The sequence below is a fragment of the Cedecea colo genome (assembly GCF_011808225.1).
GTDB lineage: Bacteria > Pseudomonadota > Gammaproteobacteria > Enterobacterales > Enterobacteriaceae > Dryocola > Dryocola colo.
Map to the genome: position 1 here is coordinate 1 of NZ_SOYS01000004.1, position 57,671 is coordinate 57,671.

At 53.7% G+C, this 57,671-nt stretch carries 51 protein-coding genes and 1 rRNA gene (1 of these 52 running past the window's edge); 16 read left to right on the plus strand and 36 right to left on the minus strand.

Annotated elements, in window-relative coordinates; genetic code table 11:
• Both E2L00_RS10400 and gmhB read right to left on the minus strand, forming a co-directional pair.
• Positions 1 to 269 (minus strand): 16S ribosomal RNA (locus E2L00_RS10400); the annotation flags it as partial.
• Between the two features lie 386 nt (positions 270 to 655).
• Positions 656 to 1,228, minus strand: a complete 573-nt coding sequence (gene gmhB / locus E2L00_RS10405; RefSeq protein WP_167610813.1) for a D-glycero-beta-D-manno-heptose 1,7-bisphosphate 7-phosphatase — start codon at positions 1,226 to 1,228, stop codon at positions 656 to 658.
• A 189-nt stretch (positions 1,229 to 1,417) separates the two neighbouring features.
• Here gmhB and metN point away from each other — a divergent pair, with 189 nt between their 5' ends.
• The 6 genes from metN (at position 1,418) to proS (ending at position 7,007) form a co-directional block, all read left to right on the plus strand.
• The gene (metN, locus tag E2L00_RS10410) at positions 1,418 to 2,449 is read left to right on the plus strand and encodes a methionine ABC transporter ATP-binding protein MetN (RefSeq protein WP_167610816.1); all 1,032 of its coding nucleotides are present in this window, start codon (positions 1,418 to 1,420) and stop codon (positions 2,447 to 2,449) included.
• On the plus strand, positions 2,442 to 3,095 hold the full coding sequence (locus E2L00_RS10415) for a methionine ABC transporter permease MetI (RefSeq protein ID WP_167610819.1): 654 nt from the start codon (positions 2,442 to 2,444) through the stop codon (positions 3,093 to 3,095). The genes metN and E2L00_RS10415 overlap by 8 nt, the downstream gene beginning before the upstream one ends.
• A 43-nt stretch (positions 3,096 to 3,138) precedes the next feature.
• Positions 3,139 to 3,954: a methionine ABC transporter substrate-binding lipoprotein MetQ gene (gene metQ / locus E2L00_RS10420; protein WP_167610822.1), complete on the plus strand. Its 816-nt coding sequence runs from the start codon at positions 3,139 to 3,141 to the stop codon at positions 3,952 to 3,954.
• Between the two features lie 114 nt (positions 3,955 to 4,068).
• The gene (gene rcsF, locus E2L00_RS10425) at positions 4,069 to 4,473 is read left to right on the plus strand and encodes an Rcs stress response system protein RcsF (RefSeq protein WP_167610825.1); all 405 of its coding nucleotides are present in this window, start codon (positions 4,069 to 4,071) and stop codon (positions 4,471 to 4,473) included.
• Positions 4,470 to 5,177, plus strand: a complete 708-nt coding sequence (gene tsaA / locus E2L00_RS10430) for a tRNA (N6-threonylcarbamoyladenosine(37)-N6)-methyltransferase TrmO (RefSeq protein WP_167610828.1) — start codon at positions 4,470 to 4,472, stop codon at positions 5,175 to 5,177. The genes rcsF and tsaA overlap by 4 nt, the downstream gene beginning before the upstream one ends.
• A 111-nt stretch (positions 5,178 to 5,288) precedes the next feature.
• Positions 5,289 to 7,007, plus strand: coding sequence for a proline--tRNA ligase (proS, locus tag E2L00_RS10435; RefSeq protein WP_167610831.1), 1,719 nt, complete (start codon positions 5,289 to 5,291; stop codon positions 7,005 to 7,007).
• A 215-nt stretch (positions 7,008 to 7,222) separates the two neighbouring features.
• Here the strand turns inward: proS and nlpE are convergent, their stop codons facing one another.
• The 3 genes from nlpE to E2L00_RS10450 are packed head-to-tail and all read right to left on the minus strand — an operon-like array spanning position 7,223 to position 8,916.
• The gene (gene nlpE / locus E2L00_RS10440) at positions 7,223 to 7,918 is read right to left on the minus strand and encodes an envelope stress response activation lipoprotein NlpE (protein ID WP_167611647.1); all 696 of its coding nucleotides are present in this window, start codon (positions 7,916 to 7,918) and stop codon (positions 7,223 to 7,225) included.
• Positions 7,919 to 7,954: 36 nt separating this feature from the next.
• Complete coding sequence (gene arfB, locus E2L00_RS10445) at positions 7,955 to 8,374, minus strand: alternative ribosome rescue aminoacyl-tRNA hydrolase ArfB (protein WP_167610834.1); 420 nt, start codon at positions 8,372 to 8,374, stop codon at positions 7,955 to 7,957.
• Positions 8,374 to 8,916 carry a YaeQ family protein gene (locus tag E2L00_RS10450; protein WP_167610837.1) on the minus strand — a complete coding sequence of 181 codons (543 nt, stop codon included), beginning with the start codon at positions 8,914 to 8,916 and terminating at the stop codon, positions 8,374 to 8,376. Before E2L00_RS10450 ends, arfB begins: the two co-directional genes overlap by 1 nt.
• A gap of 203 nt (positions 8,917 to 9,119) precedes the next feature.
• On the opposite strand from E2L00_RS10450, the gene E2L00_RS10455 reads away from it, so the two are divergent.
• Both E2L00_RS10455 and rof read left to right on the plus strand, forming a co-directional pair.
• A complete protein-coding gene (locus E2L00_RS10455; protein ID WP_167610840.1) occupies positions 9,120 to 9,320 on the plus strand; it encodes a YaeP family protein in 201 nt (66 codons plus the stop codon).
• Complete coding sequence (gene rof / locus E2L00_RS10460; RefSeq protein WP_167610843.1) at positions 9,307 to 9,567, plus strand: Rho-binding antiterminator; 261 nt, start codon at positions 9,307 to 9,309, stop codon at positions 9,565 to 9,567. The genes E2L00_RS10455 and rof overlap by 14 nt, the downstream gene beginning before the upstream one ends.
• 47 nt (positions 9,568 to 9,614) lie before the next feature.
• Here rof and E2L00_RS10465 read toward each other — a convergent pair whose 3' ends face one another.
• The 21 genes from E2L00_RS10465 to rpsB all read right to left on the minus strand — a co-directional run bounded on the left by E2L00_RS10465 (position 9,615) and on the right by rpsB (position 33,814).
• Positions 9,615 to 9,896 carry a c-type cytochrome gene (locus E2L00_RS10465; RefSeq protein ID WP_236127725.1) on the minus strand — a complete coding sequence of 94 codons (282 nt, stop codon included), beginning with the start codon at positions 9,894 to 9,896 and terminating at the stop codon, positions 9,615 to 9,617.
• A 26-nt stretch (positions 9,897 to 9,922) separates the two neighbouring features.
• Positions 9,923 to 11,233, minus strand: a complete 1,311-nt coding sequence (gene tilS / locus E2L00_RS10470; RefSeq protein WP_167611650.1) for a tRNA lysidine(34) synthetase TilS — start codon at positions 11,231 to 11,233, stop codon at positions 9,923 to 9,925.
• A gap of 63 nt (positions 11,234 to 11,296) precedes the next feature.
• Positions 11,297 to 11,686: a VOC family protein gene (locus E2L00_RS10475; protein ID WP_167610849.1), complete on the minus strand. Its 390-nt coding sequence runs from the start codon at positions 11,684 to 11,686 to the stop codon at positions 11,297 to 11,299.
• A gap of 56 nt (positions 11,687 to 11,742) precedes the next feature.
• Positions 11,743 to 13,884, minus strand: a complete 2,142-nt coding sequence (locus E2L00_RS10480; protein ID WP_167610852.1) for a lysine decarboxylase LdcC — start codon at positions 13,882 to 13,884, stop codon at positions 11,743 to 11,745.
• Positions 13,885 to 14,000: 116 nt separating this feature from the next.
• On the minus strand, positions 14,001 to 14,960 hold the full coding sequence (gene accA / locus E2L00_RS10485) for an acetyl-CoA carboxylase carboxyl transferase subunit alpha (protein WP_167610855.1): 960 nt from the start codon (positions 14,958 to 14,960) through the stop codon (positions 14,001 to 14,003).
• A gap of 179 nt (positions 14,961 to 15,139) precedes the next feature.
• The gene (gene dnaE / locus E2L00_RS10490; RefSeq protein ID WP_167610858.1) at positions 15,140 to 18,622 is read right to left on the minus strand and encodes a DNA polymerase III subunit alpha; all 3,483 of its coding nucleotides are present in this window, start codon (positions 18,620 to 18,622) and stop codon (positions 15,140 to 15,142) included.
• Between the two features lie 38 nt (positions 18,623 to 18,660).
• Entirely contained in the window at positions 18,661 to 19,257 is a 597-nt protein-coding gene (gene rnhB, locus E2L00_RS10495; RefSeq protein ID WP_167610860.1) for a ribonuclease HII, read from the minus strand.
• A complete protein-coding gene (lpxB, locus tag E2L00_RS10500; RefSeq protein ID WP_167610863.1) occupies positions 19,254 to 20,402 on the minus strand; it encodes a lipid-A-disaccharide synthase in 1,149 nt (382 codons plus the stop codon). The genes rnhB and lpxB overlap by 4 nt, the downstream gene beginning before the upstream one ends.
• Positions 20,403 to 21,191, minus strand: a complete 789-nt coding sequence (lpxA, locus tag E2L00_RS10505; protein ID WP_167610866.1) for an acyl-ACP--UDP-N-acetylglucosamine O-acyltransferase — start codon at positions 21,189 to 21,191, stop codon at positions 20,403 to 20,405.
• Positions 21,192 to 21,194: 3 nt separating this feature from the next.
• Positions 21,195 to 21,650, minus strand: coding sequence for a 3-hydroxyacyl-ACP dehydratase FabZ (fabZ, locus tag E2L00_RS10510; RefSeq protein WP_121264562.1), 456 nt, complete (start codon positions 21,648 to 21,650; stop codon positions 21,195 to 21,197).
• A 240-nt stretch (positions 21,651 to 21,890) separates the two neighbouring features.
• Positions 21,891 to 22,916 (minus strand): UDP-3-O-(3-hydroxymyristoyl)glucosamine N-acyltransferase, encoded by a 1,026-nt coding sequence (gene lpxD / locus E2L00_RS10515; RefSeq protein ID WP_167610869.1) that lies wholly within the window; start codon positions 22,914 to 22,916, stop codon positions 21,891 to 21,893.
• 3 nt (positions 22,917 to 22,919) lie between these two features.
• Positions 22,920 to 23,420 carry a molecular chaperone Skp gene (gene skp / locus E2L00_RS10520; RefSeq protein WP_167610872.1) on the minus strand — a complete coding sequence of 167 codons (501 nt, stop codon included), beginning with the start codon at positions 23,418 to 23,420 and terminating at the stop codon, positions 22,920 to 22,922.
• 120 nt (positions 23,421 to 23,540) lie between these two features.
• Positions 23,541 to 25,958: an outer membrane protein assembly factor BamA gene (gene bamA / locus E2L00_RS10525; protein WP_167610875.1), complete on the minus strand. Its 2,418-nt coding sequence runs from the start codon at positions 25,956 to 25,958 to the stop codon at positions 23,541 to 23,543.
• Positions 25,959 to 25,991: 33 nt separating this feature from the next.
• Entirely contained in the window at positions 25,992 to 27,344 is a 1,353-nt protein-coding gene (gene rseP / locus E2L00_RS10530) for a sigma E protease regulator RseP (RefSeq protein ID WP_167610878.1), read from the minus strand.
• An 11-nt stretch (positions 27,345 to 27,355) separates the two neighbouring features.
• Entirely contained in the window at positions 27,356 to 28,213 is an 858-nt protein-coding gene (cdsA, locus tag E2L00_RS10535) for a phosphatidate cytidylyltransferase (protein WP_167610881.1), read from the minus strand.
• Positions 28,214 to 28,231: 18 nt separating this feature from the next.
• Positions 28,232 to 28,984 (minus strand): (2E,6E)-farnesyl-diphosphate-specific ditrans,polycis-undecaprenyl-diphosphate synthase, encoded by a 753-nt coding sequence (gene ispU / locus E2L00_RS10540; protein ID WP_167611653.1) that lies wholly within the window; start codon positions 28,982 to 28,984, stop codon positions 28,232 to 28,234.
• A 186-nt stretch (positions 28,985 to 29,170) separates the two neighbouring features.
• Positions 29,171 to 30,370, minus strand: coding sequence for a 1-deoxy-D-xylulose-5-phosphate reductoisomerase (ispC, locus tag E2L00_RS10545; RefSeq protein ID WP_167610884.1), 1,200 nt, complete (start codon positions 30,368 to 30,370; stop codon positions 29,171 to 29,173).
• 151 nt (positions 30,371 to 30,521) lie between these two features.
• Positions 30,522 to 31,079, minus strand: coding sequence for a ribosome recycling factor (gene frr, locus E2L00_RS10550; protein WP_167610887.1), 558 nt, complete (start codon positions 31,077 to 31,079; stop codon positions 30,522 to 30,524).
• Positions 31,080 to 31,216: 137 nt separating this feature from the next.
• Positions 31,217 to 31,942: a UMP kinase gene (gene pyrH / locus E2L00_RS10555; RefSeq protein ID WP_034460858.1), complete on the minus strand. Its 726-nt coding sequence runs from the start codon at positions 31,940 to 31,942 to the stop codon at positions 31,217 to 31,219.
• A gap of 144 nt (positions 31,943 to 32,086) precedes the next feature.
• Complete coding sequence (tsf, locus tag E2L00_RS10560; protein ID WP_167610890.1) at positions 32,087 to 32,938, minus strand: translation elongation factor Ts; 852 nt, start codon at positions 32,936 to 32,938, stop codon at positions 32,087 to 32,089.
• Between the two features lie 150 nt (positions 32,939 to 33,088).
• Entirely contained in the window at positions 33,089 to 33,814 is a 726-nt protein-coding gene (gene rpsB / locus E2L00_RS10565; protein ID WP_167610893.1) for a 30S ribosomal protein S2, read from the minus strand.
• A gap of 309 nt (positions 33,815 to 34,123) precedes the next feature.
• Between rpsB and map the strand changes: the two genes are divergently transcribed.
• The 4 genes from map (at position 34,124) to E2L00_RS10585 (ending at position 39,213) form a co-directional block, all read left to right on the plus strand.
• Complete coding sequence (gene map, locus E2L00_RS10570; protein WP_167610895.1) at positions 34,124 to 34,918, plus strand: type I methionyl aminopeptidase; 795 nt, start codon at positions 34,124 to 34,126, stop codon at positions 34,916 to 34,918.
• A gap of 200 nt (positions 34,919 to 35,118) precedes the next feature.
• Positions 35,119 to 37,791 (plus strand): bifunctional uridylyltransferase/uridylyl-removing protein GlnD, encoded by a 2,673-nt coding sequence (gene glnD, locus E2L00_RS10575; protein ID WP_167610898.1) that lies wholly within the window; start codon positions 35,119 to 35,121, stop codon positions 37,789 to 37,791.
• A 98-nt stretch (positions 37,792 to 37,889) separates the two neighbouring features.
• A complete protein-coding gene (gene dapD / locus E2L00_RS10580) occupies positions 37,890 to 38,714 on the plus strand; it encodes a 2,3,4,5-tetrahydropyridine-2,6-dicarboxylate N-succinyltransferase (protein ID WP_167610901.1) in 825 nt (274 codons plus the stop codon).
• Positions 38,715 to 38,823: 109 nt separating this feature from the next.
• Complete coding sequence (locus E2L00_RS10585; protein WP_167610904.1) at positions 38,824 to 39,213, plus strand: DUF3461 family protein; 390 nt, start codon at positions 38,824 to 38,826, stop codon at positions 39,211 to 39,213.
• Positions 39,214 to 39,408: 195 nt separating this feature from the next.
• Here E2L00_RS10585 and E2L00_RS10590 read toward each other — a convergent pair whose 3' ends face one another.
• The 3 genes from E2L00_RS10590 to dgt all read right to left on the minus strand — a co-directional run bounded on the left by E2L00_RS10590 (position 39,409) and on the right by dgt (position 43,827).
• Positions 39,409 to 40,566: a CdaR family transcriptional regulator gene (locus tag E2L00_RS10590; protein ID WP_167610907.1), complete on the minus strand. Its 1,158-nt coding sequence runs from the start codon at positions 40,564 to 40,566 to the stop codon at positions 39,409 to 39,411.
• A 167-nt stretch (positions 40,567 to 40,733) separates the two neighbouring features.
• Entirely contained in the window at positions 40,734 to 42,173 is a 1,440-nt protein-coding gene (degP, locus tag E2L00_RS10595; protein ID WP_167610909.1) for a serine endoprotease DegP, read from the minus strand.
• Between the two features lie 139 nt (positions 42,174 to 42,312).
• Positions 42,313 to 43,827: a dGTPase gene (dgt, locus tag E2L00_RS10600; RefSeq protein WP_167610912.1), complete on the minus strand. Its 1,515-nt coding sequence runs from the start codon at positions 43,825 to 43,827 to the stop codon at positions 42,313 to 42,315.
• 94 nt (positions 43,828 to 43,921) lie between these two features.
• On the opposite strand from dgt, the gene mtnN reads away from it, so the two are divergent.
• From mtnN to E2L00_RS10615, 3 genes are read left to right on the plus strand one after another with little or no spacing between them, the layout of a single operon-like run.
• Positions 43,922 to 44,620, plus strand: coding sequence for a 5'-methylthioadenosine/S-adenosylhomocysteine nucleosidase (gene mtnN, locus E2L00_RS10605; RefSeq protein WP_167610915.1), 699 nt, complete (start codon positions 43,922 to 43,924; stop codon positions 44,618 to 44,620).
• Positions 44,613 to 45,410: a vitamin B12 ABC transporter substrate-binding protein BtuF gene (gene btuF, locus E2L00_RS10610; RefSeq protein ID WP_167610918.1), complete on the plus strand. Its 798-nt coding sequence runs from the start codon at positions 44,613 to 44,615 to the stop codon at positions 45,408 to 45,410. The genes mtnN and btuF overlap by 8 nt, the downstream gene beginning before the upstream one ends.
• Before the next feature lie 25 nt (positions 45,411 to 45,435).
• Positions 45,436 to 46,056, plus strand: a complete 621-nt coding sequence (locus tag E2L00_RS10615) for a TRIC cation channel family protein (protein WP_167610920.1) — start codon at positions 45,436 to 45,438, stop codon at positions 46,054 to 46,056.
• Between the two features lie 51 nt (positions 46,057 to 46,107).
• On the opposite strand, the gene erpA is transcribed toward E2L00_RS10615, so the two are convergent.
• The gene (gene erpA, locus E2L00_RS10620) at positions 46,108 to 46,452 is read right to left on the minus strand and encodes an iron-sulfur cluster insertion protein ErpA (RefSeq protein WP_167610922.1); all 345 of its coding nucleotides are present in this window, start codon (positions 46,450 to 46,452) and stop codon (positions 46,108 to 46,110) included.
• Between the two features lie 81 nt (positions 46,453 to 46,533).
• Positions 46,534 to 47,955 (minus strand): H(+)/Cl(-) exchange transporter ClcA, encoded by a 1,422-nt coding sequence (gene clcA, locus E2L00_RS10625; RefSeq protein ID WP_167610924.1) that lies wholly within the window; start codon positions 47,953 to 47,955, stop codon positions 46,534 to 46,536.
• Between the two features lie 138 nt (positions 47,956 to 48,093).
• Here clcA and hemL point away from each other — a divergent pair, with 138 nt between their 5' ends.
• Positions 48,094 to 49,374, plus strand: coding sequence for a glutamate-1-semialdehyde 2,1-aminomutase (gene hemL / locus E2L00_RS10630; RefSeq protein WP_167610927.1), 1,281 nt, complete (start codon positions 48,094 to 48,096; stop codon positions 49,372 to 49,374).
• A gap of 91 nt (positions 49,375 to 49,465) precedes the next feature.
• Here the strand turns inward: hemL and fhuB are convergent, their stop codons facing one another.
• The 5 genes from fhuB to mrcB form a co-directional block, all read right to left on the minus strand.
• Positions 49,466 to 51,451: a Fe(3+)-hydroxamate ABC transporter permease FhuB gene (gene fhuB, locus E2L00_RS10635; protein ID WP_167610930.1), complete on the minus strand. Its 1,986-nt coding sequence runs from the start codon at positions 51,449 to 51,451 to the stop codon at positions 49,466 to 49,468.
• On the minus strand, positions 51,448 to 52,347 hold the full coding sequence (gene fhuD, locus E2L00_RS10640) for a Fe(3+)-hydroxamate ABC transporter substrate-binding protein FhuD (protein WP_167610933.1): 900 nt from the start codon (positions 52,345 to 52,347) through the stop codon (positions 51,448 to 51,450). The genes fhuB and fhuD overlap by 4 nt, the downstream gene beginning before the upstream one ends.
• On the minus strand, positions 52,347 to 53,144 hold the full coding sequence (fhuC, locus tag E2L00_RS10645) for a Fe3+-hydroxamate ABC transporter ATP-binding protein FhuC (protein ID WP_167610936.1): 798 nt from the start codon (positions 53,142 to 53,144) through the stop codon (positions 52,347 to 52,349). Before fhuC ends, fhuD begins: the two co-directional genes overlap by 1 nt.
• A 136-nt stretch (positions 53,145 to 53,280) precedes the next feature.
• Positions 53,281 to 55,461: a ferrichrome porin FhuA gene (gene fhuA / locus E2L00_RS10650; protein ID WP_167610939.1), complete on the minus strand. Its 2,181-nt coding sequence runs from the start codon at positions 55,459 to 55,461 to the stop codon at positions 53,281 to 53,283.
• A gap of 264 nt (positions 55,462 to 55,725) precedes the next feature.
• On the minus strand, positions 55,726 to 57,671 hold the 3' portion of the coding sequence (mrcB, locus tag E2L00_RS10655; protein WP_167610941.1) for a bifunctional glycosyl transferase/transpeptidase. 598 nt of this gene lie beyond the right edge of the window; 1,946 of the gene's 2,544 nt are visible here — the last part of the coding sequence; the start codon falls outside the window, past its right edge; the stop codon is at positions 55,726 to 55,728.

The window sequence follows — 57,671 nt, forward strand, 5'->3', positions numbered from 1 at the left end:
GAGCCGTTACCTCACCAACTGGCTAATCCCATCTGGGCACATCTGATGGCAAGAGGCCCGAAGGTCCCCCTCTTTGGTCTTGCGACGTTATGCGGTATTAGCCACCGTTTCCAGTGGTTATCCCCCGCCATCAGGCAGTTTCCCAGACATTACTCACCCGTCCGCCACTCGTCAGCAAAGCAGCAAGCTGCTTCCTGTTACCGTCCGACTTGCATGTGTTAGGCCTGCCGCCAGCGTTCAATCTGAGCCATGATCAAACTCTTCAATTAAAAGTCTGATGTGCTGCAACTCGTGCAGCGATGCTCAAAGATTACTTTCAAATAATTCACTTAAATGAATTACTGTCTGGTCACTCTTCAAGGCTTGATATTTTTTTGCACCCGAAGATGCTGAGATATCAACCCTGCGAGTGCCCACACAGATTGTCTGATAAATTGTTAAAGAGCGGTGCAATCAGCGGCTCAGCCTGCTGTTGCGAGGTGGCGTATATTACGCTTTCCTCTTTCAGAGTCAAGCGTTTATTTTCGCTTTCGTCTGCCTGACGGGCCGGTTTGTAAGCCGTTGTGCCGTGTCAGTGGAGGCGCAGTATAGGGATTTTTCGGAACGTGACAACCCCTATTTTCAAAATAATTTTCAATCGCGCATTTTTTAATCGTTACGCCGATTTTTGACGCGTTTTAATCGCTTCTGGCAGGTCAGCAAGGCTATTAATGACAAAATCCGCCGCGGACTCACCTTCTTCAGTTACCGGCTTGCCGCTACGTACCAGCACTTTTGTTCCTACCTGCGCAGCGGCTGCCGCCTGCATGTCTTCAACTTTGTCGCCCACCATATAAGAAGAGGCCATATCGATGTGAAGATACTCAGCGGCGGACAACAGCATGCCCGGTTGCGGTTTGCGGCAGTCGCAGGACTGACGAAACTCTTCTATTACTGCTTCCGGATGGTGCGGGCAATAATAGATACCATCGAGATCCACTCCACGGTCAGCCAAAGACCAGTCCATCCATTCGGTCAGATTTTCAAAAGCATCTTCCGTGAACATGCCGCGGGCGATGCCCGACTGGTTGGTGACCAGCACCAACGCATAGCCCATTTCTTTTAATTCACGCATAGCGTCGATCACGCCATCGATAAATTCAAACTGGTCGACTTCATGGACGTAACCATGATCGACATTAATAGTGCCATCGCGGTCGAGAAAAATAGCGGGTACGGACTGTGCCACCTGGAAACTCCTGATACGGGATTATTGCCCTTAGTATCGCATGATTTAGAGGACGGGTGAGAATAGAGCATCACACCCTGATTGATTTAGACGTCTGGATGCCTTAACATCCATATCGATGACGAACATTACCCGTTATCGGCAGTAGAAAATGCCACGGCTAACTCTTATACGATAATAAATAACCTAATGATTAAACTTTCAAACATCACCAAAGTGTTTCAGCAAGGGAACCGCACCATACAGGCGTTGAATAACGTCAGTCTGCACGTTCCTGCTGGACAAATTTATGGCGTGATTGGCGCATCCGGCGCGGGTAAGAGTACCTTGATCCGTTGCGTGAACCTGCTGGAGCGTCCAACGCAAGGCTCCGTACTGGTTGATGGCCAGGAGCTGACGACGCTGTCTGAAGGTCAACTGACGAAAGCTCGCCGCCAGATTGGCATGATCTTCCAGCACTTTAACTTACTCTCGTCCCGCACAGTTTTCGGCAACGTAGCCTTACCGCTGGAGCTCGACAATACGCCGCGCGAAGAAGTTAAGCGTCGCGTTACCGAGCTTTTGGATCTCGTCGGCTTAAGCGAAAAGCATGACGTCTATCCGGCTAACCTTTCTGGCGGGCAAAAACAGCGTGTAGCCATCGCGCGTGCGCTGGCCAGCAATCCTAAAGTGTTGCTGTGCGATGAAGCCACCAGCGCGCTTGACCCTGCCACTACCCGTTCCATTCTCGAATTACTGAAAGACATTAATCGTCGTCTTGGCATAACCATCCTGCTTATCACCCACGAAATGGACGTGGTGAAGCGTATCTGTGACTGCGTAGCCGTTATCAGCGACGGCGAGCTAATAGAGCAGGATACCGTAAGCGAAGTGTTCTCTCATCCGAAGACCCCGCTGGCGCAGCAGTTTATTCAGTCCACCCTCCACCTGGATATTCCGGAAGATTATGCTCAACGCCTGAGCGCAGAAAAGCGCGATAAAACTGTTCCCTTATTGCGTCTGGAATTTACCGGTCAGTCGGTTGATGCACCTTTACTTTCCGAGACAGCCCGCACCTTCAATGTAAACAGCAACATTATTAGTGCGCAGATGGATTATGCCGGTGGCGTGAAGTTCGGCATCATGCTGTGCGAAATGCATGGTGAACATCACAACACGGAAGCCGCCATCGCCTGGCTGCAGGAACAACATGTAAAAGTAGAGGTGCTGGGTTATGTCTGAGCCAATGATGTGGTTACTTCTTAAAGGCGTCTATGAAACGCTGGCGATGACCTTTGTGTCCGGCTTCTTTGGTTTTGTTATCGGCCTGCCGGTAGGCGTGCTGCTTTATATTACGCGTCCGGGACAGATTAGCGCGAACGTGAAACTCTACCGCGCTATGTCAGCGCTGGTGAATATCTTCCGCTCCATTCCTTTCATCATCTTGCTGGTATGGATGATTCCTTTTACCCGCGCGATAGTCGGGACTTCCATCGGCCTGCAGGCTGCTATTGTGCCGCTGACCGTGGGCGCTGCGCCTTTCATCGCACGTATGGTGGAGAATGCGCTGCTGGAAATTCCATCGGGCCTGATTGAAGCATCCCGCGCTATGGGGGCGACGCCTATGCAGATTATCCGCAAAGTTCTGCTGCCTGAAGCGCTGCCGGGCCTGGTCAATGCGGCCACTATCACCTTGATTACGCTGGTAGGTTACTCTGCTATGGGCGGTGCGGTTGGCGCCGGCGGCTTAGGCCAGATTGGTTATCAGTATGGTTATATCGGTTATAACGCTACCGTGATGAATACGGTATTAGTGTTACTGGTGGTATTAGTGTATTTAATTCAGCTATCTGGCGATCGTATCGTCCGGACTGTTACTCACAAATAAGACGTTCAACACAACATCGTTTTTACTCAAGTAAGGAAGGGATATGTCTTTTAAATTTAAAACCTTTGCGGCGGTTGGTGCTTTGATTGGTTCACTGGCTCTGGTGGGTTGTGGTCAGGATGAAAAAGATCCAAACCATATTAAAGTTGGCGTTATTGTGGGTGCTGAACAGCAGGTTGCTGAAGTGGCGCAGAAAGTTGCCAAAGAGAAGTATGGTCTCGACGTTGAGCTGGTGACCTTCAACGATTACGTGCTGCCAAACGAAGCGCTGAGCAAAGGCGATATCGACGCTAACGCCTTCCAGCACAAACCATACCTCGATCAGCAGATCAAAGATCGCGGCTACAAGCTGGTGCCCGTTGGCAATACTTTCGTTTACCCGATTGCCGGCTACTCCAAAAAAATCAAATCCCTGGATGAACTGCAAAACGGCGCACAGGTAGCCTTGCCAAACGACCCAACTAACCTTGGCCGTTCCCTGCTGCTGCTGCAAAAACAAGGGCTGATTAAGCTGAAAGACGGCGTGGGTCTGCTGCCAACCGTACTGGACGTCACCGAGAATCCAAAAAATGTGAAGCTGGTTGAGCTGGAAGCGCCTCAGCTGCCACGTTCCCTTGACGATGCCCAGATTGCGCTGGCGGTTATCAACACCACTTATGCAAGCCAGATTGGCCTGACTCCAGCGAAAGACGGTATCTTTGTGGAAGATAAAGATTCTCCATATGTGAATCTGGTGGTGGCTCGCGAAGACAACAAAGACGCAGAAAACGTGAAAAAATTCGTTGAGGCTTACCAGTCTGACGAAGTTTATGAAGCGGCAAATAAAATCTTCAACGGCGGTGCGGTTAAAGGCTGGTAAATTTCCCTTTCACTCTTTTTACGTAAATAATCTAAGACGGGCTCATGCCCGTCTTGTTATTTTTGCAAGAGCTTGATTCAATATTCCCGATTTATCATTCATTGAGGAAAAATTATGCGTGCTTTACCGATCTGTTTATTAGCAGTCATACTGAGCGGCTGTTCTATGCTAAACAGATCCCCCGTTGAACCCGTTCAAAGCACTGCAACACCAGCGAAAGCTGAGCCTGCTAAGCCTAAAGCGCCGCGCCCGGCTCCGGTAAAAATTTATACCAATGCAGAAGATTTGGTCGGTAAGCCATTCCGCGATCTGGGCGAAGTCAGCGGAGAATCCTGCCAGGCAAGCAATCAGGACTCCCCGCCGAATATCCCAACCGCACGTAAGCGTCTGCAAATTAACGCATCAAAAATGAAAGCGAACGCGGTACTGTTGCACAGCTGCGACGTTACCAGCGGTACGCCAGGCTGCTATCGCCAGGCGGTTTGCGTTGGTTCTGCGCTGAATGTTTCGGCGAAATGACAGCATTCGCCTTTGAACAGATTGGCGTAATCCGCTCCCCGTACAAAGAGAAGTTTGCCGTTCCGCGCCAGCCAGGCCTGGTTGCGGACGGAGGCGGCGAACTCCATTTGCTGCCACCTTTCAATCTGGCCGATGCCGTGCGCGGCCTGGAAGGCTTTAGCCATCTATGGTTGTTATTTGTCTTCCACCAGACGATGGAAGGCGGATGGCGTCCCACCGTGCGCCCACCCCGTCTTGGCGGCAATGCGCGTATGGGCGTCTTTGCTACGCGCTCAACCTTCCGCCCTAATCCTATTGGCATGTCGCTGGTAGAGCTGAAAGGCATTCGCTGTGAGAAAAACCAGCTGATTCTGGACCTCGGCAGCCTGGATTTAGTTGATGGCACGCCGATAGTCGATATCAAGCCCTATCTGCCGTTTGCCGAAGCATTACCTCAGGCCGTTGCGGGCTATGCCCAGGCCGCACCCGTTGCGGATATGCCGGTTTATTTCACCACCGATGTGCAGCAACAATTAGCCAGGCTGGATAATATCTGGCCGAATATTACGCGCTTTATTCAACAGGTATTGGCCCAGGATCCTCGTCCAGCTTATCGTAAGGGCGAAGACGCGGGTAAAATCTATGCCGTACTGCTGCTTGATTTCAATGTGCGCTGGCGCGTGACGGAGCGGGGTTTTGAAGTGTTTGCCGTTGAAGAACGCTAATTTATCGCCCCTCTCTTTTGACATCCCTGCCACACTGGTAAACTAAACCACTTTTTTGAAGCAGGCTGCTTTGCAGCCGGTTAACAGCCGTTCAAATGGAACCGTAACAACATGCGTACTAGCCAATATCTGCTCTCCACTCTGAAGGAGACACCTGCCGACGCCGAAGTCATCAGTCATCAGCTGATGCTGCGCGCCGGGATGATCCGCAAACTCGCCTCCGGCTTATATACCTGGTTGCCGACCGGTTTGCGCGTCCTGAAAAAAGTCGAAAATATCGTGCGTGAAGAGATGAACAACGCCGGTGCCATCGAGATGTGCATGCCCGTTGTTCAACCCGCCGATCTGTGGCAGGAGAGCGGTCGTTGGGAACAGTACGGCCCGGAACTGCTGCGTTTTGTCGATCGTGGCGATCGTCCGTTTGTGCTCGGCCCAACGCACGAAGAAGTCATCACCGACCTGATTCGTAACGAGCTGAGCTCTTACAAACAGCTACCGCTGAACTTCTTCCAGATCCAGACCAAGTTCCGTGACGAAGTGCGCCCACGCTTCGGCGTCATGCGCTCCCGCGAATTCCTGATGAAAGATGCTTACTCTTTCCATACTACGCAGGAATCTTTGCAGGAAACTTACGATGCGATGTACCAGGCCTACAGCAAAATCTTTACCCGCATGGGTCTGGATTTCCGCGCTGTGGAAGCGGATACCGGTTCCATCGGCGGCAGCGCATCTCATGAGTTCCAGGTGCTGGCGCAGAGCGGCGAAGATGACGTTATCTTCTCTACAGAATCCGATTACGCCGCCAACATCGAATTTGCAGAAGCGGTGGCGCCTGCTGGCGGCCGTGCAGCGCCAACGGTAGAAATGACGCAGATCGATACTCCGAATGCGAAAACCATCGCGGACCTGGTTGAGCAGTTCAATCTGCCGGTTGAGAAAACCGTAAAAACGCTGCTGGTCAAAGCGACCGAAGGCAGCGCTTATCCCCTGGTCGCGCTGTTGGTTCGCGGCGATCATGAGCTGAACGAAGTGAAAGCAGAAAAACTGCCGCAGGTAGCAAGCCCGCTGACCTTCGCCACTGAAGCAGAAATCCGCGCCGTGGCTAACGCGGGTCCGGGTTCTCTTGGTCCGGTAAATCTGCCGATTCCGGTAGTGATTGACCGCACCGTAGCCGCGATGAGCGATTTCGCCGCTGGCGCAAACATCGACGGCAAACACTTCGTGGGCATTAACTGGGAGCGCGACGTAGCTCTGCCGCAGGTTGCGGATATCCGTAACGTGGTGGAAGGCGATCCAAGCCCGGACGGCAAAGGCACTCTGCTGATTAAACGCGGTATCGAAGTGGGACATATCTTCCAGCTCGGCAGCAAGTATTCCGAAGCGATGAAAGCGTCCGTGCAGGGCGAAGATGGCCGTAACCAGACGCTGACCATGGGCTGCTACGGTATCGGCGTGACGCGCGTTGTCGCTGCCGCCATCGAGCAGAACAACGACGAGCGCGGCATTCTGTGGCCGGACGCCATCGCACCGTTCCAGGTCGCTATCCTGCCAATGAACATGCATAAGTCTTTCCGCGTGAAAGAGCTGGCGGAAGAACTTTATTCCACCCTGCGCGCTAAAGGCATTGACGTGCTGATGGACGACCGTAAAGAGCGCCCGGGCGTAATGTTTGCGGATATGGAACTGATCGGTATTCCACATACCGTGGTTATCGGTGACCGCAATCTCGACAGCGAAGAAGTTGAATACAAAAACCGCCGCGTCGGTGAGAAGCAGATGATCAAAACCGGCGAAATCATTGATTTCCTGCTGGGTCAGATCCAACGCTGAGCTTTCTCTTGCCCATAAAAATGCCCTGCTTTTGCAGGGCATTTTAGAGTGCTGATAAAGAAGGAGAAAGCGTAACTTTTCCTTCTTTGTGGTTACCAGCCGGAAATCAATGCCTTGATTTTGCTTATTTTTTATTCGGTGGCATACGTTCAGCCTGTGCTGGTTGAGAGTTTGTCATCAGTCTGAAATGCCCTGCTTTTGCAGGGCGTTTTTTATTAGTCGGCACAATTTTTACCAGCTTCGAACCTGGCCGATTTATCCGCCACCAGCGTTTTTTGCAGCTCGCCGCTGTCCGGCGACGCCTGAAGCGTAAAGTGCGCTTCAATCTTTAACAGCACCGGCTGCATATCTTTGCCGCGGGCCGCAGCGTAACCGCGTTCAAGTTCCGCATTGCTGGCCACCGCAAAGGTGCGTCCTGTGGCGCAATCCTGGAAAATCGCCGCGTCAGCCATGTATTTATACATCCCTTTCATCGCCATTGGCGTAGCGGGCAAAGCGTCGTTTGTTGGTTTCAGCGTGTAGTCAAACTGTGACGCAATGGGATTCCCCTCGCGGCCGAGCATCTCCAGGCCGTCGGCCTGCGGACGAAAATAGAGCTTTTCGCCGTCGCTTTCTGTCAGCACCAGCTTATCCGCCGTGCGCGCCCAGCTACCATAAGAGGCAAATACCGCAGGTGATTTTGCGCCCTGATAACGCTGGTTCATTACCCAACTGCCGTCCTTCTCAAGAAATAATGAGGTTTCGATACCTTCGCAATCTGCACAGGGTAGCAGGCCCTTATAGCTCTGCTGCATCGGTTTTAATTCGGCGGCCTGCGTGGGTTGCAGCGTCTGCACTTCGGCACGATTGTTACAGCCAAAGAGGGCAAAAAGGCTACAGACTGCCGCCGCTGATAATAAAAGTTTTTTCACCATCTATTCCTTATGCTGGTTATCTCTGGCCCCTTTTCACTCGGGGCGACGAACTTTGCCGCGCAGCGATTTCGTGGTTGATTTTTGTGCTTTAGATGCCAGACGCCGCTCTTTTGAAGCCCGCGTCGGCCTGGTTGCCCGACGGCTTTTTTGCTCGGCGGTTAATTCCTTGATCAAGGAGACCAGGCGGGCAACGGCGGCTTCACGGTTCATCTCCTGGCTGCGATATTCCTGCGCCTTGATCACTACCACGCCATCGGGCGTGATCAGATGGTGGCTCGCCGCCAGCAGCCGTTCTTTGTAATACTCCGGCAAGCTGGAAGCCCGGATGTCAAAACGCAGATGAATAGCCGTTGAGGTTTTATTCACATGCTGACCGCCCGCCCCCTGCGCCCGGATAGCCGTAATCGTTACTTCTTGATCGGGTATTTCAACCGTTCGGGAAACGCTAATCATTAATGGCGAAGCCATGCGGTAAAGTGTATTTCAACGTTGTTTTCGGCATCCGACAGCCAAATTGCGCCATCCTGGATGGTCGCCTGCAAATTCATGCTGCGCGTGCCGAACTCGCTTAACTTCGCCAGTTGCTCATCGTCCAGATACCAGATGCTGAGGTTTTTAAACTGGCTCAGTTTGTTCTGATTTTGCTGCCACCATATTTCAGCCGCACGACTATTGTAGGTAAACAGCGCCACTTCCGCCGACTGGCTGCAGGCTTTTTTCACCCGCCGCTCTTCCGGCAGACCCAGCTCAATCCACAGATCGATACCCAAATGATCGTTGTGCTGCCAAATCTCAGGCTCTTCTTCCGCACTTAAACCACGGGAAAATTGCAGACGCTCGTCCGCATATTTAATCCACGCCAGCAGGCGTAGCATCATGCGTTCTTGCGTTTCAGATGGATGGCGCGCCAGCGTCAGGTTGCTATCCAGGAACTTGTTGCGATCGAGATCGGCAACGTTCACCATCGCTTTGTAGATTGTCGCTTTTAACGCCATCACACTTCTCCAGATTTATTTGGCGTTCATTGTAGCGAAAACCCCGCTAAAACGCTGTTATCTATTCATCAGCGCAGGTATTTACGCTGCTGATATCGGTTTCATGCCTGTGGTATAGTCACCTTGCTAAACAGAGTTTATCTTCGTAGGCTTAAGTTCCATCCACGATTAAGTCTGAAGTCGAGACTCTGACAGGAGGGCGTGTGGAAAAGTATTGTGAACTGGTTCGACAGCGCTATGCGGAGATCGCAAGCGGTGATTTAGGTTACATTCCGGATGCATTAGGCTGCGTCCTTAAGGTACTGGATGAAGTGGCCTGTAACGAAGCACAGCCAGAATCTATCAGGGAACAGGCGGCGTATGCTGCCGCGAACTTACTGGTGAGCGATTATGTCTTTGAATGATACCTATCAACCCATCAATTGTGATGACTATGACAATCTCGAACTCGCCTGCCAGCATCACCTGTTACTGACGCTGGAACTGAAGAGCGGAGAGGTTTTAAAGGCGAAAGCAAGCGACCTGGTGTCTCGTAAAAACGTCGAATATTTGATTATTGATGATGCGGGTAGCACGCGTGAAGTTCGGCTCGATAAAATCACCAGCTTCAGTCACCCTGAAATTGGAACCGTCGTCGTTAGCGAAGAATGATCCTGACGCGATAGATGCAAATGGGCAGCCACCGGCTGCCCGTTTTTTTATGGTTTCATGGAAGAATAATACGCGGCAAGGTTGCTGATATCCTCGTCGGACAGGCCGCTGATGTAGGCCTTCATGATTTCCGCCTGCCCGCCGCTACGCTCGCCTTTCTTGTATGCCTGAAGCGCATGCTCAAGGTATTTTTCGTTTTGTCCGGCAAGGTTCGGGTACACAGGCACGGAAGCCTTACCGTTCGCGCCGTGACAGGCCACGCACATCACGGCTTTTTGCTCGCCCGCTTGCGCATCGCCGTTTGCAAGCGCGGGTAAACTACACATCATCAGCCCAATCAGGGTAATCGCTCGTTTCACTGCTGTTTCTCCTTTTGCCAGTCTATATGCCAGCATGATCGATCCGTTGCCTGCCCCTCGCGGGTGACAAAAATGCCCGGAGCGGTAATTAACTGCTCGCCATAAAATACCAGCGGGGTGATATTGCGCTGCCATGAAGGGATCTGCAACTCCTGCCAGATTTTCTTCAGGTTTCTGCCACGTTCGCGCCCGACGATATGGTGATTACCGCTTGCTTTAAAACGGATAGTGACCGCTTCGTCATGACCAGGGGCTCGAACAGCCTGCCCGTCAGCGCTAAGTTTCAACGTGCCAAGGCCCGCAGGAAGGTGCAGCGGAGCGTAAGGCGCCAACCAGTGCACTACAGCATCGCCCTGCCCGTCCAGCAATGGCACCCAGTAAAGCGCTTCCTGAAAACGACGGACTTCGTAATGGCCAAACTTCAGGCGAGGATTCGCATCCTCGCGGCTGGACGCAACCTCATCCCAGACGCGCTGTAAGGCGGCCCGTGAAGGCATGGCCGCTTTATGAAAAGCAAACCAGCGTCGCAGAAGCGCTGCCCGGCGAGCTTCGCTCAGGCCGGTTAACGGTGCGATACGCAAAGCGCCATCGTCCTGCAACAGTGCGGAAAGCTGCTCCGCCAGCAGTTCATCCAGCAGCGCCTCCTGCTCGCCGCAAAGCTCGGCGCTGCGGGCTACGCTGCGGGTAAAATGCGGCCAGCGCTGCTGTAAAACAGGCACAACGCGCAGCCGCAGGAAGTTTCTGTCGTAAGCGTCGTCCTGATTGCTCTCATCCTCAATCCACGTTAGCTGATGAGTTTTTGCCCATTCTTCTAACGCTGCGCGGCTCTTACCAAGCAGCGGGCGCAACAGCGTCGTTCCCGCAAAACCAAGCTTTGTCGGCATTGCCGCAAGACCAGCCGGGCCGCTGCCGCGTTTAAGCGCCAGCAAAAACGTTTCGCACTGATCGTCAAGGTGCTGGGCAGTTAACAGCGCTTCGCCCGGCCGCAGTTCAGCAGTTAACGCCTGATAGCGGGCCGCACGCGCCTGCGCTTCAATACCTTTTCCGTCATCCGCCAGATGCACATAAGCCACTTCAAGAGGAACGTTCCACTGCGCGCAAAGCCGCTCGCAGTGGCTCACCCATTCATTAGCATGAGGACTGATCCCATGATGAATATGCATGGCGCGCAGTTGCAGATCGGGGGTGACAGTTTCACGCAGCGTAACCAGCTGATGCAGCAAAACCGTGGAGTCCAGCCCACCGCTAAACGCCACCAGCAGATTGCGGTGCGGATGAAGTAGTGACAGTAATGGGTGGAGATCCATAATCAGTAATTTACGTGAGGGTTTGCCCGGCACGTTACCGGGCAACGACGAGAGAGGCAAGCGTTACTGCTGGTAAAGTTCCAGCGGCAGGCCGTCAGGATCGGCAAAAAAGGTGAATCGCTTATCGGTAAAGGGATCGATGCGAACGGGTTCGCAGGTTACGCCATGCTTTTCCAGATGCGCAATTGCCTGATCGAGATCTGCAACGCTAAATGCCAGATGGCGCAGACCACATGCTTCCGGGCGGCTTGGGCGCGCAGGTGGGAACGGGAAGGAAAAAAGCTCGATGACATACTGGCCGTTTAACGCCAGATCGCCTTTCCAGGAATCCCGCTCCTCGCGGTACGCTTCCGCCTGCAGCGTAAAGCCCAGAATATCGCAGTAAAACTGCTTACTGCTTTGATAATCCGAAGCGATAATGGCGATGTGATGAACCTGCTTTAAACCCAGCATATATACTCCTTTGTCTTTGTTGCACGGTAACCACCATGCCACGGCAAATCAAGGCGCTATACCGCTTTTAAGACTCGTACCCGGTATATGCCATCCTCTCCAAGCGTCGCGCCATGAATATCGGTTTCAAAGCCGGGATAATGCTCGCCTACCGAACAGAGCATTAGCAGAAAATCCAGCACCGCACGGCTTTCGTTGGTGATCATCTCACCCGGCATCACGACCGGCACGCCCGGCGGATAAGGCAGTATCATGTTGGCAGAAACCCGGTTGAGCAACTCCTCGATCTCGACCGTTTCCACGTTACCTTTTACCTGCTGTTGATAAGCCTGATGCGGCGTTAGCTTCATCTCAGGCAGGACGTCAAACGCCCGCAGCATTAAGTCCGGCAAATTATGCTGTTTGATGAGCTTATGAATCCCCTGGGCAAGGTCCTGAATACGCATATTGCGGTAGAAGTCAGGATCTTCGGCATAGAGATCCGGCAGCATATTTCTGACCCGCAGATTGAGATCGTAGGCGCGTTTAAATTCGGTCAGGCCGCGTAGCAGGCTAAGCGCTTTGGTTTTATCGATACCGATGCTAAAGAGGAACAGCAGGTTGTATGGCCCGGTCTTTTCCACCACCACGCCGCGCTCGTCGAGAAACTTCGCCACCAGCGCTGCCGGAATGCCTTCCTCAGCCATGCTACCCAGCTCGTTCATACCGGGCGTAAGAATAGTGACTTTAATCGGATCGAGATACATATGATCGTCATCGGCATCTTTAAAGCCATGCCAGTCTTCTTCACCGGGTGAGATTGGCCAGCAGGCGGCTTCGTCGATGTATTCCGGCTGCCAGATATCGAAGAACCAATCCTCCGACTCTTCACGCAGGCGCTGAACCTCACGGCGAAAATGCAGCGCACGCTCCACGGAGCGGTTAATCAAACGCTTGCCGGGATTGCCGCGTAGCATGGCGGCTGCCGTTTCTATGGATGCCACCAGCGGATAGCTCGGCGAAGTGGTGGTGTGCATCATGTAGGCTTCATTAAAGGTTTGCTCGTCATAATCGCCTTTAATGTGAATCAGAGAAGCCTGCGAAAGCGCCGCCAGTAATTTGTGAGTGGACTGCGTTTCATAGAAAACTTTGCCCGCTACTCGTTCGCCGCTCATGCCGCTTTTGCCCTGATAAATCGGATGAAAATTGGTATAGGGAACCCAGGCGGAATCAAAGTGGATTGAAGGAACGTCCAGCGTATGCTTAATAAATTCGGTGTTGTAGAGCAGGCCGTCATAAGTCGAATTGGTGATGACGGCATGTACCGGCCAGCGGGCATCTTTCGTGGCGGCCACTTTCTCTTCAATGCTCTCGCGCAGGAATTCGCGTTTCGGAATGCCGCCCAGAATACCCAAAGCGTTACGCGTGGGCTTGAGCCAGATGGGCACCAGGTCGGTCATCATCAGCAGATGCGTCAGCGATTTATGGCAGTTGCGGTCAATTAAAACGGTGCTGCCAGAAGGCGCGGCGTACATCCCGACAATTTTGTTCGAGGTGGATGTGCCGTTGGTCACCATATAGCTTTGCTCCGCCCCAAAGGTGCGGGCAATATACTCTTCGGCTTCCAGATGCGGGCCGGTATGGTCGAGCAATGAACCCAGCTCGGTTACTGAAATAGACACATCTGCTTTTAAGATATTTCCACCAAAGAAGTCGTAGAACAGGCAGCCCACCGGGCTTTTCTGATAGGCCGTTCCCGCCATATGCCCCGGCGTACAGAACGTATACTTGCCTTCTTTAACGTAGGTGAACAGCGCTTTGGTTAAGGGCGGCGTGATGTTATCGAGATACTCATCGGTATATTGCCTGATACGCACGGCGATATCGTCCGCAGCGCTGAGAGCATATTCAAAGAACCACAGCGCCATGCGCATCTCGTTGACGCTGACATCCAGCGACGAGTGAGTATTGATAAAGGCGTAAAGCGGCAGGTACTCGTTAAGCAAATTAATTTCGCTGCACAAATCGAGGCTGTATTCATCCCAGTCGAAAATCACCCCGCAAATTCTTGGGTTGTGCTCGATGAGTTTCAGCAGATCGGTGCTGTTGGTCGGATAGATGAGCTGGAATCCCTGTTTCTCCAGCTGCTGATGCAGCTCTTTGATCGGCTCGTCTTTATAAAAAACGCCCTGCGGCCCCATGATGGCGATGATATTCACAGCTTACCTCCTGGCAAAAGTCTCAGGTAAGCATAGCGCAATGCGCTTTTGCGGGAGACGCCAGACGCAAAAAGGGCCGGAAAATCCGGCCCTTAAGGTCAAACTGGAGCAAGCAATCAGGCGTAGCCGTAGCTCATCAAACGCTGATAACGGCGGTTAAGCAGTTCGTCTTTGTTCAGTACATCCAGATCGGCGAGATCCGCCAGCAGCTGCGCTTTCAACGACGCGGCCATCACTTCAGGATTACGATGCGCGCCGCCCAGTGGTTCAGGGATAACGGTATCGACAAGCTTCAGCTCTTTCAGACGCGGGGCGATAATGCCCATCGCTTCTGCGGCAAGAGGGGCTTTATCAGCGCTCTTCCACAGAATGGAAGCACAGCCTTCCGGGGAGATAACGGAATAGGTGCTGTACTGCAGCATATTCACCTTATCGCCAACGCCAATCGCCAGCGCACCACCGGAACCGCCTTCGCCAATTACCGTACAGATGACCGGCACTTTCAGGCGAGACATTTCACGCAGGTTGCGGGCGATGGCTTCGGACTGGCCACGCTCTTCCGCGCCCACGCCCGGATAGGCGCCGGGGGTGTCGATGAAGGTAATGATTGGCATATTGAAACGCTCAGCCATCTCCATCAGGCGCAGCGCTTTACGGTAGCCTTCCGGTGCCGGCATCCCAAAGTTACGGCGGATTTTCTCTTTGGTTTCACGCCCTTTCTGGTGGCCAATGATCATTACCGGACGGCCATCAAGACGCGCAATGCCACCGACGATAGCTTTATCGTCAGCGTAGGCGCGGTCGCCCGCCAGTTCGTCAAACTCTTCAAAAGCGAGACGAAGGTAATCGAATGTATACGGGCGCTGTGGATGGCGCGCCAGTTGAGCAATTTGCCATGCTCCTAAATCTGCGAAGATTTTACGTGTCAGTTCTACGCTTTTTTCACGCAGACGCTGCACTTCTTCGTCCAGATTAATATCCAATTTTTCATCCTGACGGCTAACGGCGGTCAGGGAATCGATTTTCGCTTCCAGCTCTGCAATCGGCTGTTCGAAATCAAGGAAATTCAGACTCATAGTATTCCTGTTTTAGTCAAACTCCAGTTCCACCTGCTCTGACTCTGGCAGCGTTCTCAGCTTCCAGTTCAGTCGTTTAGAGCCGGAAGAACATCAATCACACCCCAGTACCATTCCACCTGCTCCGAACCTGGCAGCGTTCTCAGCTTCCAGTTCAGACGCTTAGAGCCGGAAGAACATCAATCAAATTCCAGTTCCACCTGCTCTGACCCTATCAGACTACGCAAATCGTTAAGTAAACGATCGCTGGGTGAGACACGCCATGCTGCGCCAAAGCGCAACCGCGCACGTGCATCTTCCCGCTGATAGTAGAGATGTACCGGAATTGTCCCCGAACGGTGGGGTTCCAGAGACTGACGGAGACGGTTTAAAAGCTGGTCATCAATTTGCCTGTCCGTCAGCGAGATAGCAAGCCCACGAGCATACTTTTCACGGGCTTCATCAATGTCCATCAATTCGCGAGCGGTCATTTTAAGGCCGCCGCTGAAATCATCAAAGCTGACCTGTCCGCTGACGATCAGGATACGGTCTTTTTCCAGCAGATGCTGGTACTTTTCTAACGCATCTGTGAATAACATCACTTCCAGACGACCGGAACGATCGTCGAGAGTACAGATGCCAATGCGATTGCCGCGCTTGGTAATCATTACCCGCGAAGCAATCACCAGACCCGCAGCCGTGGTCATTTTACCACGTTCTGTCGGGTGCATCTCTTTCAGGCGCATGCCGCCGACATAGCGCTCAATTTCTTTCAGATACTGGTTGATAGGGTGACCGGTAAGGTACAGCCCCAGCGTTTCGCGCTCGCCTTCCAGCACCGTGTGTTCTGGCCACGGAATTACGCTGGCATAGGATTGCTCAATTTGCTCCGGCTCTTCGGCCAGCACGCCAAACATATCCGCCTGGCCAATCGCTTCTGCTTTCGCATGCTGATCGGCGGCTTTCAGCGCATCGCCAAGCGCATTCATCAGCGCGGCGCGATGCGGCCCAAGCCTGTCGAACGCACCGGACATAATCAGTTTTTCCAGCACGCGCCGGTTCAGCTTCTTCGTATCTGTACGGGCACAGAGATCGAACAGCTCGCGGAAATAGCCGTCTGCGTTACGGGCTTCCAGTATCGCTTCTATTGGGCCTTCACCCACGCCTTTAATCGCGCCGATGCCGTAAACAATTTCGCCGTCGTCGTTAACGTGGAAATGGTACAAGCCGGAATTAATGTCCGGCGGCAGAATTTTGAGCCCCATCCGCCAGCATTCATCCACCAGGCCTACAACCTTCTCGGTGTTATCCATATCGGCGGTCATTACCGCCGCCATAAACTCTGCCGGATAGTGCGCCTTAAGCCACAGCGTCTGGTAGGAAACCAACGCATAGGCAGCGGAGTGGGATTTGTTAAACCCGTAACCGGCGAATTTTTCCACCAGGTCGAATATTTTTATCGCCAGCTCGCCGTCAATACCGTTGGCTTTGGCGCCGTCCTCGAAGCTCGACCGCTGCTTGGCCATCTCCTCCGGTTTCTTTTTCCCCATCGCACGACGCAGCATATCCGCGCCGCCGAGGGTATAACCGGAGAGCACCTGGGCTATCTGCATAACCTGTTCCTGATACAGGATAATGCCGTAGGTCGGCTCCAGCACCGGCTTCAGGCTTTCGTGCTGCCACTGAATATCAGGATAGGAAATCGCTTCGCGCCCGTGCTTACGGTCGATAAAGTTATCTACCATGCCGGACTGCAACGGACCCGGACGGAACAGGGCCACCAGTGCGATCATATCCTCAAAGCAGTCAGGCTGCAGGCGCTTGATCAGATCCTTCATGCCGCGAGATTCAAGCTGGAATACCGCGGTGGTTTCCGAGCGTTGCAGCATGTCGAAGCTTTTCTTATCGTCGAGCGGGATAGCCGCGATATCAATCGGCTCAAGCCCCTGTTTTGCCCGACGCGGGTTAATCATTTTCAACGCCCAGTCGATGATAGTGAGCGTACGCAAACCAAGGAAGTCAAACTTCACCAGGCCCGCGTATTCCACGTCGTTTTTATCGAACTGGGTGACCGGGTTTTGCCCTTGGTCGTCACAATAAAGCGGAGCGAAATCGGTGATTTTAGTCGGGGCGATAACTACGCCACCGGCGTGTTTACCGGCGTTACGCGTCACACCTTCCAGCTTGCGCGCCATGTCAATCAGCGCTTTGACTTCTTCGTCCGCGTCGTAGATCTCAGGCAGCTGGGGTTCGGCTTCGAAGGCCTTCGCAAGCGTCATGCCCGGATCGGGCGGGATCAGCTTAGAAATGCGATCGACAAATCCGTACGGATGGCCCAGCACGCGGCCCACGTCGCGGATAACCGCTTTCGCCGCCATGGTACCAAAGGTAATAATCTGCGATACCGCATCGCGACCGTACATTTCGGCAACGTGATCGATAACCCGATCGCGTTTTTCCATGCAGAAGTCGATGTCGAAGTCCGGCATCGACACACGTTCCGGGTTGAGGAAACGTTCGAACAGCAGGTCAAACTCCAGCGGATCCAGATCGGTGATTTTTAGCGCATAAGCCACAAGCGAGCCCGCACCAGAACCACGGCCCGGGCCTACGGGAACGCCGTTATCCTTCGACCACTGGATAAACTCCATCACGATCAGGAAGTAGCCAGGGAAACCCATCTGGTTGATAACCTGAAGTTCAATATCCAGACGTTCGTCATACGGTGGGCGCTTTTCGGCGCGTTCAGCCGGGTCCGGGAACAAGAATTCCAGCCGTTCTTCCAGCCCTTCTTTGGATTTTACAACCAGGAAATCTTCGGTGGTCATATTTCCGGTCGGGAACTGCGGCAGGAAGTATTCACCCAGCCTGACGGTGACGTTACAGCGGCGGGCAATCTCAACGCTGTTTTCTAATGCTTCCGGGATATCCGAGAACAGCTCGCACATCTCTTCTTCGCTACGCATGTATTGCTGCGTGGAATAGTTGCGCGGGCGTTTTGGATCGTCGAGCGTAAAGCCATCGTGGATGGCAACGCGGATTTCGTGTGCATCGAAGTCGGTGGCGTCAATAAAACGGACGTCGTTAGTCGCCACAACCGGCAGGCCGCGCTCTTCGGCAAGGGCAACCGCGGCATGCAGATAATTTTCTTCATCGGCACGGCCCGTACGGATCAGTTCCAGATAGAAGCGATCGGCAAAATGCTGCTGGTAGAATTCCAGGCACTGATCGACCTGAACATGATTTCCACGCAACAAGTTTTTGCCAATATCCCCCATCCGCCCGCCGGAAATCAGGATCAGCCCTTCGTTCAGCTCCGCAAGCCAGCCGCGATCGATAACCGGCCCCGCGGCGCCGTAGCCACGCTGATAGGCTTTAGAAATGAGTAACGTCAGGTTCTGGTAGCCGACATTGTTCGCGGCAAGCACGGTAAGATGGCTAAGCTCATCGCCCAGCAATTCATTGGCGACGTTAAAATCGGCGCCAATAATGGGTTTGATGCCGGCGCCATGGGCACCGCCATAAAACTTCACCAGGCCACACAGGTTGGTAAAATCGGTAATAGCTAAAGCCGGCATATTCAGCGCCGCGGCTTTTTTCATCAGCGGGCCGATTTTTGCCAGCCCATCAATCATGGAATAATCACTGTGCACCCGCAGGTGAACGAAACGTGGTTCAGCCATTTTTCATTCCGCTTAAATATGTACCAGATACCCGTAGATCAGGACGCCAGCCCAAGGGCCCGTTTGACCGGAGCAAAACTGCGACGATGGTGCTCAGTGGCACCGTGCTTTGCCAGCTTTTCGAGGTGAAAAGCCGTTGGGTAGCCCTTATGCTGGGCAAAACCGTACTGTGGAAAATTCAAATCCAGGGTCGCCATTTCGCGGTCGCGCGTGACTTTGGCAAGTATTGACGCGGCGCTTATCTCAGCAACCCGGCTATCTCCTTTTACTACTGCCAGCGAAGGCATGGGCAATGCAGGGCAGCGATTTCCATCGATGAGTACGTATTCCGGCGTAATGGCCAGGCCCGCAACGGCACGCTGCATAGCAAGCATGGTTGCGTGCAAAATATTTAGCCTGTCGATTTCTTCCGGTTCGGCGCGCCCAAGGCTCCAGGCGAGCGCTTTTTCAATGATTTCATCGTAGAGCGCATTACGTCTTTTTTCCGAAAGTTTCTTTGAATCTGCAAGACCGATAACAGGTTTTGTCGGATCGAGGATAACGGCGGCGGTGACGACAGCGCCAACCAGCGGGCCGCGGCCCACTTCATCCACACCCGCAACCAGATGCGCGTGCGGATAAATAAATTCTATCATTGGGCTAACTCCAGCACGGCGTCAGCCGCCTGAACGTCCGCATTACAGCGAATTTGTTCATGCAGGGCGCGGAAGGTGTCGTGCATTTGATGACTCTGCGCACCGTCTTCAAGCAGCGGTTCCAGGGCGGCCGCCAGCGCGACTGGTTCACACTCTTCCTGCAGCAGCTCTTTTACAAGCTCGCGACTGGCGAGGAGGTTAGGCAGAGACACATAATCGGTTTTCACCAGGCGCTTCGCCAGCCAGAAGGTGAACGGCTTCATGCGATAACCGACCACCATCGGGCATTTCGCCAGCATGCACTCAAGCGCCGCAGTGCCGGAAGCCAGCAACGCAGCGTCGCTTGCGACCATCGCCTCGCGCCCCATTCCGTCCAGCAAATGCACGTTCAGCTCGGGTGCGATTTCGGCTTTAATTTGCTCAAACTGTTCGCGTCTTTTGGCGTTCACCAGCGGCACGACAATTTCAAGATCCGGGAAGCGACGCCGAAGAAGCTGCGCGGTTCGCAGGAAATCGGCGCTTAGCATCTCAACTTCAGCACCGCGGCTGCCGGGCAGCAATGCCAGACATTTCACATCAGGGGATATGCCAAGCGTTGCGCGGGCGGCGTTTTTGTCAGGATCAAGCGGCATGGCATCGGCCATGGTATGACCGATAAAACGGCAGGGAACGTTAAACCTGTCATAAAACGCTTTTTCAAAAGGCAGGAAGGCGAGCACCAGATCGGTGGCTCTACCAATTTTGAAAACGCGTTTCTGGCGCCATGCCCAGACGGAAGGGCTGACGTAATGAATCGTGCGAATGCCCTGCTTTTTGAGATTGCCTTCCAGGGTGATATTAAAATCAGGCGCGTCGATACCGACGAACACATCTGGCTGCAACTCAGTAAAACGGCGGGTTAAATCAGCGCGAATATGCAACAAACGGCGCAGGCGGCCAAGCACTTCCACAATGCCCATTACCGCCAGCTCTTCCATTTCATACCAGGCTTCACAGCCTTCAGCCTGCATGCGCGGACCCGCAACACCCACAAAGCGGGCATCCGGGTGCTGCGCTTTCAGAGCGCGGATTAAACCTGCACCAAGAATATCGCCGGAAGTTTCTCCGGCGACCAGGGCAATTGTCAGGGGACGACCAGGCTTCATTTAACGGATCAGACCGCGCGTGGAGCGCGAAAAGAATTCAACAAATGCGTTAACTTCCGGATGCTGTTTAGCAAGCTCAGCGATTTCCGGTTTTGCCTCGTCGAGGGTTTTACCACTGCGGTACAGCAGCTTGTAAGCGTTGCGAATAGCGTGCAGCGCTTCTTTGCTGAAACCACGGCGTTTTAACCCTTCAAAATTGACGCCAAACGGCGTCGCGTGGTTGCCCTGCGCAATAACGTACGGCGGAACGTCCTGTGCTACGCCGGAGCAGCCGCCAACCATCACGTGCGCACCAATAATGCAGAACTGGTGCACCGCAGTCATGCCGCCGATGATCGCAAAATCATCGACAGAAACGTGGCCTGCAAGCGTTGCGTTATTCGCGAGGATACAGCGATTCCCGACGGTACAATCGTGCGCCACATGGGCGTTGATCATCAGCAGGTTATCGCTGCCCACCTTCGTCAAGCCACCGCCCTGTTCTGTTCCACGATGGATGGTGACGCTCTCGCGAATGCGGTTGCGATCGCCAATCTCCACGCGAGTGGGTTCACCTGCATATTTAAGATCCTGGTTAACTTCACCAATGGAGGCGAACTGGTAAATCTCGTTATCACGGCCAATGATCGTATGACCATTTACCACAACATGAGATTTCAGAACGGTTCCCTCACCGATCTCAACATGCGGGCCAACTACGCAAAACGGGCCAATATGGACGTTAGCACCAATAACGGCGCCCTCTTCCACAATGGATGATGGATGAATAAAGGCGGATTTATCAATCACGTATTAGCTCTCCCGGCTGCGGGCACACATCATAGTTGCTTCGCAGACAATTTTACCGTCAACGGTAGCCACGCCTTTAAAGCGCGTCAGACCACGGCGGGTTTTTTCGAAAGTTACTTCCATGACCATCTGGTCACCAGGCACAACCGGGCGCTTGAAACGCGCTTCGTCGATACCGGCAAAGTAATAAAGTTCGCCAGGCTCCAGTTTCCCTACGCTTTTGAACGCCAGAATACCGGTGGCCTGCGCCATTGCTTCAAGGATCAAAACGCCCGGGAAAATGGGTTTGCCAGGGAAGTGCCCCTGGAAAAATGGCTCGTTTACAGAGACATTTTTTACTGCGCGTAGAAAACGACCTTCTTCAAAATCCAGAACACGGTCAACCAGCAAGAACGGATAACGGTGCGGCAAAAGCTCTAAAATCTCTTCAATGTGCAGAGTATGAGTGTCGGTAGTCAAAATACTCTTCCTGTCCAAATATACTAAATGACAATAATAACACGGCCTGCGGCTATCAGGAGATAGCTTGCAGGCCGCAAATCAGTCTACTCGTCATACTTCGAGCAGCAGGGGTGTTAGCTGCGCTCACTTACCCGTATCACTTACTTAAGTAAGCTCATCGGGATAAGCTCCCTGGCCGCCTACCTGCAACTCGAATTATTTAGAGTATCTACAAGATGCGTCAAGGGCTGGTGTTGATTAGCTTTGTTGATTGACCTTACGCTCGATGGCTTTTAAGCGTTTGCTCATTTCATCGATATTCATCACCAGGGCGGCGGTTTTACGCCATGCTTTATTCGGTTGTAACGGAATACCTGACGAATAGACTCCGGGTTCGGTTATCGGGCGCATTACCATGCCCATACCGGTCACGGTGACCTTATCGCAGATTTCCATATGACCGTTAATCACGCTGGCGCCGCCAATCATGCAGTAGCGCCCAATTTTGAGGCTGCCGGCCATGATAACGCCGCCCGCGACGGCGGTATTGTCGCCAATCACAACGTTATGTGCAATCTGGCACTGGTTATCAATGATAACACCATTACCAATAATGGTATCGTCCAGCGCGCCACGGTCAATGGTGGTACAGGCGCCAATTTCAACGCGATCGCCCACGATCACGCGGCCAAGCTGGGGGATCTTCACCCAGTTTCCACGATCGTTGGCGTAACCAAAGCCATCCGCACCGATAACCGTGCCCGACTGGATTAAGCAATGCTCACCAATCTGGACTTCGTGGTAGACAGATACGTTCGCCCACAGGCGAGAACCCGCGCCGATTTTGGTATTTTTGCCAACAAAACAGCCGGGACCAATAACGACGTTATCACCCAGCACAACGCCAGATTCGATAACCGCATTGGCGCCAATCGCCACGTTGTTGCCTAACGTCGCAGCCGCATCAACCACTGCGCTCGGCGCAATGTTCTGTGCTGGCTGCGGCGTGGAATCAAGAAGTTGCGCCATGCGGGCATAGGTCAGGTAGGGATTCTTCACTACCAGCGCCGCGCTTTTGGCGAAAGGCAGGTCGGCCTGGGTCATTACGACGGCAGAAGCCTGGCAAGTCGCCAGTTGTTCATGATAACGCGGGTTAACGATGAACGTGATATGGCCTGCCTGCGCCGAATGCATGGATGCAACGCCGGTGATGACGATATCGCCATCACCGTGCAATTCTGCATCCAACTGCTGGGCTAATTCAGCCAGTCGAATTGAAGACATTACTTATTTAACCTGTTTCAGTACATCTGCAGTGATGTCTTTTACGCCGCTACCAGCGTAGGCAACGGTGTTAGTGTCCAGCACTACATCGTAGCCTTTGTCGTCAGCAACTTTCTTCACCGCACTCTGGATACGAGTAACCAGTTTGCCGCGTTCTTCACCGGAACGACGTTGACGATCCTGTTCAAAAGCCTGCGCTTTAGTAGAGAAGGTCTGGCGCTGAGCCATTACGTCTTTTTCCAGCTTGCTGCGCTCGCTGGCTTTCATGGTGGAGCCATCGCGCTGCAGACGTTGCATTTTGGATTGCAGATCGTTTTCCATACCCTGAAGTTCGCTGGCACGGCCTTTGAACTCGTTTTCCAGGGTTTTGGAGACACCCGTGTTCTGTGCAACTTGCTGGAACAGGTTGCCCATGTTTACAACGGCGATACTTTCAGCTGCCTGAACGCTGGCTGATGCAGCCATAGCGATGCCAAGACCTGCGGCAAATAACCACTTTTTCACAATAAACTCCTTACCATCCCATATGTGTCCGAGGACACTGTCTTTTGCGTGCACCAGCCCAGCGTTTGCCGGACCGGTATCAGCGCGTCACTGCTTATTGCGTTCCTTCGCGCAAAACAATTACCAAGTTTTACCAATGTTAAACTGGAACTGTTCTGCTTTGTCGCCATCGTATTTCTTGAACGGCTGAGCATAGGAGAATACCAGCGGCCCCAATGGTGACATCCATTGCAATGCTATACCCGCAGACATACGAATATTGGCTGGGTCACTGTAATCCGGTACTCCAGCGTCTTTCATCTGCGCGGTATTTTCCCAGTTGGTATCCCAGACGGTACCGGCATCCATGAACAGGGACGTACGGACCGAGTTGGCATACTTCTCGCTCAGGAACGGCGTCGGGGTGATCAGCTCAAGGCTTGCCACGCCCATAGCGTTACCACCTACCGCATCGTCAGAATCACATACTTCATTGGATGAAGATTTATTACAGTTATCCGTATCGTTACCGCCGTAGTACACGGCTTTCGGACCGATGTTATTAGACTGGAAACCACGTACCGTACTGGAACCACCGGCGTAGAAGTTTTCATAGAACGGCAGTTCTTTGCCGCCGAATCCATCACCGTAACCCCAACGGGTACGGCCCAACACGACCCAGGTATGGTCTTCGTTGATTGGGAAGTAGCTCGCGGTATCCAGCGTTACTTTATAGAATTCGTTATCCGAGCCTGGGATGGTGACTTTACCGTTCAGGTTGACACGCGAACCGTCCGTCGGGAAGAAACCGCGATCCAGTTTGTTGTATGTCCAACCATAGTTCAGAGTGAAGTCATCAGCAGCAAAACCGTTGTCATCAGACGATCGAGATGTGCTCTGGTCCACAGAATCCAGATAGCGCCACATGGCTACCTGCGGCTGCATATTGGACAGATCGTTATGAACATAACCTAAACCCAGACGCAGGGTGTTATATTCATTAACCGGGAAGCCGAGCGTGCCGTCTACACCATAACTTTTGTTGGTATAGTCGGACAGATCCGCATCATCCGCTTTAAAGTCGTTATAGAACAGTCGACCACCGAGGCTCACGCCATCAACGGTGAAGTACGGGTCAGTAACGGACAGTTCAGCGTAGGTCTGATAGTCGTTCTTGGTGCCGTTGATGCCAACGGAATAACCGGTACCTAACCAGTTATCCTGCTGCACGCCCACCTGGAAGCTCACGCCGCTTTCAGTTCCGTAACCCACACCGAAGTTGAAGCTGCCGGTGTTACGTTCTTTCACTTTATAGACAACGTCTACCTGATCCGGGCTGCCGGACACGCGCTGGGTATCTACGTCAACGGTTTCAAAGTAACCAAGACGATTCAGGCGCTCTTTACCGGCGTCAACCATGTCGCTGCCAAGCCAGGCCCCTTCCATCTGGCGCATTTCGCGACGCAGAACGGAGTCTTTACTGGTGTCGTTACCTTCAAAACGGATCTTACGCACGTAGAAACGGTTACCGGAATCAACGCTGACGTGCAGTTTTACGGTCTTGTCTGCATCGTTGATTTCAGGCTGGGTCTGCACGCGTGGATAGGCATAACCATAACGACCCAAAAGTTTCTTGATGTCGTCTTCCATTTTGGTGACTTTGGTGCCGTTATACAGCTCGCCCGGCTTCAGCTTAGTCAGGCTCTCAATTTCTGCCGAGTGGCCTGCCAGATTGCCGTTCACCGTCACGCCAGCAATCTTGTACTGATCGCCTTCGGTGACGTTAACCGTCACGTAAATGCTTTTCTTGTCCGGCGTCAGGCTAACCTGAGTAGAATCGATGTTAAAACGCGCATAGCCACGATCCAGATAGTAGCTACGCAACGTTTCGAGGTCGCCCGCTAGTTTCTGTTTCTGGTATTTACGATCGCCAACGACGTTCCACCACGGCACTTCATCGCGCAGCTGGAAGTGCGAGATTAACTCCTCGGTAGAAAATGCGTGGTTGCCGACGATGTTGATTTGCTGAATTTTGGCGGAAACGCCTTCCTGGAATACCAGTTTCAGATCGACACGGTTACGCGGCAGCGGCGTAACCACGGCTTTAACGCTGGCACTGTACTTACCAACGCTGTAGTAGAAATCTTCCAGCCCTTTCTCGATATCCGAGAGGGTGGTGCGGTCCAGTGATTCACCGACACGTACGCCAGAAGCCTCAAGGTTCTGCTTAAGCATGTCGTCCTTCACGGACTTGTTACCGGAGAAAGTAATACTCGCGATGGTTGGGCGTTCTTTTACCTGAACGACCAGCGTATCGCCATCACGCAGTACCCGGACATCTTCGAAGTTCCCGGTAGCAAACAGTGAACGGATAGTATTACTGATATCCTCGTCAGAGACGGTATCGCCTGGGCGAACCGGCATGCTGAGGAGGGCCGCACCGACGGCGACTCGCTGCAGGCCTTCGAAATGAATGTCTTTCACTACGAACCCGTCTGCACCGTATACGGTGGCGCTGCTAAACAGCAGCGACGCTATGAGCAACTTTTTCATCGCCATCGTTGTTATGCGTTCTTCCTAACCTAATTCTCTCTAAAACCGAGAGAAATCATTGAAAAGTGCAAGCCCCATTAACATCATCAGCAAAATAGAGCCGATGCGGTAACTAAAGTCTTGAACTCGCTCGGAAACCGGTCCGCCCTTCAGTTTTTCAATCGCCAAAAAGAGCAGATGCCCGCCGTCCAGAACGGGGAGCGGAAACAGGTTGATAATCCCTAAATTGACGCTGATAAGCGCCAGGAACATCAGATAGTAAATCAACCCGAATTCCGCTGACATACCTGCCCCTTGAGCTATGGAGATTGGCCCACTGAGGTTGTTCAGTTTTACGTCACCGGTTATTAATTTCCCCAACATGTTGACCGTCAGCTTCATCAGTTGCCAGGTTTTACCCGTGGCTTCTGCTATCGCGACAAACGGCCCATACTGGCGCACTGTCTTGTACTCATCCGGCAGCGGGATAACCTTTGGTACTACACCCGCAAACCCTTCAGCCTTCGCTTTACCCGGTTTTGTATCCGGTATCAGCGTTAAAGACAAGGGCTGTCCCTGTCTTTCTACTTCAACAGCCAGAGACTGGCCTGGATTATCACGCACCAGGCTGACAAAATCCGTCCACTGGGCGATAACCGCACCGTTGACTTTAACGATCCTGTCTCCGGCTTGCAAACCTGCCTTATTGGCAGCTGATTCAGGTTGAACTTCTGCGAGCACCGTCTCAATTTGCGGGCCGCGCGGTTTGATACCTAACGAGACTACAGGGTCTTCTCTGTCTGGTTCAAACTGCCAGTTTCGCAAATCGAGAGTTTTCTCGCTGGTCTGACTGGTGCCAAAAGGCGCCAGGCTAACGCGCGCGTTTTCATCGCCAATCTTCGCCACCAGAGCAAGGCGAACAGCATCCCAATCAGGCGTTTCGATACCATCTATCGCTTTAAGTTCCGTGCCTGGCGCAATTTGTGCGCTCGCCGCTATCGAGTTGGGTACAATTTCACCAACAACCGGACGCACGGCAGGGACGCCGATGATAAACACCAGCCAGTAAGCAAATACCGCGAAGATAAAGTTGGCAACCGGCCCGGCGGCGATAATAGCCGCGCGCTGGGATACGGTTTTGTTGTTGAAGGCGTAATGGCGTAGCTCCGGGCTAACCGGCTCAACACGCTCATCAAGCATTTTGACATAGCCGCCCAGCGGAATAAGAGCGATAACAAACTCGGTGCCATGGCTATCCAGACGACGCCAGAGCGCTTTACCAAAGCCAATGGAAAAGCGTTCAACGCGCACGCCCATACTGCGGGCAACCCAGAAATGGCCAAACTCGTGCACGGTGATCAAAATACCCAGTGCAACGATAAATGCTGCCAGATTCCAGAGTATGCTCAGCATAAAACCTTCCGTTAAATCGTCCTGAAAACGAGCAAAAGCAGACAGGCAAATACCGGCACCGCCGCCGTCAGACTGTCAATGCGATCCAGAATACCACCATGTCCGGGGATCATGTGACCGCTATCTTTAATCCCTGCTTCACGTTTGAACATACTTTCGGTTAAATCACCCAGTACGGATGCAAGCGCTGCGATAACGGAGCACACCAGCAGGATAGATGGTGCAACGTCCAGATTCGCCCACATGCCGAACATCAATGAGATGACCGCAGAAGTAAACAGCCCGCCGATAAAACCTTGCCAGGTTTTACCCGGAGAAACTTTTGGCGCCAGCTTATGTTTACCGAACATTTTACCGAAGAGGTAAGCGCCGGAGTCAGCCCCCCAAACGAGGATCATAACGTACAGCAGCCACATTGCACCCGTATAGTGGTTGATGTCGTAATGCCAGCTGCGCAGCGCAATCATGCCCCAGAAGAACGGCACGATAGTCAACAAACCGAAGATCAACCGCAGCGTTCTGGAGTTACGCCAGAAAGCCGCAGAAGCTGGATAAAACAGCACCAGCAGCAATGCCGCACTCCACCAGACAAGCGATGCCCAAAGAGAAAATTCAATCAATGGGATATGTACCGTGCGGCGGTATTCGGGTAATGCAAAAAGCATCGCCGCCAGCAGCAGCCCACAAAGTACCGCCAACCATACCCGCTGGGATCGCGCTTTAAATCCAGCCAGTTGTCCCCATTCCCACGCGCTTAACATACACACGACAAGGGTGGTGATAGCAAAACCGACCGGCGGAAGCAGAAACAGCGCGGCAATGACAACAGGTATTAAAATAAACGCAGAAATCAGGCGATACTTCAGCAAAAGTGACCCCCAACAGGCTTATTCGCCACCAGGTGCAGTGCCGCCAAAACGACGCTCTCGATTCGCAAAAGCATTTAGCGCACCTTCAAAGTCTTGTTCATCGAAATCAGGCCAAAGAACATCCGTAAAGTAAAGCTCTGCATAGGCTATCTGCCAAATCAGAAAATTACTGATGCGGTGCTCTCCTCCTGTCCTAATTACTAAATCCACGGGGGCCAGTTCATTCATGCAGATCTGCTGACTGAGCATCTCTTCATCAATCTGGTCCGGGCGCAATAAACCTTCCTGCACCTGCTCGGCGAGATACCGAACTCCCTGAATAATATCCCAACGACCGCCATAATTCGCGGCGATGTTAAGCGTCAAGCCAGTATTTTGACTGGTCAGCGCTTCGGCTTTGTTAATACGTTCCTGCAGGCGCGAGTTAAATCGTCCGGTGTCGCCAATAATCCGCAGGCGGACGTTGTGACGATGTAAGCTCTTGACTTCGCTGTCTAAAGCCCACACAAACAGCTCCATCAACGCGCTCACTTCCTGCGCCGGGCGATTCCAGTTTTCACTGCTAAAGGCATAAAGCGTGAGCGCCTCGATACCGTTATTTGCCGCAAAACTAACGGCCCTACGGACGGATTTCGCTCCCGCTTTATGACCAAAGACCCTCATTTTTCCTTGTCGTTTAGCCCAACGACCATTGCCATCCATAATAATGGCAACATGGCGTGCGCCATGTGCGGATGCGGTTTCGCTTAATTGTTGGTTTGCTGACAACATAACGCGTAATAATTTCCTGATAAGGATTAAGCGGTACTCGAGAATGGCTTCGGTCTTCACACAAAAAAGCCGTGCTATGACACGGCTTCCCACCCTTCTATCAGCCATATCCGATGGAAAGGTGGCGCAGACTATATCACTGAAGCACAACGCTAACAAATGGCGGGACGCCAGCCGATTGAATTATCACCGGTTAGCGACACGCGTCACCAGATTTCTGGCGACTTCACGTGCGGATGCATCCACCGCCTGCACCTCGTCGACGCTTTGTGGCTCCGTCAGGTCAACTTGTTCCAGCACCGCGCGGTTAAGTGCCGCGATATCCGTAAACCGCAGGCGATGGTGCAGGAAGGCATCCACCACAATTTCATTCGCCGCGTTAAGTACGGTCGTCGCCGCCTGCCCCTGCTCAAAAGCTTCAATCGCAAGCTTAAGACAAGGATAGCGGTGATAATCTGGCGCCATAAAGGTAAGGGTGCCAATTTTGCAGAAATCCAGCGGCTCAACGCCCGAAACTACACGTTCCGGAAACGCCATCGCATGGGCGATAGGCGTGCGCATATCTGGTGCGCCCAGCTGTGCCAGCACGCTACCGTCACGGTAACGCACCATTGAGTGGATAACTGACTGCGGGTGGATCAGCACTTCCATTTGTTCGGCGTGAGCATTAAATAGCCAGCGGGCTTCAATATACTCGAGACCTTTGTTCATCATGGTGGCAGAGTCGACGGAGATTTTACGCCCCATCGACCAGTTCGGATGGCTACATGCCTGGTCCGGCGACATTGCCGCCAGCTCGCCAATTGGCGTTTCACGAAACGGGCCACCAGACCCGGTGAGGATAATGGACGAAACGCCATTGTCTTCCAGACCAGCGTATCCCAGGTTTTGTTGAATTGTTTCCGGTAAACTCTGAAAAATCGCGTTATGTTCGCTGTCGATCGGCAATAATTGTGCCCCGCTACGCTGTACGGCATCCATAAACAGACGCCCACAGGTCACCAGCGATTCTTTATTTGCCAGCAGAACTTGCTTTCCCGCAGCGATAGCCGCAAGGGTTGGCAGCAAACCAGCGGCGCCCACGATCGCCGCCATCACCTGATCGACTTCATCCAGCGCGGCCATTTCACAGGCGGCTTTCTGCCCCGCCAGCACCTGAGTTGCACTGCCCTGCTCGCGCAGAATTTCGCGCAGCTGTTTAGCCGACGCCTCATCATCCATCACCGCCCATTTCGGTCGGAATTCCAGACACTGCTCAGCCATGCACGCGACATTCTTCCCGGCGACCAGCGCCGTAACGGAAAACTGCTCGGGATTATGACGGACAACGCTAAGGGTGCTGGTACCGATAGAACCGGTGGAACCGAGGATGGTTAGCTGCTTCATGAAGGACTCTGAATGGTTGTAGTAATAAGGGCAAGTGTGCGGCGGCAAATAAGGCTTGTCTATGCCTTTGAGCTAAAAGCAAAACGCCGTAAACAAAACCCGTGAAGCGAATCACGGCCTGCGTACGGCGTTTAATTTGTCACGGTGACGATTAGAACTGCATCAGCTCAGTTTCTTTATCGCTCAGAGCCGCATCGATTTTCTTGATAGCGGCGTCAGTCATTTTCTGCACGTCGTCCTGCGAGCGACGATCGTCATCTTCACTGATATCTTTATCTTTGAGCAGCGTTTTCACTTTGTCGTTAGCGTCGCGACGCACGTTACGTACCGCAACGCGAGCGCCTTCAGCTTCACCACGAACAACTTTGATCAGGTCTTTACGACGTTCTTCCGTAAGCGCTGGCAGTGGAACACGAATATCGCTGCCGGCGGAGCTTGGATTCAGACCAAGGTCGGAGGTCATGATGGCTTTCTCAACGGCCGGGCTCATGGAGCGGTCGAAGACGTTGATTTTCAGCGTACGGGAATCTTCAACCGTTACGCTTGCCAACTGGCGCAGCGGGGTTGGCGTGCCGTAGTATTCCACTACGATGCCATCCAGCAGGCTTGGGGAAGCACGGCCAGTACGCACTTTGCTAATTTGGGTTTTGAACGCTTCAACGCATTTTTCCATGCGCACTTCAGCATCTTTTCTGATATCGCTAATCACGTTACGAATCCTTGAAAACTGGTTTAAGGCAGACCACGCTTACCACCGCAGCACTCGTGCTGCGAGCTAAGTATAGCCCTGTTTATTCTTAGCTGGTGTTAAAACCAAATCTTACCCTGATTAAGCTGCGAGCGAAATTACTCGGTAATCAGAGTGCCTTCTTTTTCACCCATAACCACGCGGCGCAGCGCGCCCGGCTTATTCATATTGAACACACGAATCGGCAATTTATGATCACGAGCCAGGGTAAAGGCGGCCAGATCCATCACTTTCAGCTCTTTATCCAGCACTTCCGTATAGGTCAGTTGCTCATAAAGGGTTGCTGTAGGATCTTTTACCGGATCGGCTGTGAACACGCCGTCTACTTTGGTAGCTTTCAACACGACATCCGCTTCGATTTCAATGCCGCGCAGGCAAGCGGCAGAATCCGTGGTAAAGAATGGGTTACCGGTACCGGCAGCCAGAATCACTACGCGGTTATTACGCAGCAGGCTGATTGCTTCGGCCCAGCTGTAGTTATCGCACACGCCGTTTAACGGGATAGCGGACATCAGGCGGGCGTTCACATAGGCGCGATGGAGCGCGTCGCGCATCGCCAGGCCGTTCATCACGGTCGCCAGCATGCCCATGTGGTCGCCCACAACACGGTTCATGCCGGCTTTCGCCAGGCCCGCTCCGCGGAATAAGTTGCCACCGCCAATTACCACCCCGACCTGAATACCCAGTTCAACCAGCTCTTTAATTTCCTGAGCCATACGGTCCAGTATGCTCGCATCAATCCCAAAACCTTCGGTGCCCTGCAGGGCCTCGCCGCTCAGCTTAAGTAGAATGCGTTTATAGACGGGTTTTGCGTTGGTAGCCATGTTTCTTTCCTGAGAACAGTAAACGTTTGGGGATGGAGAATTCTGGCGACATTGTGTCGCATATCAGCAAGAACTGTATCAGATCAGACTGATATTTAAGGCTGGATAAAAAGGAACCGCCAACTGGCGGCTCCTTTTTTAACATTAAGACTGCTTGGACATTGCAGCAACTTCTGCTGCGAAGTCAGTCTCAACTTTCTGGATGCCTTCGCCCACTTCAAAGCGGATGAAGTTAGTTACGTCGGCATTGTGCTCTTTCAGGAACTGACCCACGGTTTTGCTTGGGTCAATAACGAAAGGCTGGCCGGTCAGAGAAACTTCGCCGGTGAATTTCTTCATGCGGCCTTCAACCATTTTCTCTGCGATTTCTTTTGGCTTGCCGGACTGCATGGCGATGTCCAGTTGAACCTGGTACTCTTTCTCTACCACTTCAGCAGACACATCTTCAGGCTTAACGAATTCAGGCTTGCTCGCTGCAACGTGCATTGCAATTTGCTTAACCAGATCTTCGCTTGCGCCTTTAGCTGCAATCAGAACGCCGATACGTGCGCCGTGCAGGTAGCTACCCAGCACTTCGCCTTCAAGAGAAGCAACGCGGCGAATGTTGATGTTTTCACCGATCTTGGCGACCAGCGCTACACGCTCTTCTTCGAACTGGGCTTTCAGCACTTCAACGTCGGTGATTTTGCCAGCAACGGCCGCATCCAGCACTTTGTCAGCGAACGCCTGGAAACCGCTATCTTTAGCAACGAAGTCGGTCTGGCAGTTAACTTCCAGAATCACGCCGTAGTTGCCTTCGATTTTGGTTTTGATCACGCCGTCAGCAGCTACGTTGCCTGCTTTCTTAGCAGCTTTGATAGCGCCAGATTTACGCATGTTTTCGATTGCCAGCTCGATGTCGCCGTTAGCTTCAGTCAGCGCTTTTTTGCAATCCATCATGCCTGCGCCAGTACGCTCACGCAGTTCTTTTACCAGAGCAGCGGTAATTTCAGCCATTCTTTAATCCTCGGTTATCTCGTGAAGAGAGATAAGCCCTGGTTCACGTGTTGGCGAACCCTGGCTCAAAATAAAAAGGGGGCCTGAGACAGGCCCCCTAACCAAACTATGCAATACCTGGTTAATAAGGGCTCGAAAGAGCGAACCTTATTATTCAGCTTCTACGAAGCTTTCTTCTGCCTGAGCAGCCAGATCCTGAGAACGGCCTTCACGCACGGTAGCTGCAACAGCACCCAGGTACAGAGTAACAGCGCGGATTGCGTCGTCGTTACCTGGGATTACGAAATCAACGCCATCTGGATCGGAGTTGGTATCAACGATAGAGAACACTGGGATACCCAGGTTGTTAGCTTCTTTGATAGCAATGTGTTCGTGATCGGCATCGATGACGAACAGAGCATCCGGCAGGCCGCCCATGTCTTTGATACCGCCCAGGCTGTTTTCCAGCTTGTCCAGTTCACGGGTGCGCATCAGCGCTTCTTTCTTGGTCAGTTTGTCGAAGGTACCGTCCTGAGACTGAGTTTCCAGATCTTTCAGACGTTTGATGGACTGACGAACGGTTTTCCAGTTAGTCAGCATACCGCCCAACCAGCGATGGTTCACGAAGAACTGATCGCAGCTCAGAGCAGCTTCTTTTACTGGTTCGCTTGCAGCGCGCTTAGTACCAACGAAAAGGATTTTACCTTTACGAGAAGAAATCTTGCTCAGCTCAGCCAGGGCTTCGTTGAACATTGGAACGGTTTTCTCAAGGTTGATGATGTGAACTTTGTTACGTGCGCCGAAGATGAAAGGCTTCATTTTCGGGTTCCAGTAACGGGTCTGGTGACCAAAGTGAACACCAGCCTTGAGCATGTCGCGCATGGAAACAGTTGCCATGTTTAAAACCTCTATATAGTGATTGGGGTTAAGCCTCCACGTATCCCATATTACCGACCCCTGAGGGCACCCCGGAATATGTGCCGATACGTGTGTGTTATTTACACAAAGTGAGAGTGTTGGCCGTACACCGAAAATCGGCAGAACAGTCCGGCGCGCTTTATACCACAAAAGAGACTCTGACTCCAATAGTTGTTAGCAGACGCGGCGACTGTCCATTCTCAATTTGGCAGCGATCGTACGCCCTGATACCATTAACGTACACCTGCTCAATTATTGTCGAAAAGTCGACGCTTGCGGACCAAATTAATGGCTATTTCAATTAAAACACCTGAAGAAATCGAAAAAATGCGCGTCGCGGGCGCGCTTGCCGCTGAAGTGCTGGAAATGATCGAAGCGCACGTCAAGCCTGGCGTGACCACCGGCGAACTTGACCGTATCTGTGATGATTACATTGTAAATAAACAGCATGCGGTCTCCGCATGTCTGGGCTATCACGGCTTCCCGAAGTCCGTGTGCATCTCTATTAACGAGGTGGTTTGTCACGGTATTCCGGACGACGAAAAAGTCCTGAAAGATGGCGATATCGTCAATATCGACGTGACCGTTATCAAAGACGAGTATCACGGCGACACCTCTAAAATGTTCATCGTCGGCAAACCGACGATTCTGGGCGAGCGCCTGTGCCGTATCACTCAGGAAAGCCTCTATCTGGCGCTGCGTATGGTCAAGCCGGGCATTCGTCTGCGCACCCTGGGCGCGGCAATTCAGAAATTCGTTGAAGCGGAAGGCTTCTCCGTCGTGCGCGAATACTGCGGTCACGGCATTGGGCGCGTCTTCCACGAAGAGCCGCAGGTTTTGCATTACGATGCGGATGACGGCGGCGTGGTACTGCAACCAGGCATGACCTTCACCATTGAACCGATGGTCAACGCGGGCGATTACCGCATCCGCACCATGAAAGACGGCTGGACGGTGAAAACCAAAGATCGCAGCTTGTCTGCACAATACGAGCATACTATTGTGGTGACGGATAACGGCTGCGAAATTCTGACGTTGCGCAAGGATGACACCATCCCGAACGTCATTTCGCATAACGACTGATTCTCCTGGCGCAAGTCAGCAATCAAAGCCGGCTTAATTTAGCGACACCGCACCGAAAAAGATGGTTTTCGGTGCGGTGGGTAAACCAGAAGACATTATTCTTTGTTTTTATCAGAACTGCGGGCAGAACTTTTAAATACAGCGAGCTTTGTTAATGGTCTGAGCCGGCCAGTGCCGGCTTTTTTTATGGATGTCGGAACATGACCCAGAGTTTACCCGAGCAGTATGCCAACGCCGTGCTTCCTGAGATTTCCGGGCAACCTGATTATCCCGCAAGCTGGCCTGAGACCGAGCTCACCTGCGGCCAGATCAAAACGCATATCGACAAATTTCAGCGCTGGCTTGGCGAGGCTTTCGATAACGGCATTTCCGCCGAGCAGCTAATCGATGCCCGCACAGAATTTATTGACCAGCTGCTGCAGCGGCTCTGGCTGTTCTACGGCTTTGGCGAAGTGCCGGAAGCCGCGCTGGTTGCCGTCGGCGGTTACGGACGGGGTGAACTACATCCGCTTTCGGATATCGATTTATTAATCCTCAGCCGTAAACGTTTGACCGACCCCCAGGCGCAAAAAATCGGCGAGCTGCTTACGCTGCTGTGGGACATAAAGCTCGAAGTCGGCCACAGCGTGCGCACGCTCGAAGAGTGCCTGCTGGAAGGGCTTTCAGATTTAACCGTCGCCACCAACCTTATCGAAACTCGCCTGCTGATTGGCGATGTTGCCCTGTTCCTCGAGCTACAAAAACATATCTTCAGCGACGGCTTCTGGCCGTCGGCTAAGTTTTTTGCCGCCAAGATCGACGAGCAGGAAGAACGCCACCGACGCTATCACGGCACCAGCTATAATCTGGAGCCGGACATTAAAAGCAGCCCCGGCGGCCTGCGCGACATCCACACGCTGCAATGGGTCGCCCGCCGCCATTTCGGGGCGACGTCGATGAGCGAAATGGTCGGCTTCGGCTTTTTAACCGAGGCCGAACGCAAAGAGCTGGACGAGTGTCAGCATCTGCTCTGGCGCATTCGCTTCGCTCTGCATTTAGAAATGAACCGCTACGATAACCGCCTGCTGTTTGACCGGCAGCTCAGCGTCGCTCAGCGCCTGAACTACAGTGGCGAAGGCAACGAGCCGGTTGAGCACATGATGAAAGACTTCTACCGCGTCACACGCCGCGTTGGCGAGCTTAATCAGATGCTGTTGCAGCTTTTCGACGAAGCGATTCTCGCGCTTGATGCCAGCGAAAAACCGCGCCCGCTGGACGATGATTTTCAGCTACGCGGCACGCTTATCGATCTGCGCGACGAAACGCTGTTTATGCGCGAGCCGCAGGCCATCCTGCGTATGTTTTATATGATGGTGCGCAACCGCGACATCACCGGTATTTACTCCACATCCTTGCGTCATCTGCGCCACGCCCGCCGTCATTTAAACCAGCCTTTATGTTATATCCCCGAGGCGCGTGGGCTGTTTCTTGCGATACTGCGCCATCCGGGAGCCGTAAGCCGCGCGCTTGTACCTATGCATCGTCACAGCGTGCTGTGGGCGTACATGCCGCAGTGGTCGCATATCGTCGGCCAGATGCAATTCGATCTGTTTCACGCCTACACCGTTGATGAGCACACCATTCGTGTGCTGCAAAAGCTCGAAAGCTTCTCGAAAGAAGAAACGCGCCAGCAGCACCCGCTGTGTGTCGATCTCTGGCCACGCCTCGCCCATCCGGAACTTATTCTGATTGCCGCCCTGTTCCACGATATCGCCAAAGGGCGAGGTGGCGATCACTCGGTGCTGGGCGCGCAGGACATATTAAAATTTGCCGAGCTGCACGGCCTGAACTCAAGAGAAACTCAGCTTGTCGCCTGGCTTGTTCGTCAGCATCTGCTGATGTCCGTTACCGCCCAGCGCCGTGATATTCAGGACCCGGAAGTCATCAAGCAGTTCGCTAAAGAAGTTCAAACGGAAAACCGCCTGCGCTATCTGGTTTGCCTGACGGTGGCGGATATCTGCGCCACCAACGAAACCCTGTGGAATAGCTGGAAACAAAGCCTGCTGCGCGAGCTGTACTTCGCCACCGAAAAACAGCTGCGTCGGGGAATGCAAAACAGCCCGGACATGCGTGCGCGCGTGCGCCACCATCAGCTTCAGGCGCTCGCACTGCTGAGAATGGACAATATCAACGAAGAGGCGCTGCATAACATCTGGCGACGCTGCCGGGCCAACTACTTTGTTCGCCATACGCCGAACCAACTGGCCTGGCATGCACGCCACCTGCTACAGCACGACCTTGAGCAGCCGATGATCCTGCTAAGCCCGCAGGCAACGCGCGGCGGAACGGAGATATTTATCTGGAGTCCGGACCGCCCTTACCTGTTTGCCGCCGTTTGCGCTGAACTGGACAGGCGTAACCTGAGCGTTCACGATGCGCAGATCTTTACCACCCGCGACGGTATGGCGATGGACTCCTTTATCGTACTGGAGCCGGACGGCAGCCCGCTCTCCGGCGATCGCCACGAATTAATTCGTCAGAGTCTGGAACAGGCGATCACCCAAAGCAGCTGGCAGCCGCCGCAGCCACGCCGCCAGTCGGCGAAACTGCGCCACTTTACCGTTGATACCGAGGTGAATTTCCTGCCAACACATACCGACAGGCGCACCTTCCTGGAGCTGATTGCGCTCGATCAGCCAGGATTACTGGCGCGCGTCGGGGAAGTGTTTGCCGATCTGGGGATTTCGCTGCACGGGGCGAGAATTACGACGATTGGCGAGCGAGTAGAAGATTTATTTATAATCGCCACCGCCGACCGGCGTGCGCTTAATAATGAGCTGCAACAAGAGGTGCAGCAACGGTTGACAGCGGCCCTTAATCCAAACGATAAATAACAATCTTTTTAATTTTACCCTTTAGCATTCGCATTGCAGCCAACATCCCGGCAGCCTGAAGGATAAAGGGTAATGTCACAATCAGGAAAACGTTAACAATGCAGCAGCTACAAAATGTAATTGAGTCCGCTTTCGAGCGCCGCGCCGATATCACTCCGGCAAACGTAGATACCGTGACACGCGTTGCGGTAAACCAGGTTATCTCCCTGCTCGACAGCGGTGCGCTGCGCGTTGCTGAAAAGATTGATGGTCAGTGGGTAACCCACCAGTGGCTAAAAAAAGCCGTACTGCTTTCCTTCCGTATTAATGACAACCAGGTCATGGAAGGCGCAGAAAGCCGCTACTTTGATAAGGTGCCGATGAAATTCACCGACTACGACGAAGCGCGCTTCCAGAAAGAGGGTTTCCGCGTTGTGCCGCCAGCGGCAGTACGCCAGGGCGCATTCATCGCCCGCAACACCGTGCTGATGCCTTCTTATGTGAACATCGGCGCATACGTTGATGAAGGCTCCATGGTTGATACATGGGCAACCGTCGGTTCTTGTGCGCAGATCGGTAAAAACGTGCACCTGTCCGGCGGCGTAGGCATCGGCGGCGTTCTGGAGCCGCTGCAGGCAAACCCAACCATCATCGAAGACAACTGCTTCATCGGCGCGCGTTCAGAAGTTGTGGAAGGCGTTATCGTTGAAGAAGGTTCCGTTATCTCCATGGGCGTATACATCGGCCAGAGCACCCGTATTTACGATCGTGAAACCGGCGAGGTGCATTATGGCCGCGTACCGGCGGGCTCCGTAGTCGTTTCCGGTAACCTGCCGTCCAAAGACGGCAAATACAGCCTGTACTGTGCGGTTATCGTGAAAAAAGTAGACGCTAAAACGCGTGGAAAAGTGGGTATTAACGAACTGCTTCGTACCATCGACTAAAATAAATGTTCAAAAGGCGGGTTACTCCGCCTTTTTGACATTCAGGACTGGCGGAAAAGGAATTTTCCGTTGATTATCTATAGGTTAATGATATCGAAAAGGTAACGCTATGTACGATAACCTGAAAAGTCTGGGTATTACCAATCCTGATGAAATCGATCGTTACAGCCTCCGGCAGGAAGCCAACAACGATATCCTGAAAATCTATTTCCAGAAGGATAAGGGCGAGTTCTTTGCCAAAAGCGTGAAGTTTAAATATCCGCGCCAGCGCAAGACCATTATCGCCGATGGCGTAGGGCAGGGTTACAAAGAAGTGCAGGAGATAAGCCCTAACCTGCGCTATGTGATTGACGAATTAGATCAGCTCTGTCAGCGAGATCGCACCGAGGTGGATCTGAAACGTAAGATCCTTGACGATTTGCGTCATCTGGAATCGGTAGTGACCAATAAGATCGCAGAAATTGAAGCCGATCTGGAAAAGCTCACCCGCAATAAATAGTCCTGTAAGGGCCGGATCCCCGGCCCTTGATATTGCTCTGCCAAAGAAGGAAAAAGCGTGGTTTCTCCTTCTTTGTTACCGATTTGCCGAAAATCAACGAATTGATTTTCCCGCTGGTTTTTGGAAGCCAGGTTCAGGATCTTGCAGACCATGAGCTTTATCATCTGTCTGAAGGGCCGGTTCCCCGGCCCTTTCTTACTGTTGCTCATCCAACTGCAAAGCGACATACAACAGCAGACGATCGTCGAAATTCCCCAGATTCAGCCCGGTAAGCTCAGAGATACGGTTAAGCCGGTACTCAAGGGTGTTCCGGTGGATAAATAGCGCCCTGGAGGTTGCCAGCGGCTGCACGTTATGCCGAAACCATGCGCTTAAGGTTCTGCGCAGCAAGCCGTTATTATCCATAGCTTTTAAACGAACAAGCGGACGCGCCAGCTCATTCGCCTGCCAGCCGCCGCGCAGGCTGTCGAGCAGAACGGGTAACATCAGATCCTGATAAAAATAGCTGCGGCTCTCCGGCATGCGCTGCTTGCCGACCATCATCGTTGTATGCGCAGTACGATATGAGCGGGCAATACTGCCGGATCCGGTAAAATAGTTACCGAGCGCGACGCGAAAACGTAACTGACCGTTCTCTTTCATACGGCTGATAAGCTGTTCTACACGCTTGCGGTGATCTTCAGCATCCCAGCGTCCAAACTGATTCAGCGCAGGCTTTAGCACCACCATTTCCGTTAAAGAAACGATGGCGATCAGGTTGTTGCGCTCGGGCGTGGTCAGCGCGTTTTGTAGCTGCTGGAGCTCTTCCATGGCGCTGTCTACGCTAAGCTGGCCGCTGTCTACTTCCACAACCGCCGCAACGCGAGGCTGATTGAGATCGATGCCCAGCCTCTGCGCCCATTCTGCCAGCGCCGGAGAGTGCTCTTCTGCCTGAATCAGGTTCATGACCAGTTCTTCGCGCAGGCGGCTGTCCTGGGCCAGCAGGTGCAACAGGCGGGACTGCTCAAGCATCATTTCTGCGGTCATACAGACCAGCTCACCGTATTTACGCAACGAACCCGGCTCACCCGTCAGGCCAATTACGCCGACGATTTCGCCTTCGATACGCAGCGGCAGATTGATTCCCTGCCGCACGCCGTGCAGATGCCGGGCAACGGCGACATCAATGTCCACCACGCGCCCCTGCGAAAGCACCAGCAAGGCTCCTTCGTGTAGCTCGCCAATACGTTCTTTATCACCGCTGCCGATAATGCGTCCCCGGGCATCCATCACGTTGATATTGGTATCGATGATGGTCATGGTGCGCGCCACAATATCCTGCGCCATTTTAGTATCAAGATGCCAGCCAGCCATTGCTTCCTCTCCTGGTCGTGCTGATGGCTTAGCATAGGCGAGACGAATAGCCTCGGCATTGTGCAAACGCCCTAAGCATCATGTAATAACGTGGAGTTGTGGAAGGGTTCACAAAAAAGGGCCGCAAAAGCGGCCCTGGCTAGATGGAAGAAGTTATCCGCAGAGGATTACTGCATCAACAGATAGATAGTGGAATCGCCGCGCTGAATATTAAGCGCCATCACCGACGGTTTGGTGTCGAGGATTTTACGTAATTCAGCAATATTGTTCACCGGTTGCTGGTTAACGCCGATAATAATATCGCCCTTTTTCAGGCCGATACGTGCAGCCGGCGTGTTGCCTTTCACGGAATTAACGATTACACCTTTTTCATCTTTACCGCTGCGGTTGCTCATTTCAGCACCTTCGATGCCGGTAAAGATGGTTGAGGAATCTACCTGCGTCTGGCTGCTCTGCTGCAGTTCCAGATTCACAGAAACCGGCTTGCCATCGCGCAACAGGCCGAGAGTGATTTTGCTGCCAACCGGCATAGAGCCAACCTCTGCGCGCAACGCTGCAAAGCTGCTGATAGCTTTACCGTTCATGGAAACCACTACGTCACCGGCTTTCACGCCCGCTTTCGCTGCGGAAGAGTTGGCCATAACCTGGCTTACAAACGCGCCGCGCTGAGCGTCCACCTTCATGGCTTTTGCCAGCTCAGAGTTCAGCTCGGTACCCATGATGCCCAGCTCGCCGCGCTTAACCTGGCCGTACTGCACCATCTGTGCGGTCAGGTTTTTCACCATATTGCTTGGGATAGCAAAGCCGATACCGATATTTCCACCGTCCGGGGCGAGGATTGCGGTATTAATGCCGATCAGTTCGCCGTTCAGGTTAACCAACGCGCCGCCGGAGTTACCGCGGTTAATCGCCGCATCCGTCTGGATGAAGTTTTCATAGTTTTCAATATTCAGACCGCTACGGCCCAGCGCCGAGACAATCCCGGAGGTCACGGTTTCGCCCAGACCGTATGGGTTACCAATCGCCACGGTGTAATCGCCTACACGCAGGGCGTCAGAATCGGCCATTTTAATCGCCGTCAGGTTTTTCGGGTCCTGTAATTGCAGCAGCGCGATATCGGAACGTGGGTCTTTGCCCACGACTTTTGCCTCAAACTTGCGGCCATCGCTCAGGGAAACCTGGATTTTAGTGGCGTTATCAACGACGTGGTTATTAGTAACGACGTAGCCCTTAGCGGCGTCAATGATGACACCTGAACCAAGAGCGGCAAATTTCTGCTGCTGCGAGCCACTGTCAGCCCCGCCGTCCGGGCCACCCTGACAGAAAGGAGAGCTCTGGAACGGTGAGCCTTCCTGGCAGAATGGCGAGTTGTCACCGAAGAACTGCTGGAAGTTGCGCCCCATACGCGGCGTATTTACCGTAGTGCTGCCTTCAACGTTAATACTCACCACTGACGGCATTACTTTTTCAAGCATTGGCGCAAGGCTTGGGAGCTGTTGCGTGGAAGATGCAGAAGAAGCCGTCTCAGCGGCGGTGGCGGACACGGGTCCCAGCGCCAAACCCAGACTCAGAGCCAGCGCACTCATTGCTAAAGTGGTTTTTTTCATGTCTTCAATCTCAAGTTATAAGTCACGCGTAATTGCTGTGCAGGTCTATATAGAGTGGTGTTATAGCGCTTAGTTCCGCCCTTAACTCACTGGAAAAAGTAAAAAATTATTGTTCATCTTTACAAAACTCAACGCGACGCTATTCCACAGCCATCAGGCGCCGGTACTCATCCCAGGCGTATAAATCCGTCATGCCGCTGATGTAATCCTGAATCAGGCGACAACGGTAATAATACTCCCGGACAGCAAACTCGGCGCCTGCAGGCGGTAGGTCGCTCACGGCTTCGATATAAGCAAGCCGGTGTTTGGTAGATAATTTATGGTAAAGCCGCGTCTCAATAGGCAAACGACGCAGGCTTTCTTTTTCCACCAGTTCAGCAAAATCCTCACCAGACATATTGAGGAGCGGGCTGTAAATTTCAAGTAAGCCGCTGATAACCCGATAGCCCTGCAGTTCCAGTTGTTCTACTTCAGGATGGCTAAAGACCTGCTGTATCGCTACTTGCTTATAGAGTTCGAGCAGGCGCGCGAACGCGCTGCCGTCCTCCAGCAGGGCATGATTAAACTCGCCCGTATAAATCTCAGGAAGATTGTCGATAAACCGCTGCGCCGCATACGGGACAAGCTGGTTTAACGTATTCACCCGTAAATACATAAAAAACTGATCTTCAGTGCTGCGGCGCATCTGGTTAGTGCTGGATTTTCGCCACGCGTCGTTAACCACTTTTTCAAACAGATCGCCCTGTTTGCGTTCGCCCCAGGCGACGCAAAGATGCTGATAGAGCTGTTCGACGCTGAATATATTTTTCTCAACGGCGTCTTCCAGATCCGCCACGCAGTAAGAGATATCATCCGCCGCCTCCATAATCCACGTAAGCGGAAAGCGGCTGAACTCACCTAGCTGTAGCTCGGCACGCAGGCGCTTGATATAGCTCTCTTCTGAAAGATAAAAACCGGGTTTCTTCATCAAATAGGCGTGGCTTTCTGGCGGCTTGCCGACAAACCACGCAGGACGGGTATATTTCAGGATGCAGCCCACCTGCGCCCAGGTCAGATTCATACGCAGCAGGCTGTGAACCAGGCGAATGCCCTGCGCATTACCTTCAAACTGACAAAGATCCTGACGCACATTACGGCGCAGCTCGTTCAGGCTCTCTTCCCCTTCCCGCAGCTGCAACGCGTTTACCTTACAACGATCGTCGCTACGCGGCTGGCTCCCGGCATCTGTGGGAAAGAGCCGCTGGCGAAACCAGTCATTAATGGCCGACTCACCAAAATGCCCGAAGGGCGGATTACCAATGTCGTGCATCAGACAGGCCATTTCGACAATGCTTTCAAAGGGGCCGGTCAGCTCGTTAAGGCCATACTTTTCGAGAGACTGCTGTTCTTTAAGGCGGCTGAGAACTTCTTTGGCAATATAGCGCCCAACCTGCTGGACCTCCATAGAGTGCGTCAGGCGTGTACGCACGGAAGCGTTCCGCTCGAGAGGAAAGACCTGCGTTTTTTGCTGCAGGCGGCGGATTGCCGGGGAGTTTATGATCCTGCCGCGATCGCTCTCAAAAATGCGCAGAATTTCATGTTCATTTTTGACCCCTTCAGGCGATCGGAAACGGCGGTGCCAGTTAATTTTCTTGCGGAAATCTAGTTCGCTCATGCCCTCTCCTTCGCCCAAATCAAGAGCGGATTAATTCCTTGATGCTTGCCATGATAGACTATGCATCCTAACTAACCCGATTGCGAGTATCTCTATGAAAGCAGGCATTATTGGTGCAATGGAAGAAGAAGTTACGCTGCTGCGTGACAAAATCGAAAACCGTCAAACGCTGAACGTTGCGGGCTGTGAAATTTATACCGGCACCCTGAACGGCGTGGAAGTGGCGCTCTTAAAATCCGGCATCGGTAAAGTCGCGGCAGCGCTGGGCGCAACCTTATTGCTGGAGCATTTCAAGCCTGACGTAGTCATCAATACCGGTTCCGCAGGCGGTCTGGCCCCAACGCTTAACGTGGGTGATATCGTGGTATCCGACGAAGTGCGCTATCACGACGCCGACGTCACCGCGTTTGGTTATGAGATTGGTCAATTGCCCGGCTGCCCGGCGGGTTTCGCTGCCGATGAAAAACTGATTGCCGCAGCCGAGGCGTGCATCAGCGAGCTGAACCTGAACGCGGTGCGCGGCCTGGTCGTCAGCGGCGATGCCTTTATTAACGGTTCCGTCGCGCTGGCAAAAATCCGCCATAATTTCCCGCAGGCCGTTGCGGTAGAAATGGAAGCCACCGCCGTGGCGCACGTTTGCCACAACTTCTCAACGCCGTTCGTGGTGGTGCGCGCTATTTCTGACGTGGCCGATCAGCAGTCTCACCTGAGCTTCGACGAGTTCCTGGCGGTAGCGGCTAAACAGTCCACGCTGATGGTTGAAACTCTGGTGCAGAAACTGGCTCGTGGTTAACAGAACGCTCTGGCGCGGGATAAGCGCCATTCTGTTTTGCGTACCTTTCCTGCTGTGCGCCGCGCCGCGGGTTATTTCCCTGTCGCCCGCTAATACCGAGCTTGCCTTCGCGGCGGGTATTACGCCGGTGGCGGTGAGCGCCTGGTCAGACTATCCGCAAGAAGCCAAAAAGCTTGAGCAGGTGGCAAACTGGCAGGGCATGAACCTTGAACGCATCGTGGCGCTAAAGCCGGACGTAGTTCTGGCATGGCGCGCCGGTAATGCGGAGCGTCAGGTTAATCAGTTGGCGGCGCTTGGGATAAAAATCGTCTGGTTAGATCCCACAACCGTTGAAGGCGTGATTGCAGCCCTGCGCCAGCTCGGTGAATACAGCCCAACGCCTGAAACCGCGAATAAAGCCGCCGATAAACTGGCCGCCGACTTCAACACGTTGAAATCTCGCTATGCGCAAACGGCGAAGAAAAAAGTATTTCTCCAGTTTGGTCAGCATCCCCTTTTCACCTCCGGAAAAGAGTCGATTCAAAACGAAATCCTGACGCTGTGCGGCGGAGAAAATATTTTTGCCGATAGCCGCGTTCCCTGGCCGCAGGTCAGCCGTGAGCAGGTGCTTACCCGTAAACCACAGGCTATTATCATCACCGGCGATGAAAGCAATATCCCACCGGTGCGGCAATTCTGGCAGGCCCAGCTAGCCATTCCGGTTATTGCGATAAATGATGACTGGTTTAGCCGCTCAGGCCCGCGTATTATCCTCGCCGCAAAACAGCTCTGTAGGGAGCTGGCAAAATAATAGCGTCTTGATCTGAGGGTAATAAATGCTGGTTTACTGGCTGGATATTATTGGCACAGCCGTTTTTGCTATCTCCGGCGTACTGCTTGCCGGCAAACTCCGTATGGATCCGTTTGGCGTGCTGGTGCTGGGCGTGGTGACAGCCGTCGGCGGGGGAACAATACGTGATATGGCGCTGGCGCATGGCCCGGTATTCTGGGTAAAAGATCCGACAGACCTGGTGGTGGCGATGGTCACCTGCCTGCTGACCATCCTGCTGGTGCGCCAGCCGCGCCGCCTGCCGAAATGGATCCTGCCGGTACTGGATGCCGTCGGGCTTGCGGTATTTGTGGGTATCGGGGTGAATAAAGCCTTTCTGGCGGGTACCAGCCCGCTGATTGCCATCTGCATGGGCGTGCTGACCGGCGTCGGCGGCGGGATTATTCGCGACGTGCTGGCGCGTGAAATCCCGATGATCCTGCGGACGGAGATTTACGCCACCGCCTGCATTATTGGCGGTATCGTGCATGCTACGGCTTTCTACACCTTCAAAGTACCGTTAGAGCAGGCAAGTATGATTGGTATGGTGGTCACGCTCACGATACGCCTGGCGGCGATCCGCTGGCACCTGAAACTGCCAACCTTTGCCCTTGAAGATAAACAATAAGCCATAAAAAAGCCGTGTTTCGCAACACGGCTTTTTCTTTCCTGCCAGCAATCAAACGCTGAAGGAAGAACCACACCCGCAGGTGCTTTTCGCATTCGGGTTAGTTACCACGAAGCGCGAACCTTCCAGGCCTTCAGTATAATCCACCGCGCCGCCTACCAGATATTGCAGGCTCATCGGGTCAACCACCAGCGCGACACCTTGCTTCTCGATGGTCATGTCGCCATCGTTGATCTGGTCGTCAAAGGTGAAACCATACTGGAAGCCGCTGCAACCGCCGCCGGTGATGTAAACACGCAGTTTCAGATTCGGATTCTCTTCATCTGCGATCAGGCTTTTAACTTTACTGGCTGCTGCTTCGGTAAATTGCAGCGGCAGCGCTACGTCATCACTCATTTTTTGCTCCCAACGAAATAACAAACCGGGTAAATTTTAACCCGATCTTTAGGGCCATTATCTAATACGTGGTCAAATCGTTCAAGTATTCTCCCCGGCCGGGATCTGCTGTGTTTTAGCCTGTTTCTCGGCTTCCTGCTTCGCAAGCGTTCGCGCAAGTATCGAGGAGTATAGCGGTTTCCCGCCCATAAATTGTGCCAGAAGCGTCGCGCCAAGGCAGGTAATAATCATTGGCAAAATGAGCTGATAATTGTCGGTCATTTCCAGAACCAGCACAATGCCGGTCAGCGGGGCGCGCACCGATGCGGCAAATAACGCGCCCATCCCAGCGATAGCAAACGTCCCCATATCAAGATGATAAGCCGGGAACCAGACGGCGCACGCCATGCCAAATGCCGTGCCAAGCAAGGTGCCCAGCGCCAGCATAGGTGCAAAAATTCCCCCCGGCGCGCCTGAAGAAAAGCATAAAAGCGTAGTAATAATGCGCGTGATAAAAATAAACAGCAGCATGCCGACGGTGTAATTTCCCGCAGCGGCAATCGGGATCAGGTTAAAACCACCGCCCGCCGCCGCAGGCTGAATAAGCCCTAACACACCGCTAATCCCGCCTAACAGGCCGCCAATCAGCACCCATTTTTTAATCTCACCGCCGTGGATACGCTGAAACATATCCTGCGTCCAGAACACCAGCGCGTTGAACAGCACGCCTACCACACCGAACACCATGCCTAATACCAGATACAGCCAAAGCGTATTAACGGGAGCGTTAGAAAGTTTGCCTACTGCGATTACCGCGCCTTCGCCATTAAAAACGCGAAACACCACGCTCGACATAATCACGCCGATGAACACCGCTTTAATCGAAATCAGGTTATAGCGAAACTGCGGGCGCATCTCTTCGATGATAAACAAGATGCCCGCAAGCGGTGCGTTAAATGCCGCAGAAAGGCCGGCAGCGGCGCCCGTGGCCAGTAGCGAATGGCGTGCTTCCGCCCCGCGCAGCCGAAAAATATCCAGCACCATGCGACCAATATTTCCGCCCAGCTGCACCGTTGGGCCTTCGCGGCCCAGCACCATTCCCGCACCGAGCGTGCCCATGCCGCCGATAAATTTCACCGGAATCACCCGCCACCAGCGCACCGGGCGCAGCTCTTCCAGCGCGCCTTCAATCTCAGGTATGCCGGACCCGCCCGCTTCTGGCGCAAAGCGGCGCACCAGATAGTAGCCAACCATCGCTAACAGCACCGAACTGATAAACGCCAGCGGCCAGACAATCAGAGAATAATCCGCCACATGCGCCAGCATCGCCAGGCGGTTTTGCTGCACCCAGTTAACGGACTTTTCGAAAGCAACGCCAACAAGTCCGGCCAGCGTCCCGACGATAGCCGCCATAAACAGAATCGCCACCGGCGTTTTGTCGCGGCGTATCAGGCGACGCACCATATCGCCCCTGCGCAATCGTACGGCCTGCTGTGCTGCAAAAGAAGGATGGAAGGGATTCATTGGTATAATCATTTATAAGTAATACAAATTGAGCAGGCATTCTACCTGTTCCAACCCCGCGGGCAAAACTTTCATAACGCCGGAAGTTTCCCTTAGAATAGCCCGTTGCCACTCTTTCCACGCACCAGGAGCCGTTTCATGAGTAAGTCACAAAATCTGTACGCTGCCGCCCGCAAAGTCATCCCGGGCGGGGTGAACTCGCCGGTACGGGCTTTTACCGGCGTCGGCGGCGTACCGCTGTTTGTTGAACGCGCGGACGGGGCTTACCTGTTTGATGCCGACGGCAAAGCCTATATCGATTACGTGGGTTCGTGGGGCCCGATGATCCTCGGTCATAACCATCCGGCTATCCGCAACGCGGTTATTGAAGCCGTGGAGCGCGGCCTGAGCTTTGGCGCGCCAACCGAAATGGAAGTAAAAATGGCGGAGCTGGTCACAGAGCTGGTTCCGACGATGGACATGGTCCGTATGGTGAATTCCGGTACAGAAGCCACCATGAGCGCCATCCGCCTGGCTCGTGGCTTTACCGGCCGCGACAAAATTATCAAATTCGAAGGCTGCTATCACGGCCACGCCGACTGCCTGCTGGTGAAGGCCGGTTCCGGCGCGCTGACGCTGGGCCAGCCGAACTCTCCGGGCGTACCTGCGGATTTCGCGAAACACACTTTAACCTGCACCTATAACGATCTTGCCTCCGTACGTGAAGCGTTTGAACTCTACCCGCAGGACGTGGCGTGCATCATTGTTGAGCCGGTCGCGGGCAACATGAACTGCATTCCACCAAACGATGACTTCCTGCCGGGCCTGCGCACGCTGTGCGATGAGTTTGGCGCTCTGCTGATTATCGACGAAGTGATGACCGGCTTCCGCGTGGCGCTTGCTGGCGCGCAGGCTTATTACGGCGTTGAGCCGGATTTGACCTGCCTTGGCAAAATCATCGGCGGCGGTATGCCGGTGGGCGCATTTGGCGGCCGTCGTGAAATCATGGACGCGCTGGCGCCTGGCGGGCCGGTTTATCAGGCAGGTACGCTTTCCGGTAACCCAATCGCCATGGCTGCGGGCTACGCCTGCCTGACAGCGGTTTCCCAGCCGGGTATTCACCAGACGTTAACCGAACTGACGGAAATGTTGGCCGATGGCCTGTTACGGGCGGCAAAAGAAGAAAATATTCCGCTGGTCGTTAACAACGTTGGCGGCATGTTTGGCCTGTTCTTTACCGATGCGCCAACGGTGACCAACTATAAAGATGTGATGGCGTGTGACGTTGAGCGCTTTAAGAAGTTCTTCCACCTGATGCTGGAAGAAGGCGTGTATCTGGCACCGTCCACGTTTGAAGCAGGCTTTATGTCCGTTGCGCACTCAAAGGAAGATATTCAGAAAACTATCGACGCTGCACGCCGGGTGTTTGCGAAGCTGTAACTCGCTTGCCCCTCTTCCCAAAGGGACAAGGGAGAAAACCTGGCACTCGATCGTTACCCTCTTCCTTTCAGGGAGAGGGTAATTTTAAATATCAGCGGCTCTGCTTACGCAGCAAATACACAAAATAAGGCGCGCCGATAAACGTAGCCAGCAGCCCGGCAGGCACCTGATCCGGGAACATCAGCATCCTTCCGCACCAGTCCGCAGCCACCATCAGCATTCCGCCCAGCAGCGCAGCCATAATCAATTGCGGCATCGCGCGACGGAAACCGAGCATGCGTGCGATATGCGGAGCCATCAGTCCGACAAAGCTCAGCGGCCCAACGGTTAGCGTCGCAGCGGCGGTCAAGGTAGCAGCCAGCAACAGCAGCGCAAAGCGTGAAGGCGTAAGCGCCATTCCTACCGCACGAGCGGTTGCGCCACCCAGCGGCAGGATCATCAGCCAGCGGCGGCACAGCGGAGTCAGAGCAAACAGCACGACCATCAGAACCAACGTTTTCACCGCCTGATCGCCCGTCACGCTATAGGTTGAACCGGAAATCCAGGTGAGAATACCCGCCATGCGCGGATCGCCGCTTGCCATCAGAAGCATCAGCAGCATGGTAAAAGCGGTGCTGAGCGCCATACCCGCCAGCAACATGCGCTGAGGAGAAAAACCCCCGCGCCCTGCCGCCAGCATAATAATCAGCAGAGTAACCGCCGCGCCGAGACTCCCCGCCGGGAACAGCCAGCCGAAGGCGTCACCCGGCACGATAAACAGCATGATGACCACACCAAATGCGGCGCCGGAGCTGATTCCCAGCACTTCAGGGCTTGCCATCGCGTTACCCGTCAGGCGCTGGATTACGCTACCTGCCACCGCCAGCATCATCCCGGCGGTCAGCGCTGCCAGCATGCGCGGCCAGCGCCACGGCAGCAGATCGTGGAACATTTCACCGGTGACCCAGCTCCAGCCGTGCGCATCGCGTCCCAGCGTCAGGGCGGTAATTATCACTAACGCCAGCAGGCCGCTTGCAACCAGCACCCACCAGCCAGGATGCTGACGCTCGGCAGGCACGTTATCGCCCGCATTCATGGCAGGCGTGCCCACGGTGCGCAGGCGAGGCAGCAGCCACAGCAGCAACGGCGCGCCGATCAGCGCGGTGACGGTACCGGTCGAAATTTCACGCCATGCGCCTGTCAGCCAGATAACAGCCTGATCCGAGAGCCAGAGGATCAGCGCACCAATAAGCGGCGCGAGGAACAGGCGAGTCACCAGACGCCGGGCACCCAGCATCTTCGCCAGCAAAGGCGCAAACAGGCCGATAAAGCCGATGATCCCCACCGCATTCACCAGCAATGCGCTAATGGCGATGGCGAGAATTAACGTCGCGAGGCGCACCAGGGACAGCGCAAGACCAAGATTTCGGGCAACGCCATCGTCAAGGCCCATCAGCGTCAACGGACGCAATAACAGCAGGGTCAGCAGCAGCCCGCCGGCCAGGCGCGGCCACAGGCCGTTAACGATGCTCCAGTCCTGCTGGTTCAACGCGCCCGTGCTCCACAGGAACATATTCTGCAACTGATCGTGATGGAAGATGGCCAACAGCTGGTTTACGGCGCCGCAGTACAGGCTGAGCACTAAACCCGCCAGAATAAGCGTAACCGGCGACAATCGCTTGCCCCACGCCACGCCAAATACCAGCAGGCCAACGACGCCCGCGCCGATCAGCGCAGCAAATTGTTGCGTCTCAAAGCCACCCGGAAGCGCCCATAATGTCGCGACGGTCACACCCAGCTGAGCGCCGCTCGCCACGCCCAGCGTGGTGGGTTCAGCCAGAGGATTTCGCAGCACCTGCTGGAATAACACGCCGACCAGCCCCAGCCCCGCGCCAACCAGCAGTGAAATCGCCAGCCGTGGCAGCAGGCTGTAATGGAACAGCATCTGATTGATGTCGTCGATATTGGGCTGCCACCAGGCCTTAGCCCACTGCGTCGAAGGCAGTTGTGCATGCAGGTTGTGAAGCGTCAGCGCGCAGGCAACGCTAAACAGCAATGCCAGCAGCGCGGCTGGAAACAGAACATAATGACGCCTCACGCCGCGCTCCCTACGGCTTTCGCCAGCATTTTAGTGAAGTTCATGGCGGAGATAGTCGCGCCGTACAGCCACACGGCAGGCACGCGCTGGAAACGGTTCTGGCGAATAAACGGCATTGCTTGCCATAGCGGCGTCGCCATTACTTTTGCCATTTCGGCATCGTTGTTGTGGTCAAAACAAATCACATCCGCGTCTTTAACCGCCGCAAGGCGCTCAAGGCCAACCACCGCCGTGCCCCAGAAGTTTGTTTCGCCGTGCCAGGCATTTTTCACGCCCAGCAGGTCCAGCACCTCCTGGAACAGGCTATTTTGCCCAACGATTAACGCGTGACGCGGATCGAGCAGCGTTATCAGTAGCACCGGACGATCGCCTCGCGGAATAAAGCGCGGCTTCATTTCCGCAATGAAGCGATCAAAATGGGCCAGATGATCTTTCGCTGCCTGCTGCATGCCCAGCTTGTCGCCAAGCTCAGTAAGCGAATGGCGCGCCACGGACAGCGGTTTACCTGAGCCATCATTAAAGTTAAAACCCAGTCCCGGCGCGATACGGGTCATTTTTTCGGGCGACGGCCCGTAACCCGCAGAGTAAAGGATCAGCGACGGTTTAAGCTGCGTAAGCAGTTCCAGATTAGGTTCAGTGCGCAGACCAACGTCAATTACGCTTGCAGGCAGTTCAGGCTCACCTACCCAGGCGCGATAGTTATCCATGTCCGCTACCGCCATTGGCGTAACGCCAAGCGCAAGCATCAGCTCAGCGGGCAACCATTCGAGAGCGACGATACGATGGGGATCGATGGACGCCGCGCGAGCGCTGCCCATTCTGAATAAGAGCGGCGATAATGCCAGCGCCGTCAAAAGCTGACGACGGCTGATTGACGGGTTAATTAGCTCAGGCATCAGTAAACAAAGCTCACTGGCGCAGCACCCGCCGGATGCGGCAGGATGCCCATCGGGATACCGTAAATTTGCTCCAACGTTTCGCTTCGCATCATCTCCGCCGGGCTGCCCTGCGCAATCATTTCGCCCCCGCGCAACGCCACCAGATGGTCACAATAGCGGGCGGCCATATTGATATCGTGCAGAACGGCAATCACCGTTAAGCCGCGCTCCTGGCTCAGACGATGGATTAGCGCCAGCACGTCAACCTGATGGGCGATATCCAGCGCGGAAGTCGGTTCGTCCAGCAGCAGGCAGCGGCTGTCCTGCGCCACCAGCATGGCAATCCATACGCGTTGCCGCTCGCCGCCGGAAAGACTGTCTACCAGACGATGGGCAAAGGGCTTCAGGCCAACCTGCGTAATTGCATCCTCCACCCGCTCCCTGTCCGCCACGCCAAAACGCCCCAACGCGCCGTGCCACGGATAGCGGCCAATGGCTACCAGCTCGCGTACCGTCATTCCTTCGGCTGCCGGGATCTGTTGCGGTAGATAGGCAACCTGACGAGCAAACGCCTTGCTGCTCCAGCTATCAAGCGGCTGCTCGTTTAAGCGAATCTCACCCTCCGACGGTTTCTGATGCCGCCCCAGCATTTTCAGCAGCGTGGATTTCCCCGAGCCATTATGACCAATCAGGCCAGTAACTTTGCCGACCGGAAAGGTAAATGACAGCGGATGGAGTAACGTACGGCCAGGCACACGAAAGGTGACATCAGTGAGGCTAAAGGTGGCGTCTGGATGGGAGTGTTTGTCGTGCATGGTAGCCCAACTTGTTGAAGAGCACGGCGAACCGTGCCCGAAATTTACTGACAAAGAAGAAAAAAGCGTCGTTTTTCCTTCTTTGTGGTTACCAGCCGAAAATCAACAGGTTGATTTTCCTGATTTTCGCATAAGGTTAGAAGCGGAAGGTTGCGGTGGCAACCACCTGTCGTTCTGCGCCCCAGAAACAACCGTAGGTCTGGAAGCAACTGGCAACATATTCACGATCGAGCAGGTTGTTGACGTTTACCGCAATGCTGGAACCGTTCAGACCGAAACGACCCAGGTCATACTTGACCACGGCGTCCATCACAGCAGCGCTGCCGACTTCGAAGGAGTTCACCGGATCGCCATAGCTTTTGCCAATGAAACGACCACCCGTGCCCAGCGTCAGACCGCTCAGCGCACCTTCGTTAAAGGTGTAATCACCCCACAGGGAAGCCATATGCTCTGGCACCTGCTCTGGCGTGTTGCCTTTCAGCGTGGTGTCTTTGGTGTATTCCGCATCGGTATAGGTGTAAGAAGCGGTTACGTTGATATTGGCGTTAAGGGCCGCTTTTGCTTCCAGTTCTACGCCACGGGCGCGAATTTCGCCGCCCTGCATTGATGCAAAATTATGCGAAGCGTCTGGATCGGACATTAAGTTGTCGCTTTTCGTTAACTGATAAACCGCACCAGTAATAACAACAGGCATGTCCTTCGGCACATATTTTACGCCAGCTTCATATTGACGTCCTTTGGACGGCTTGAAAGTGTTGCCGTAAAAATCCGCACCGGAGTTAGGTTCGAAAGATTCGCTATAGCTGATATATGGCGATACACCGTTATCAAACAGGTAGTTCAGACCGGCACGACCGGTGAATTGATGATCGTCACGCTCGGTGTAGTTCACCTGCTGATAAGAACGGGTTGACTGTGTCAACCAGTCATAACGGCCGCCAAGAGTCAGCACGAACTTATTCCACTCGGCCTGGTCCTGAACATAGAGACCGGTTTGTTTCTGTTTGTTTTGCTGATACGGAGCGGCGCTGCCGAAATCATAATCGCCGTACACCGGATCATAAAGATTCAGATCCTCAGCCGCCTGGTAACCAAAACTAGCGTTCACATCGTTGCGCATCTGCTGGAAATCAACGCCGGTCAACAGCGTATGTTCAACCGCAGAGGTCGCAAATTTGCTTTCTAATTGTGTATCAACAGCAAAGTTATGCAGCTTTTCGTTATCGACTACGGTGCTACGTTTGAGCATATAGCCGTTAGCAGGATCGACGCCTACGCCATAAACGCTTTTCTGCGAGGTTTTAGACTCAACATAACGCAGATTTTGACGCACGGTAAAAGTGTCATTAAAGCCGTGTTCGAAACTATATCCAACCAGCTTATGGGACAGGGAATAGGTGTTATTATTGGCGCCTTCGTTGAAGTCGGTTCCCAGACGCTTGCCGTTTGGCAGCGGCTCTACGGTCCCTTCTTTCGGCAGCCAGCCATAATAGCCGGTTTCTGGCGTATCCTGCAGATTGGCCAGGAAGGTGAAGTTAGTCTTATCATCAGGACGCCATGAGAAAGATGGCGCAATCGCGTAGCGTTTCTGTTTAGAGATTCGCTGTTGCTCATCGCTGGAGCGGGCCACGCCGGTCAAACGATAAGAATAAACGCCAGCGTCATCCAGCGCATCGCTAAAGTCGAAGCCCGTCTGGTACAGATTGTCGGTGCCCATTTTGAACTGTACTTCACGCAGCGGCTCGGTAGTCGGGCGTTTGCTGACCATGGTGATAATGCCACCAGGGCTGCTTTTCCCGTACAGTACGGAGGTCGGGCCACGCATCAATTCGACGCGTTCCAGCATATAAGGATCGATAAGAACTTCGTTGTAAAAATCACCCTGTAACTTCAGCCCATCCAGATAGTTGTTCTGGTTAACAGAACCGAAACCACGAATTTTAACCGCGTCATAGGTATTGGATGCACCGCGAGTTGAAACCGTAATACCCGGCGTGTAGCCCAGAGCTTCCTTCACGGACTCTGGTTGGTGCGTATCCATCTCTTCACGCGTAACCACAGAAACAGACTGCGGCGTCTTTTCAATTGGCGTATCAGTTTTGGTTGCGGTGGCGGTCCGTTTGGCCGCAATCGTCGGAGCCGGTCCCCATGCGCTTTCCTGAGGAGCTGCGGCAGAAACGGTAATAGTATCTTCTTTAGTGCTGGTGCCGTCAGCTGCAAATGCCGTACCGCTAACGCCGTTCACGGCGGCGGCAACAAACAGGGCAAGTTTGCAAAGGGAGATATTGGCTGGCAGGCCTTGATATGAACGCGCCATAGTGGATTCTCTGCTGGAATGATGAATGATAACGTAAACGATAATTATTATTATGCCCGCAGGATTTTAGACGAAACGGAATCAGCATAGCAAGCGGATCACAACCCCTACGGGGCTAAGGGATGATAATTAACCAGAGGGCCTTTCGGGGCTTAACACAAAAGAAAAACCCCCGTTACATGAACTCCACCTTACTTAGTTGAATGTCCAACTTTTTGGGTGCAGCTCATACATCCGGGGGTTTTACGTAACCAACAACGCAGATTATTTGCTGCCGAACATGTCCTTAATCCAGCCTGCCACGCCGTCGCTCTTCTCTTGCTGCTCAGGCTGCTGTTGCTGTTGTTGTTGTGGCGGCTGCTGAGGCTCGCCGGACGACTGATCGAACGGATTATTCATCTGCTGTTGCTGCAAGCTTTGCTGGCACAACGCATCCGGGTTAGTCGTCCAGACCGGCAGAGTACGCGTTGCGCCACCGGCGCATTGGAAGTTGCCCGCATCATCAATACCCATATCGACGATATCTTCCGGGGTTGTTAACGTCAGCGGAATTGGCGTCTGGTTTGCCAGATAACGCTGATAAAGGGCCATTGCCCCGCTCGCACCGTACAGTTTGGTCGGCTGGTTGTTATCGCGACCTACCCAGGTGATGGTCACTTCTTTACCATCAATGCCCGCAAACCAGGTATCCACGTTGTTGTTCGTGGTCCCCGTTTTACCGGCCAGGTGCAGGTTAGGATATTTGCTGCCCAGCGCTCGCCCGGTACCACGGTTTATTACCTGCTGCATGGTGTAGAGCGTCATGTACGCCGCCTGCGCAGGCACAGCCTGCTCCGCCTGCGGATAGCTCTGATACAGCACGGTGCCGTCTTCTGCAATCACCGAGCGCAGCGCAGAAAGCGTGGCGCGGTTACCGCCGCTGGCGATAGTCTGGAACGCCTGCGCGACCTGAATCGGCGTCAGGTTCAGCGCGCCCAGAATCATTGCCGGTACCGGGTTAAGCTGATCTCTCGGCACGCCCAGTTTCGTCCAGGTTTCCGTCACGGCCGGCAGGCCAAGCGCCATCCCCAGGTTTACGGTTGGCACGTTCATAGAACGGGTTAGCGCATCTACCAGCATGACCTGGCCGCTAAAGCGGCGATCGTCGTTTTGCGGTGACCAGACCTGGCCGTTCGGCTGGCGCAGAGAGATCGGCGCATCCGCAATCCAGGTATTCAGGCGATAGCTGTCCGGCTGGCTTAACGCCGTCAGGTAGGTCGCAGGCTTCGCCAGGGAACCGATTGAACGACGCGCCTGCATCGCACGGTTGAAACCAGCAAACTGCGTTTCCGCTCCGCCGACCATCGCGCGCACTTCGCCGGTATACCTGTCGACAATCACCATTGCCGCTTCAAGATCTTTCAGCTTACGTGAGGCGCGCAATACCGGTACGCCTTCACTAACCGCTTTTTCCGCCGCATCCTGCGAAACCGAGTCGAAGGTGGTGAAGATCTTCACGCCGGAGAGATCTTTTACCTTATCGCCCAGTTTCGCCTGTAGCTCGTTGCGCACCATCTGCATGAACGCAGGCTGCGGTGTAATCACTCCGCCACGTGGCTGCACGCCAAGAGGACGAGCGCTCAGCATATCGTACAGTTCCTGATCGATAACCTTCTGTTCTTGCAGCAGGCGCAGCACCAGGTTACGACGTTCAAGGGCCAGTTTCGGGTTGCGCCACGGGTTATAGATCGACGCCCCTTTCACCATGCCCACCAGCAGCGCCTGCTGATCGAGGCTCAGTTCCTCTACCGGACGGCCAAAGTAGTACAGGCTCGCCAGCGGGAAACCGCGGATTTCATTGTCACCGCTCTGGCCGAGATATACCTCGTTCAGGTACAACTCCAGAATGCGATCTTTGCCGTAGCGGGCATCCATGATCAGCGCCATGTACGCTTCGTTCGCTTTACGCCAGTAGGTTCTTTTACTGGAAAGGAACAGGTTCTTCACCAACTGCTGTGTCAGCGTACTCGCGCCCTGCACCGTGCGTCCTGCGGTGAGGTTCGCCAGCATCGCGCGGCCAATGGAGTAGAGGCTGATCCCGTCGTGTTCATAGAAGTGACGGTCTTCGGTGGCGATCAGCGTGTCGACCAACAAATCCGGGAAGCCCGTACGCGGCACAAACAGACGCTGCTCGCCGTTTGGCGATGACAGCATGGTTATCAGACGTGGAT

What these genes read in the sequence shown, in the direction of transcription:
- clcA (WP_167610924.1), bottom strand. Translation starts at nt 47,955, where the DNA reads ATGAATCCCTTCCATCCTTCTTTTGCAGCACAGCAGGCCGTACGATTG.
- dgt (WP_167610912.1), bottom strand. Translation starts at nt 43,827, where the DNA reads ATGAGCGAACTAGATTTCCGCAAGAAAATTAACTGGCACCGCCGTTTC.
- hemL (WP_167610927.1), top strand. Translation starts at nt 48,094, where the DNA reads ATGAGTAAGTCACAAAATCTGTACGCTGCCGCCCGCAAAGTCATCCCG.
- tsf (WP_167610890.1), bottom strand. Translation starts at nt 32,938, where the DNA reads ATGGCTGAAATTACCGCTGCTCTGGTAAAAGAACTGCGTGAGCGTACT.
- E2L00_RS10465 (WP_236127725.1), bottom strand. Translation starts at nt 9,896, where the DNA reads ATGATGTGTAGTTTACCCGCGCTTGCAAACGGCGATGCGCAAGCGGGC.
- fhuA (WP_167610939.1), bottom strand. Translation starts at nt 55,461, where the DNA reads ATGGCGCGTTCATATCAAGGCCTGCCAGCCAATATCTCCCTTTGCAAA.
- accA (WP_167610855.1), bottom strand. Translation starts at nt 14,960, where the DNA reads ATGAGTCTGAATTTCCTTGATTTCGAACAGCCGATTGCAGAGCTGGAA.
- E2L00_RS10450 (WP_167610837.1), bottom strand. Translation starts at nt 8,916, where the DNA reads ATGGCGTTAAAAGCGACAATCTACAAAGCGATGGTGAACGTTGCCGAT.
- rcsF (WP_167610825.1), top strand. Translation starts at nt 4,069, where the DNA reads ATGCGTGCTTTACCGATCTGTTTATTAGCAGTCATACTGAGCGGCTGT.
- lpxD (WP_167610869.1), bottom strand. Translation starts at nt 22,916, where the DNA reads ATGTCTTCAATTCGACTGGCTGAATTAGCCCAGCAGTTGGATGCAGAA.
- degP (WP_167610909.1), bottom strand. Translation starts at nt 42,173, where the DNA reads ATGAAAAAAACCACTTTAGCAATGAGTGCGCTGGCTCTGAGTCTGGGT.
- ispU (WP_167611653.1), bottom strand. Translation starts at nt 28,984, where the DNA reads ATGTTGTCAGCAAACCAACAATTAAGCGAAACCGCATCCGCACATGGC.
- rof (WP_167610843.1), top strand. Translation starts at nt 9,307, where the DNA reads ATGTCTTTGAATGATACCTATCAACCCATCAATTGTGATGACTATGAC.
- proS (WP_167610831.1), top strand. Translation starts at nt 5,289, where the DNA reads ATGCGTACTAGCCAATATCTGCTCTCCACTCTGAAGGAGACACCTGCC.
- map (WP_167610895.1), top strand. Translation starts at nt 34,124, where the DNA reads ATGGCTATTTCAATTAAAACACCTGAAGAAATCGAAAAAATGCGCGTC.
- glnD (WP_167610898.1), top strand. Translation starts at nt 35,119, where the DNA reads ATGACCCAGAGTTTACCCGAGCAGTATGCCAACGCCGTGCTTCCTGAG.
- E2L00_RS10615 (WP_167610920.1), top strand. Translation starts at nt 45,436, where the DNA reads ATGCTGGTTTACTGGCTGGATATTATTGGCACAGCCGTTTTTGCTATC.
- metQ (WP_167610822.1), top strand. Translation starts at nt 3,139, where the DNA reads ATGTCTTTTAAATTTAAAACCTTTGCGGCGGTTGGTGCTTTGATTGGT.
- ispC (WP_167610884.1), bottom strand. Translation starts at nt 30,370, where the DNA reads ATGAAGCAGCTAACCATCCTCGGTTCCACCGGTTCTATCGGTACCAGC.
- mtnN (WP_167610915.1), top strand. Translation starts at nt 43,922, where the DNA reads ATGAAAGCAGGCATTATTGGTGCAATGGAAGAAGAAGTTACGCTGCTG.
- E2L00_RS10585 (WP_167610904.1), top strand. Translation starts at nt 38,824, where the DNA reads ATGTACGATAACCTGAAAAGTCTGGGTATTACCAATCCTGATGAAATC.
- E2L00_RS10590 (WP_167610907.1), bottom strand. Translation starts at nt 40,566, where the DNA reads ATGGCTGGCTGGCATCTTGATACTAAAATGGCGCAGGATATTGTGGCG.
- arfB (WP_167610834.1), bottom strand. Translation starts at nt 8,374, where the DNA reads ATGATTAGCGTTTCCCGAACGGTTGAAATACCCGATCAAGAAGTAACG.
- pyrH (WP_034460858.1), bottom strand. Translation starts at nt 31,942, where the DNA reads ATGGCTACCAACGCAAAACCCGTCTATAAACGCATTCTACTTAAGCTG.
- fhuC (WP_167610936.1), bottom strand. Translation starts at nt 53,144, where the DNA reads ATGCACGACAAACACTCCCATCCAGACGCCACCTTTAGCCTCACTGAT.
- fhuD (WP_167610933.1), bottom strand. Translation starts at nt 52,347, where the DNA reads ATGCCTGAGCTAATTAACCCGTCAATCAGCCGTCGTCAGCTTTTGACG.
- rnhB (WP_167610860.1), bottom strand. Translation starts at nt 19,257, where the DNA reads ATGATAGAATTTATTTATCCGCACGCGCATCTGGTTGCGGGTGTGGAT.
- rpsB (WP_167610893.1), bottom strand. Translation starts at nt 33,814, where the DNA reads ATGGCAACTGTTTCCATGCGCGACATGCTCAAGGCTGGTGTTCACTTT.
- rseP (WP_167610878.1), bottom strand. Translation starts at nt 27,344, where the DNA reads ATGCTGAGCATACTCTGGAATCTGGCAGCATTTATCGTTGCACTGGGT.
- E2L00_RS10475 (WP_167610849.1), bottom strand. Translation starts at nt 11,686, where the DNA reads ATGCTGGGTTTAAAGCAGGTTCATCACATCGCCATTATCGCTTCGGAT.
- dapD (WP_167610901.1), top strand. Translation starts at nt 37,890, where the DNA reads ATGCAGCAGCTACAAAATGTAATTGAGTCCGCTTTCGAGCGCCGCGCC.
- bamA (WP_167610875.1), bottom strand. Translation starts at nt 25,958, where the DNA reads ATGGCGATGAAAAAGTTGCTCATAGCGTCGCTGCTGTTTAGCAGCGCC.
- erpA (WP_167610922.1), bottom strand. Translation starts at nt 46,452, where the DNA reads ATGAGTGATGACGTAGCGCTGCCGCTGCAATTTACCGAAGCAGCAGCC.
- metN (WP_167610816.1), top strand. Translation starts at nt 1,418, where the DNA reads ATGATTAAACTTTCAAACATCACCAAAGTGTTTCAGCAAGGGAACCGC.
- E2L00_RS10415 (WP_167610819.1), top strand. Translation starts at nt 2,442, where the DNA reads ATGTCTGAGCCAATGATGTGGTTACTTCTTAAAGGCGTCTATGAAACG.
- lpxB (WP_167610863.1), bottom strand. Translation starts at nt 20,402, where the DNA reads ATGAAGCCTGGTCGTCCCCTGACAATTGCCCTGGTCGCCGGAGAAACT.
- tilS (WP_167611650.1), bottom strand. Translation starts at nt 11,233, where the DNA reads ATGGATCTCCACCCATTACTGTCACTACTTCATCCGCACCGCAATCTG.
- tsaA (WP_167610828.1), top strand. Translation starts at nt 4,470, where the DNA reads ATGACAGCATTCGCCTTTGAACAGATTGGCGTAATCCGCTCCCCGTAC.
- dnaE (WP_167610858.1), bottom strand. Translation starts at nt 18,622, where the DNA reads ATGGCTGAACCACGTTTCGTTCACCTGCGGGTGCACAGTGATTATTCC.